Genomic DNA, 57,671 nt, shown 5'->3' with positions numbered 1-57,671 from the left:
TTCAACGTGAGCGTCAGGATTGCGGCGGTAATAGGCGCTATCTCTAGGCCCACTTCCGGTAGCAGGTAGTAGACCAACAGCAACTGCAGTAGGATGGGCGTCCCTCGCCAAAAGCTCCGGTAAAGGCCGCATGGCCAGGCTAATAGGCGATGACGGCTCATCAGCCCGAACGCCATCAAGACACCTAATACCAAGCCTAATGCGATGGCGGAAAGCGAGACCACCAGTGTGGTGGTCAAGCCTTCAGCAAGGGCCGGATAGTGGTTGAGCAGAATCTCAAACATGTGGCACTCAGAGCGGTAGTGGCGGGTTATTCAGCGGAAGGAAGTTCGTCAGGCAGATCCATGGGGGAGCCGAACCATTTTTCCTGTAGCTCGGCGAGCGTACCGTCTTCATTGAGTCGCTGGATTTGCTCGTCCATAAAGGCATTAAGCGATGCACTCTCTTCGGTATCACGGCCCGCCCATGAGAAGTAGACCGGATCCCCGAAGGTGCCGACCACCTCAAAGACCTCTGGGCGCGTACGCTCGGCTTCCAGCAGGTTAGGCAAGCTGTTGATGACCACATCGACACGGCCGGTTCCCAGCTCGGCATAGGCCTCATCGACACCTGTGTAAGTGCGAATGTACTCAACCGGCGTGCCTGCTTCCTCTAGTTCGGCGGCTAACGCCTCCAGTGCGTCCAATTGCGCCGACCCCGACTGGGCTGCCGCCACTTTGCCCGCGATGTCTTCAGGGGAACTGATGTCGTCTTCACCGGTGCGTTTCATGATGGCCATGGTCGCATCGGCTATCGGTGCGCTTAAGTGATAGCGCTCCATGCGTTCCGGGGTGGCGGTCACGGAGGTGACGACATAATCAAACCGCTCACGCTCAAGACCAGGCAGAATGCCTTGCCAGGGTAGATCCATGCGGATCAATTCCACGCCCTCACCAAGCTCGGGCATGATGTGTTCCATGACGTCAGCTGAATAGCCGACGATTTCACCGTCTTCAATGTATTCAAAAGGCGCAAAACGCGCTTCAGTGCCGACCGTAAACGTGCCCTCTGAGCGAATATCGTCGAGCAAATCGCTGTGGGCGGTGGAAGCAAAGCTGACGCTGAGCAATAAGCCAGCGGTAATAGCAGAAGTACGATGCATGAGAATCTCCTCGGACAAGTGATGCTCGAACCTCAGTGGCGCGAGCCATCTGAGCAACAACACCTTGAGTTAAGCAGGAGTTATGCAACAATAAAATTGCTATCTTTTGATGTTCACTCCCGTTTTATTGATGTTAAACGCACTAACGTAGAGCATTCTCATGAAGCTTTCAGCTGCCGATCTTAAAAGCCTTTCCGTCTTTCTGGCCGTCACCGAGCATCGGGGTTTTGCTGGTGCGCAAACGGCACTCCACATGAGCCAATCCGCTGTCAGCTTTCACATTCGAGCGCTTGAAGAACGCGTGGGGTTTACCGTCTGTCGACGGGGCAGGCAGGGGTTTGAGCTGACTGAGCGGGGTGCCATTGTTTATGAGCGTGCCAAATTACTGCTGGCTTCGGTCGATGACTTTGACAGTGAGATGAGCGAGTTACGCAGCTCTGTCTATGGCACCCTGCGTTTAGGAGTGGTTGATAACACAATCATGGATGTCGACCTTGATCTGCAAGGCGTCATTGGGGAGTTTTTACGCAAAAATCCCAAGGCACGTTTGAATATCAACGTAAGCAGCCCTGATCGTTTGATCGGTGAAATCGCCAACGGGGAGGTGCAGCTCGGGATCTTGCCTGAAACCGCCCAAATGGAAGGATTGCAACATCGTCAGGTCTACACCGAGATGCATGGCATCTACTGCGCGAAACGCCATCCGCTGTTTGAATGCGACAGTCGCCAACTTACGGTTGAAGAAGTGATTAAGCATCCCTTCGTGGTGAGGCCCTACGCCAATCTCCAGGAGCTCAAGAACTTCCCCAATGCCCACGTTGGTGCGCATGCCTCCAACATGGAGGCCCAGGCATTGATGATATTGAGCGGCCATTTCATTGGCAATTTACCCCATTACTACGCCGCTCATTGGGTTGAGCGCGGTGAGCTCAAAGCGCTGTTGCCCGATCAAGTGGAAATTGCTTCGCCCTTTTGTGTCGTTACGCGTGCAGGTCGGCGGCCCTCTCTTATCGTGCGGACCTTTATCCAGGAACTCGTATCCAGGCTTTGGCAACAATCGCACTTGGTTGATGCCGATAAAGGCGAGGACTTCATGGTTGATGGGGATAGTTAGGCTGGGCACCTTGATAGCCAACGAACAGCACCTGATAAACCAGAATGCCTTTGCGCCAAGCGGCAAGTTACCTCCAGTTTTGCCTTTGGAACTCTAAAATGGAGCACAACGCTGGACAGCGGCACAAAACGTGGCGGATTTGCTCGAAGAGGTACCAGGCGGGTTAGAACGCTACCGCCCTAAACTGGAATACCTGCTGTTGGACGAAGGTGCCATCGTCAACGACCCTGAGTGGTCAGACCGAGTGCGCAACGTGGCAACCGCGAACACAATCGCGATGAACAGGACATGCTGGAGGTGCTGGGCAGTTTGGTAGAATGGCTCAAAGCATCTGAGCAGACACCGCTTCGACGAGCTTTCGTGGTAGGGATACGCCGCGTGCTGCTACCTAACCGAGCACCCGACATGGAACTGCCCGAGTTCCATGACTTACACGAGCTACATCACATCTTGGCAGAACGCATTAAACAATGGCCTGAGCGCTGGAAGAAAAAGGCCGTCAAGAAGGCCAGATAGAAGCACAAAGGACGACAGCACGTAACTTGCTACCGCTTGGCGTGCTGCTCAGCACTGAGCAAATTGCTGAAGCTACAGGGCCATCGATAGAGGCCGTCGCCCAATTACAGACAGAAAGTAGGGGCTAACACTAGTCCTGCTCCGGCTCCGCCCCTGAAATAGCTGGAAGCAGCCACAAAACCAAATTGGGTACCTAATATCAATAAGGCTTATTCGGTTCGCCCCACCAGTAACGCACAGGGCCTGTATAATGGAGCAATCGAACAAGGCCGTTGCATCAGATAAGCGGCTTCTGAACCCGTTTGGCTGAGGCAAGAGCACGCATTTTGAACATCACAATCGCCCCACGACTAACACCATGGTCATTGGGGCATCACTGGCGGACATATCAGTCATCGCTGGGTGACCTTATCAAACCGACTTCGCTGGCCTTGTTTCTATTGCTTGGTTGCCTCTGGGTAACGGCCGCTATGTCCGATCCCTTACGGCTAGGGCAGGATATTCCGTATGCCGCCCTGACAGACCCACAGGGGCAATTATCGCTCGAGCAGGCAGCATTGCAACTCCAGCAACAAGCGCCAACAGAGCGCGCCACGTTTTCCCGCGGTTACGTGCGTGACACCTTCTGGCTTCGATTTGAACTACCGTCAGCCACGTTTGAGGATCAACAACGTTGGCTGGAGCTGGGGCCGAACTTTGTCGACGACATCCGCCTGTTCTACCGGCCACAAGGCACCAAGCAACCCTGGCAGGTCAAACAAACAGGAGACCTGCGGCTCGGCCGATCGGATATCGACTATCGCAATCCGGTATTCGTGCTTCCTCCCCCGGATAACGGACGGGGTTACGAGGCGATCATGCGGGTACAAAGCAGTAGCACCACCATCCTGAAAGCGAGCCTGTGGCAACCGACCGAGTTCCTTGGCCATGCAAGCCGCAGCACGGCTTTCTGGAGTTTCTATTTCGGTCTGGCCGCTATTTCCACCCTGCTCGCCTTCATACTGGCCATCGTACTGGGAGGACGCCTGCTTTGGTCGGTCACCGCCTTTTCGATCACTTACCTGTTCGTCGCCAGTATTCAGGGGTACCTGAACTGGCTGTTGCCGGAGCTTGGCCTACCGCTTCAGCACTACCTGACCAGCGTATTGACGCTGACCTCGTATATCGCGTTGCTTTGGCTATGCGTTGAAACGGTCAACATGAAACAACACCTCCCCTGGGCCCACAAGATCATGATGGCCTGTTGCGGGTTGACGTTGCTATTGTTGATCCTGATTCCATTGGACCGCTACGACCTGGCAGTCAAAATACAGGCACTGTTTTACCTGCCCACCTCCATTACGTTCATTATTTCCGTGCTGTATGTATGGCACCTGGACCACTACCGCGTTTCCACCCTGCTGTTGGGTCTGAGCCCCCTGATCTGCATTACAGCCAGCATGTTCGGCTTGTTCTCAGCGTTTGGCTGGATCCCCTTCAGAACTGAAATCTACGTCATATGGCAATATGCCTTGATCGTGAATATGCTGCTGGTCATGGCAATTGCGGTATATCGCATCAGGGAAAAGAAGCTGGAAGAAATGGAAAAACACCAGCTGGTCAGCGAACTCAAAGCGGAACGTGATGCCAGTTTTCACCAGCGCCAGTTCATGGGGATGGTCTCCCACGAATTCAGAACCCCCTTGGCGGTCATTTCAGGCAGCCTCGAGAACCTGCTCTTCCTTGAGCCAGGCAACAGTGATCGCATGTCGCGCTACCACAAGATTCAGCGGGCCACGGAACGGCTGGTACAGCTGACCGACAACTGCCTGGCCGATGCCCGGCTGGCCGCCAACGACCTCTACCTGGATCCCCAGCCGGTCAACCTGTTCGAACTGGTTGATTCTGCCGCGGCCTTGGTGCAGCTGTCGGATGATCACCAACGCATCATGACCATTGACGGCCAACCGGCCATCGCGATGGCCATACCCCAGTGCCCTGTGGTCGTCGATGCCGCACTGATCCGCATTGCGCTGTCGAACGTGATAGATAACGCCGTCAAATACTCGGCAGGCGGCGCTATTCGCATAGACTGCAGTCAACAGAACGGTCGCCCCACGGTGCAAATTTGCGACCAGGGCCATGGCATCAGTGAGCAGGATGCGCAGCAGATTTTCGACCGTTATCGCCGCGGCACGCAGAACCAGCGAGGCGCCGGCCTTGGCCTCTACGTAGCCCGGCAGATTGCCCGCGCCCACGACGGTGATCTACGGTTACTCAGCAGCTCGCCCGAAGGCAGCTGCTTTATCTTTCTTTTTTAACAAAAAACATGGGAGTCAGTCGGTTAATGACGTCCAGACAACCCACCATCGCCATCATTGAAGACAGCACCGATCTCCGCGAAGAGCTGGTCTTCTTTCTTCAGCACCGAGGCCATAACGTCTGGGGAACGGACAGTGCAGAAAGCTTCTGGAAAAAGCTGCACCGCCGCCCTGCGGATATTGTGCTGGTGGACCTGGGACTGCCCGGCGAAGATGGTTTCAGCGTGGTCGACTACCTGGCCGACCTGGGCAATTTCGGCGTCATCATCGTCACCGCCCGAGGCCAACAGGCAGACAAGCTGCGCGGCTTGAACCTTGGCGCCGACCTGTACCTCGTCAAACCCATCAACTTTTCCGAGCTGGCAACGACCCTGCAAACGCTTTGGCAGCGCATGGCGCATGAACGGCAAGGGACGGACCTCACGCACCAGCGAGAACAAGCCGACGCTCAATGGCGGCTGATGGCCGGAGACCAATGCCTGGCGACACCCGATGGCAACATCATTCCGTTATCCCCCCAGGAATATACGCTGCTGAGCATATTGGGCCGCTCACCCAGCGAAATCTTTGCCAAGGAAGCCCTGCTGGACCTCATGTTTCCGTACGACGAAAGCCCCGAGCTCCACCGCCTCGATGTCATCCTAAGCCGACTGCGTAAAAAAGCCAGAGAACACGCCATATCCCTACCGATTCGCTCTATTTTTGGCAAAGGCCTGGTATTTGTCGGCCAGATAAAAGAATAGACAGTAAAATAATGCCCACGCTGAGAGAGTTGAGAGATTTGAGACTGACATCTAACGACGACATCGCACACATTAGCCTCCGTAAAAAAACAAACGGGGGACAGTCGCATGAATCGGGTTTATCACGTTGTATGGAATCGAAGCAAAGGGGCATGGCAGGCGGCCTCGGAACTCAGCCAGTCGAGCCCTAGCGCCTCCAGCACCGCTGGCAATGTAGCCGGGGCACTGGCCACCCTTTCCGCGGGTGCCTTACTGCTTATCGCCCTGCCCCTTCATGCGGCTGACTTACCCAGTGGCGGGACCATTGTCGGAGGCCAGGGCAGCATAACTGGTGCTGACAAAACGCTGACGGTCAATCAGCAAAGCCAGAACATGGCCATCGACTGGCAAGACTTTTCCATCGCCGCCGGCAATACCGTCAACTTCAACCAGCCAAACGCCCAGGCCGCCGCGCTCAACCGGGTAACGGGCAATAATGTCTCTGACATTCGCGGCGCCCTTAACGCCAACGGCCGAGTGTTCCTGGTCAACCCCAACGGCGTCATGTTCAGCTCAACGGCGCGAGTGGATGTCGGCACCCTGGTCATCTCCACGCTGGATATCGCCACGGAAGACTTCATGGCCGGCAATTACCACTTCGAGGGAGCCAGCGCCAACGCTATCGTTAACCAGGGCAATATCACCACCGCGGAAGACGGTGTCGTTGCGATGATTGCCGCTGAAATCATCAACACCGGCAGCATCACCACGCCCCAGGGCAGCACCCTGATGGGCGCTGGCAGCAAGGTCACCCTGGACCTCGGCGGCCCGGTCAAAATTGAAGTCGAGGAAGCGCTGCTCGATACCTACATCGAGCAGGGCGGTGCCATTCGCGCCGACGGTGGCCTCGTCTACCTCACCGCCAAATCCGCCGGTGAATTAGCCTCCAGCGTTATCAATCATACTGGCGTCACCGAAGCGCGCACCCTCGCCACCGGCGAAGACGGCCGCATCATGCTGATGGGCGATATGCAAAGCGGCCAGGTGCAAGTCGCCGGCACGCTGGATGCCAGTGCGCCGGATGCAGGTGATGGCGGGTTTATCGAGACGAGTGCTGCCAAGGTACAGGTAGCCAGTGGCACCAGCGTTACCACACTCGCCGAAAGTGGCCAAACGGGTGAATGGCTGATCGACCCCACCGATTTTACCGTTAGCGCTGGCGATGCAGTGGAGACGGGCAGCGGCATTGGTGCAGATACTCTGTCTAAAAACCTTGCTAAAACCAGTTTTTATCTGGAAACCGCTGGCACGGATACCAGCAGCGAAGCAGGCGATATCAATATCGAATCAGCCATTAGCTGGGATGCCAATACTTACCTGGAGCTGAGTGCCCACGGCGATATCAATATTAACGCCCCGATTACCGCTACGGGTGAGTCTGCCGCGCTATATCTCAACTACGGGGGCTTCTATCAAAATGATGGTACCGTTGCCGATGGGACCAATTACCATATTCAAGCACCGATAACGCTCTCGGGTAGCAACGCCAGTCTTGCCATCAATGGGCAAGACTATACCCTGATCCATTCTATGGCCGAACTGGATAATATCGATAACACTGGTCTCGGTGGTCGCTACGCCCTGGCTCAGGATCTGGATGCCAGTGCTACTACCTATACTCAAGCGCTGGTTGGGGATTTCAGCAAAGAGTTTATCGGCACCTTCACTGGCCTTGGTCATACCATCACCGGCCTGACTATTAAAAGTAGCGGCAAAAACATCGGCTTGTTCGGTTCCACCCAGTCTGGCAGTTTGATCCGGGATATCGGGCTGATAGGGGGCAGTTTCACAGGGTTAGATTATGTAGGTGGGCTGGTCGGGTCCAACTACTACGGTAACATAGACAACGCCTATGTTACCGGCACTGTTTCAGGCAGCAGATATATAGGCGGACTGGCTGGGTACAGCCTCAGCGGCAGCATTACTAACGCCTATGCCACCGGTGATGTTTCAGGCAACAACCAAGTCGGCGGGCTGGTCGGAACTCTCTATGGCAGTACCAGTATCACCAATGCTTATGCCACCGGTGATGTTTCAGGAAACGAAGATATCGGCGGGCTGGTCGGATTCCTCAGTACCAGTGCCAGTCCCAGTATCACCAACAGCTACTACGCCACTACCGATGCCGATGGTAATCCCAACAATCAGACCAATGACTCCGGCCTTGGCGAAGGCAAGACCTGGGCCGAGCTGATGGGCACGGATACCGGAGATGACAATACTGGTGGAGATGGCAATACTGGTGGAGATGGCAATGCCGAGGATAACGATACCAGCGTCGGCAACACTGACCCTACCAATAGAGCCTCACGCGTCATTGCGGCACTTCAACAGTCAACTCCTCGCATGACCGGCGGCAGTCGTTCTGGCGCTGATATGGGTACGAATGCGTTTCCTTCCATGCCAAGTCAGAGAGGTCGGCAGTTGTCGGGTGGACTGGAGCTAGTCGAGACCGACGAAGCGACAATGACGACACAATCTAGCCAGCGCGATCAATCGGGCCTTCTCCCAGTGTTCGTGGTGGATGGCGGCATGCAGTTTAACGACACGCAAAATTCCGACGAACAATAATTGAGACGGGACGATTGATGATGAAGCGCTTTGCATTTTCTCCAATGGCCGTCGCCATCGCCTTGGCGACGACGACCTATTCTTTGCCAGTAGTGGCGCAGGAAAGACCCGGCGCGGGCCAAATCTACCAGGAGAGCCAACGGGAAACGCTTTCACCGACTGAGCCCTCCGTCGATATTCGGATCCAGGGGCAGCCGCTGACCGAACGCGATGCGGGCGGTGTCGAAGTGGACGTGACACAGATTGCCTTCACGGGTAATACCGCCCTCTCATCCGAGGCGCTAGTCGCCGCCCTGGACGATGAGGTGTTTGCAACACGTTACGACCTGGCCGGGCTTCAGTCGCTGGCCAACCAAATCAGCGAATTTTACCGGGCAAAAGGCTACCCCTTCGCCCGAGCCATATTGCCGCCCCAAACGCTCGAGAACGGCGTACTGCAAATGACCGTGATCGAGGGTCGTTACGGACGCGTATCCGCATCCGGCGAGCCGGTGCTAACCGATACGGTTGAGCGGTTCTTGCACCCGCTCGAGCCGGGCGAGATCATTGAATCCGCGGAGCTGGAAAGAACCCTGCTGATCGCTGGGGACCTGCCAGGGGTGAACGTGTTGCCGGTCATGCGACCCGGCGAAGCATATGGCACCGGCAACCTGGAGACTCAGGTGGAAGCGGATAACCGGGTCAGTGGCCGGTTAGGTGCCGATAACCACGGCAGCCGTTTCTCTGGTGCCTACCGCGCTCGGGCAGACCTGCAAACCAACCGCCTGTTGACCGTTGGCGACGAGTTAAGCATAGCGGCGCTGTACTCCAGCGAGGATACCTGGCTCGGCCAGCTCAGCTACGCGCTGCCGCTGGGGTACTCAGGGTTGCGCGGCATGATCGGATACGACCACACGGATTACACCCTTGGCAAAGGGTTTGAAGGCTATACCGGTACTGCCGAGGTACTGTCAGCGGGTTTGAGCTATCCGCTGATCCGCCGCCAACAAAGCAATCTAAGCCTAGCTGCCACCTACCAGCACAAGGATCTGGACGACAACGTGGAGTTCGTTGGCTATACCAAGGCCACTGAAAGCCACTCATTACCACTGACACTCCAGTTCGACCATCGTGACACCCTGTTCGGCGGCGGTATCACCTACGGTGCCGCTACCCTGACCCCCGGCACACTGGACATCGACCAGACAGCCTTTACGGGTAATGACTACGGCTTCACCAAACTGAACCTGGATGTGGCGCGTCTGCAAGTACTGACCACCAACCTGACGTTGTTTGGTCGTTTCAGTGGCCAATGGTCAGATCAGCGTTCCCTGGATGGTTCTGAAAGCTTCTATCTCGGCGGCCCCAACGGCGTACGCGCGTTCCCGGTAGGTGAAGGCTCCGAAAGCCGAGGCTGGCTGGCTCAGTTAGAGCTACGTTACAACCTGGGCGATGGCCTGAGCCCGTATCTACTGCTTGATGGTGGCCACACACCCAATGGCGGCATCGACGACGGTGAAGACCGGAATATCGCGGGCACCGGCCTGGGCCTTCGCCTAAGCCACGGCAACTGGGACGCGGACCTGGCCTCCGCCTGGAAGCTGGACGGCGGCGATGCCCAGTCAGACGGACGCCAGAAAGACCCGCGCGTCTGGTTCAATCTGAGCTACCGCTTCTAAGCGGACGATAGCCTAAACCATCACCCAAAAAAACACCCGGCAAAAGCCGGGTGTAAGCGTTTAGAGTAGGGTTGCTATTCATTGAACGATCAGGAACGATCAAGCCACCGAAAGCGTTCGCCCGACGAAGTCGAGATCCTACCTAGCACCTTCCGCTGGCGAGAATAAATACCCCACAACACCGCCAGCAAAAACGCGAACATCATCACGCCGCTGTTGTGAGATAAAAACCCCTGCGTCAGGCTAAAATCGATATAGGTCACCGATAGCAACACCCCGGCGGTGGCCGTGGCGCGCAGCGATAAGTCACTGGCCCCCATTTTCTTGGCAAAAAAGCGCATGGGCAGCAGGTAAACGGCCAGCAGAACCGCAAGGCCAATGACGCCACGTTTGGCAAAGCTATCGATAAACTCATTATGCGCATGGCCATATTCAGCAGCGCGGGCATTGATCACGCCCTGGTCAGCTAACGCCTGCATTCCTTTTGCATACCCATTATCGCCCCAACCGGTTAAAGGCTTCTCCGCTATCAAGTGGCTAGCCCCGCGCCACATTTCAAACCGGGCGCCGACCGATGAATGGCTTCGGTCGCCTGACGCATAGCGCTGAACCTGTTCAACCGCTTCATTGACGCGCGTCTGCACGCCCAACTCCGGAATGGCATAAACGCTCAACCCTCCCGCCAGCAATAAGCCAACAAGTCCAGCAAGCATGCGCTTCGACACAAAACCACCGTAGGCACGTAACAACACCAGCAATACAAAAGGGAGGCCTACCCAGCCGCCCCGGCTGCCAGAGAACAATGAGCCCACCAGCCCAAGCAGCGCACCTATGATAAATACCGCAAACCATAAGTGACGGCGCGACCGAGTGGCCCCCCACCCCAATCCGGCAAGGCACAACACCCCCAGCAGCATACTCAAATTGCCAAACTGGATGGTATGCGTATGGCCTGTGGCACGTGCAATATCAAGCCCCAGTTTCTGCCATGCCGCCCAACTGCCAGCTGTACACGCGCCGATGACCACACCTCCCCAAAACCAGGCCAGTCGTGGAGGGTAAGCCATCACTAACAACAGCGCCGGTATCGCCAGCAAGAAACGTAACGGTTTATCCATGCCGCTGACGCCCTGCCCGTCCCACCAGGCCTCCAGCACACCCACGAGCGTATACGCCGCCATGGCCAGCATCACCAAGGCGTCCTGACGGTTCAGGCCGAGGGCTGGGCGTTTGAACAGCATCACCACACTGCCCAATAGCAGCATCACCGCGCCAAGCGAATACCCGCTAGGCACGACCAAGGCGATTGCACACAGTAAAAATACAGCGAGAGAGGTATAGTTCGAGAAGGGAGAGAAAGAAGCGGAGTAAGAAACCGCGGAAGGGGAATGGCCCACATGTGCTCCAACGCTAGCATTAATCAAGCGCGGGATACTAGCACATTACGCCACAAGTATCGTCAGCAAAATATACAAGGAATCAACGGAGGGATCGCAGGCCCTCAACGAGTTGTAAAGGCATTTAACCCGCAACTGGGTGTTGTGGGAGCGCAATTCATTGCGCGATCAGTAACCATCCCGCCCCCACAACGACACGAAACTACCGTGACCCAAACCCGGTACATAAAATACGCACCGTTTTCAGCACAATCAGCACATCCAGCCACAGCGAGCAATGCTTGATGTAGTAAAAATCGTATTGCAGCTTGCGTTTCATGCCTTCCACTTCGGCCGCATAGCCCTGCTCAACCTGCGCCCAGCCGGAGATACCCGGCCGCACGACATGGCGATAACTGAAAAAAGGCACATCCTGCTCATACCATTCAGAAAGCGACTCAGACTCAGGGCGTGGGCCAATAAAGCTCATTTCGCCGCGCAACACATTGAACAGCTGAGGCAACTCATCCAGGCGATAGCGTCGCAGAATACGCCCCAGCCGTGTAATGCGCGGATCATTACCTGAAACGGTAAAATCCTCCCCGCTCATATAGTGATACATGCTGCGGAACATGAACATATTGAACGAACGACCACGGTACCCCACCCGGGGCTGCATAAAAAAAACAGGGCCTGGGCTATCCCGCTTGATCAGCAAAGCCACCGCAAGCAATACCGGCAGTAAAAAAGGCAGCAATATCACTGCAGGCAGAAAATCCATCACACGCTTGAAGCCAACGTAAAATAACGGCAGCAACAGGCTACCAAATTCGTTTTCTGACAGATGATCGATCTGCACACGGCCTGAAATGGTCTCGGATATTTGCCGATGGTGATAAACGGGAATGTGGCACAAGGGACAGCTGGCGAGAAAAGTCTCCTATGCGGGCGTCAAGTCTTGCGTACAAAGATCCGCCACAACGCCATCGAAACGTAACGCCTCCGGATGCCAAAACACATAGGCCTACCTCAGCACTACTCCGCAGCAGCCACGTCAAGTGGCCGGATTGCTGGAATGTTCGAACGAACTCAAAGTCACTCTAAGTTGTAACCATTCGGGTTTTGCTTCTGCCATCGCCATGTATCTTGCATCATGGCATCAAGGTTTCTATTCGCTTTCCACCCTAACTCATGCTCAGCCTTTGAAGGATCTGCCCAGCACTCAGCAACATCACCGTTTCGACGCGGTGCAATTCGGTACGGGACATCCCGGCCCGACGCCTTTTCGAAGGCCTGTACCATGTTGAGCACAGAATACCCTTGCCCAGTACCCAAGTTCCAGATACCAATCCCATGTTTTCGAGCAATGACCTGCATCGCGCATAGATGGCCATCAACCAGATCACTTACATGGATGTAGTCGCGCACACCAGTACCATCAGGTGTAGGGTAGTCGTTTCCATAGACTGAAAGCACATCACGACGGCCGATAGCAACCTGAGAAATGAACGGAACCAGATTGTTGGGAATGTCGTTGGGGTCTTCTCCAATCAAGCCACTCTCATGGGCTCCGACCGGATTGAAGTAACGCAGCAGAGCAATCGACCAACGAGAGTCTCCTTTGGCAAGATCTTTCAGCACCTCTTCCACCATTAGCTTCGAACGGCCGTATGGGTTTGTTGGAGAACCAGTGGGCAAACCCTCATGTATGGGCATGTTTGCCACTTCTCCATACACAGTGGCCGAAGAACTGAATACCAGCGTCCTCACTCCAGCAGCGTCCATGGCTTGACACAAGGTCAAGGTTCCACCGACGTTATTTTCGAAGTATCTCAACGGCTGTTCCACACTTTGGCCAACCGCCTTCAGGCCAGCGAAGTGCAACACATCGGAGATGTAGTGTTCAGTAAATAACTGATCAAGCAAGGCACGATTACGGATATCACCTTCGATAAAAGTCACCGACTTGCCTGTAATACTTTCTACCCGGCGAAGTGCCTCAGCAGAAGAATTCACCAAGCTATCCAGCACAACCACATCGTACTCATGCTCCAGAAGTGAAAGCACCATATGAGAGCCAATATAGCCAGCACCGCCAGTCACCAGAATGGACATGAAAACCGTCCTTATATTATCAAATTGAGAATCACTTGGCGCCAAACCCTGTCAGAATCGTCTTGATCGTTTTGAAAATAATCAAGATATCTAGCCACAGTGAAAAATGCTTAATGTAATAGAAATCATGCTGAATCTTTATACGTGTATCATCAGCATCGCTCGCATATCCTTGCACCACTTGCGCCCAACCAGTTATTCCTGGCTTAACTACATGACGATAAATATAGAACGGAATTTCTTCATCAAACTGCTCTACAAAGGCTCGCTGTTCAGGCCGCGGTCCAATCAGGCTCATATCACCCTTGAGTACATTGAAGAACTGAGGAAGCTCGTCCAGCCGTGTCTTGCGAATGACCCTGCCTACCCGGGTAACCCTCATATCGTCAGACTCGGCCAATTTCGCTCCATCTTTTTCAGAATCTCGGCACATACTGCGGAACTTGTAGATTTTATAATCCTTATTACCCTGCCCCACGCGATTCTGGATAAACAAGGCTGGACCGGGACTATCCAGCTTAACTGCGATGGCGGTCAGTGCCATGACGGGTATAGTGATCGGTGCCGTTATGATCACCGCTACGACATCAAAACAGCGCTTAAAGAAGCTGTAAAAACCAGAAGGCAGCAACGATCCAAAATCGTTTTCAGCGAGGTGTTCTATCTGCACCCGGCCAGTCATTGACTCACTAATCTGTTTAACGTGATAGACAGGGATATGGCACAGCGTACAGTGGGCCAAGAATCGCTCCCACTCCGGTGTTAGTTCATCGGAGCGCAGGTCAGCTACGATCCCATCAAAGCGAACCCCTGAAAGATCAGGAGAGCCCAGCATACGCAACTCGCTATTCTCGGAAGACAAGAGGTCTTTTGCTGTTCCAAAAGGTACAACCCCGAGCTTTAAGCGGCGATACCGTATACCTATAAAATAACCAGCAAAACACCAAGCCAACGTCAACAAATAACCAATGAGTAATAATTGACGCGAATAACCTTCGCGCGTAAAAAACAATAGAGCAATCGCGACCACAAAAACGCTGGTGACCGTTGGCAGAATATACGAAACAATATGAGCGCCCGGAAAGCGAAAGAGCCGCCGTTGAGTCAATACGATGACGATAAAGGACAAAGCAATCGCAAGCAGTGTATTGCTGCGAACCTCATCCATAGCTTGCCAGTAACCCCACCCCCAGTGCTCCAAGCTTGGCAACAATAATACAAACGATAGTCCTACCAAAAGTTGGAAAGGAAGAGCGAGTAAGGCCTTTTCATACCACCTAGAATGGCGGCGTTCATATGGGTATGTCACTTCCATGCCTTTATCGACTCTCCGCGTCCAATTGCAAAGTACATAAGGCCAGCATCCTTGACAGCCTTAGGCGAGAAAAGATTTCGACCATCGATCAACACTGGCGTAGCAAGCCGCGCCTTCAGCCAATCGAAATCAAGCACACAAAACTCTTTCCATTCAGTACAGATCACCAATGCATCGGCCCCCTTCACCGCCTGAACTTGGTCAGCCATAAGCACGAGGTCATCACGCTGGCCATAAATACGGCGACATTCCTTCATGGCCTCCGGGTCGTAAGCCTGAACCCGGGCTCCAGCGGCCCACAGCGCTTCCATGACGTTGCGGCTCAAGGCTTCACGCATGTCATCGGTGTTGGGCTTGAACGACAACTCCCACAAAGCAATAACCTTATCGGCTAGGTTGCCGTCAAAGGCTTGGCTAACCTTGGCGAATAGGGTGTTTTTCTGACGACGGTTGACGTTTTCGACAGTATTGAGCAACTCGGCGGGATAATCGACCTCTTTGGCCGAGCGCACCAGCGCCTGAATGTCCTCAGCGAAGCAGGCGCCTCCATAGCCGCAGCCCAGGTAAATGAAGTGATAGCCTATGCGCGGATCACTGCCAATGCACTGACGCACCTGTTCGATTTCTACATCGAGTCGCTCGGCCAGGTTGGCAATCTCGTTCATAAAGCTGATTTTCGTCGCCAACATGGCATTAGCAGCGTACTTTGTCAGCTCCGCTGCACGCACGTCAATGAACATCATTTTTTCATAATTACGGTTATAAGGTCCGTAGCATTTTCTCATTAGTGTCTTGACTCGCTCAGAGTCGGTGCCAATGATGATACAAGCACCACTGCTGAACAAGTACCTGTGACCAAGCCCAAGTACCCTGTACCAAAGATTGTGATCTTCACGCTGTCCCTATCCCTATTACCATAATGTCTGTTTGTAGCGTGTCAAACGCTCTTATAATTAAGGATGACGTCATGTAATGCCAAGATGAGTACTCACACTATCGTGTGAAAAACGAAGATACCTCATCGTAGTTTCACATACTTGCGCTAAACAGGAATCATTTTACACATGTCACGCCCCATGCTTCATTGCTGACGGCACCAAAAACAATGACACCGCACAATGCTTGCCACACTGCGTAACATAAAAGTCCCTTATAAAGTATCGACTAAATAAACCCTCAATGATAAGTAGGCACTACTATACTAAGAAGCACTAAATCGAGGTGCATTAAATTTAACGTACTCTTTAATAACTTTTTAGGCAGCACACCAGTGTGCTGTTACTTAAAAAGTTTGGACTTTATATCACACAACAAATAATACAATGATTCTAAAAAAGAAAGCTTTTCGAACTGCCTATAAAGAATCCAGTTATATTTCAAAAGGCCAAACTTATTACTTGAGATAGATCTTTCTCTATTCCTATAGAGGGCAAGAGGCTCTGCCAAACCCATTGCACATGGAGTCAGCTTCAATATTTTAAGCCATAAGCCATAGTCTTGCCGCTTTCTAATCAGCGGCATAAAGACTTTCCCCAACTCTCCAGCATCATATATTGCTGTCAAACAGCCAATCTGATTAGATTTCAGCATCTCAGCGTAACTTAATTTTAAAGGGGGCGACACCACAACACCTGTACGCGCCCCAGATTCATAAATCTTTTCATAAGAAGTATAAGAAAGTGTAATTTTATTATTCTTCATAAAAAATAATTGTTTTTCTAGCTTGCTAGGCAGCCAAATATCGTCGCTATCCAAAAAAGCAATATATCTCCCTTCAGCTACTCTAATCGCTTCGTTTCTTGCAACCCCAGCTCCAGAGTTAACTTTCAGACGCAAAACTCTTACTTTCGGGTCTTCTAAAGAAAGAGAGATCAAGAAGTCATATGACCCATCTGTAGAGCAATCATCAACGATAATATGCTCATAATCTTTAAAAGTTTGATTCCTCACAGAAATAATTGCGTCTTGAATTACATCAAGTGAATTATAGCATGGCGTAACAATTGAAACTTCAGGCATAACAAACTCTAATAAATGTTTTATGGCGGACCGCAGCACGAAGAAAGCCAAATATTAACTCTGAGACATCATATCAAACACCTATCCCTTACTTAATTAACGAAGTAACAGTTAGTTAAAAAGCACTCTATGCTCACTTGCTGTCTAACTGACATTGACTCTTATAAAACTCACACAAGGGATAGCAAGCAATCTAAAAAATTTACAAGCTACGACTTATCGACAAACAAATCTTGGTATAGCGTAATTAGCTTTGCAGACTCCACATCCCAGTTATTTTTTAAAACATAACAATAACCATTCTCTCCCATCTTTTCGCGCTCATTTTCACCTAATTCAAAGAGGTACTCTACAGTATCACTCAAAATCAACGCGGACCCAGGAGTTATGAAAATCCCGGCTTTATAACAGCCTAGCTTTTTTCTCCACTTGGAAAAATCACTGGCAATAAATGGCTTTTTAAAAAGCATGTATTCATATATTTTATTAGGATCAGTTTCAGAATGATCTCCCACATCATTAATATAAATCAAACCTACATCAGCTAAATAAACATAAGCAAAAGCCTTTTCCTGTGGCATTCTAGGCAGATAGTCTACAAATGCCCAACCTTTTAAATCCTGAGCCAACATTAATTCTTTCTTATCAGCGGGGCCTATCAACCATAGCCTACATGAAATTTTATTGTTGAGAATGTTCAAGGCTTCTACCATTTCCTTGAGGCCTCTCGAAAAACTTACTCCTCCGATGTAAACAAGTCTGAAAACATCATATTCATTGCTGACTTTAATCGACTCAGCCTCAACCTCAACCTTCCTCAATAGAGCCTCATCAAACCTGGGAGGGTTTCCTATAAGGATCGAATTCTTTCCCAGGCGTCTAGCAACATTTTCCTGCGTGACGATACATCGATCAACAAATCCAGCCGTTAAACGTTCAGCTTTACCTACCATATAAGCTACTAACTTCCTTGCATATTTAGGAAGCCAGTTTCTAACAAGAATTTTCTTTGTAAAATCTTCATGTGTATCGTAAACAACCCTATGCCCTAAAAGCTTAACTAATACCGCGATAGGCAATGTGTCTGGATTGTGAAAGTGGTAGACCATCCCTCTATACTTCAACGCCTGGATCGCCACGAGTGGCAGAGAGAAAAAACGTAAAAATCTATTCCTGTGAGAGCCTGCTGGAGATATAATTTTAATGCCGCTTTTCTCACAGTTATTGTTCACTCTAGCGATTAGTATAACTTCATAACCTTCACCCAAGAGAGTCAGAGCTTCTTTTTTAAATACTCTAACGTCATTCCAGATGTGAACAGGAGCAACTATCACTACTCTTTTATTTATATTTTTCAATTCTACCCCAGCCTAAACCAGTTAATAAAAAGAACAGCACAGGTAGTTGCCATGATGAAAATGTTTCCGAAGTAACACCCCCCACAGAAAGCACAAAAAAGATCAATAAAAGTGCATTAGATATATCATTAACTTGTTTGCTCACTCTCCTGTTCAACCAAACATACCCAGCCAAATAACAACATAAAACCAAATAATAGACGCCAAAAAAACCATATTTTAAATATACTGCCAAGTATTCGTTATCGACGTACCTCAGCCCTAAACCCTTGCCGGGCCCCAAGCCAAAAAAATAATTTAAAAAGCTGAACTCATTAACCAAGCTGGCAAGATCTGACCAAGTAGAAATTCTAGACTGGAATGTTGTTACTGATGAAAGATCAAAATCATCAAATACATTTAAAATCTCTAATGAATAGCCAAAACTAGAAACTCCAAAGACCACAACCAAGCCATATAAAGAAACCAAAAAAATAGGTGCTAAAAATATTGATATCAGTATTTTTTTAAAATTAAAAAAAAGCAAAGTCATTACAAATACTGATAAAAACACAAGAACCAAAGCTGTTCTAGAACCAGATGCAAATATCACTAACCCTGCCAAAGTCAGCACTAACGCTTTAGTAAGAAATTTTGAATTGGTGAAAAAAGTATATATTATAGCCGACATTAAAACGCTTATTGCCATCATATTTGGGTTAGTGAACGTACCAGTACTTCTCCAAGCCCAATTCTTTTCAATATCCCAAATAGCTTCTACCAGTCCAAACGGCAAGCCTAGTCTTTGAAGAATAACCACAACAAACTGTACTAATATAAAGAAAAGTAAAACCTTTGATACTGAATCAAGATTCACCTCATTAGCAGATATAAAAGCAGCAGTAAACACCAAAAAATAAAAGACAACTCTCATGAAATCAAAGTAGTCGTCAAATACAAGATATTTTGAATTATAAAGAAAAGAAAAGGCTATTGCCGTCAAAAAAAGCAAAAATGCAAAAAAGACGGATTTACTCACTACACCGCGACCGGCAACAAACGAGAGGAAAAACATTGTCGCGCTTATTGCTAAACAAGCTTTAAGCCCACCAAATATAACACTTGTTGGAGCAAGCAGAAAAAAAACAATTGATGAATATAGAAGAAAAATCCTTAGCGATATACTACTACCGCCAACTCTATTACTTACAAATTTTTCTTCCATTTTTCAAAACCCTTAAAGCAAATATCAAAACTTGCAGGCATTTATTTTTTTCTGTTGCCATCTGCACTCTAAAGAAGTCTGTTAAAAAACCAAGCGCATCTGTACCACTAATACCTTTGCTGGAGTATTCACCTGCTACAAACTCTTCTTTCTTGATATATGCATTTCCATTTACAGCAAGCTTCACAAAAAGTTGATCAGCGCAAATAGGGTATTTAGTATTATATAGCCCAAATTTCTCATGTAGTTCTTTCTTGATTAATAAAGAAACTGAATGAGAAGACGCAACACCACGCATGCCAACCAGCCACCCCTTTCCCTTCATTGGCTTATTGAGCTTACCGTCAGTTAACCAGTGAGCAGCTACTAAATCTGGCGCATGGCATTCGATCGATTTATAATAATTAGCTATTGCTTTTTTTTCCAACCTATCATCTGCTCCGACCACGAGATAATAATCGGTACAAACTCTTAAAACTGCTTTGTTTATCGCATCATAAATACCAGCATCACTCTCACACAGAATATCAACATCAACATCCGGTGAAACATTTTTCAACTTCTCAAGCGTATCATCAGTAGAGATCGCATCCACAATAATCCAAGAGAAATTTTTACATTCTTGTGAATTGACACTATCAATAAGACCAAGTATTACATCGGCAGCATTATATGTAACAGTTACTAATGTTATCTTTTTTTCCATCAATCTTTACACCTACCATATTGATCTTCAAATCTTAAAATATCATCCTCCCCTAAATAACTTCCGGATTGAACTTCAATGAGCTCTAATGGAATAACTCCAGGGTTTTCTAATGCATGAACCTGGCCAATAGGGATATACGTTGACTCATTCTCACTGACTAGATAGGTATCCTTACCATTCAATACTTTAGCGGTGCCGGATACCACAACCCAGTGCTCAGCACGGTGATGATGCATCTGCACTGAAAGCTTCCCTCCTGGTTTCACGGTGATACGTTTGACTTGATAACGCTTACCATGATCAATGCTATCGTAGACTCCCCAAGGCCGATAAACCTCACGGTGGTTTATCTGCTCACTACGGCCTTCCGCTTTAAGCCGCTCAACGATCCTCTTAACCTCCTGGACACGATCCTTGCGTGCTACTAATACAGCATCTTTGGTTTCCACCACCACAAGTTCATCGACACCCACCGTTGCGACTAGACGATGATCTGCATGAACCATGACATCATGGCTATCATGCAGCATTACATCGCCGTGCGTGGCGTTGCCTTGGTCGTCCTTAGCACAAATATCCCAAATCGCAGACCATGAGCCAATATCACTCCATCCAGCGTCCAATGGAACTACGCTGGCTTTATCGGTGTATTCCATCACCGCATAGTCAATAGAGTCTGCAGGACAGGTACGTAAAGCCTCGGCATCGAGGCGTGTGAAGTCCAAGTCTTGAGTCGCCCCGTCCAGTGCAGCGCGACAAGCAGCAACTATCTCAGGTTGAAAACGCCCCAGCTCCTCCAGATAACTGCTCGCTTTGAAGAGGAACATACCACTGTTCCAGTAATATTCACCGCTGGCAAAATACGTTTCTGCCGTCTCAGAATCCGGCTTCTCTACGAAGCGCTTGACTTCAAAGCCGTAATCGCCTTGCTTCGCACCACGCTGGATATACCCATAGCCAGTCTCAGCATGTGTCGGCACCACACCGAAGGTCACCAACTGACCGTCATCGGCCAACACCTTTGCCTGATTAATACTTTGATGGAAAGCGTCGACATTCTCTATCAGGTGATCTGCCGCCAGCACAAGCAGCATCGCCTCAGGCTCTTGTTCGAGTGAGTGAAGCGCTGCCAACGCAATGGCCGGTGCAGTGTTACGCCCCTCGTGCTCAAGCAGAATCTGTACATCGCGAGCACCCTGCTGGCGTAGCTGTTCTGCAACCAGAAAGCGATGTTCCTCATTGCAGATTAGCAACGGAGTGCGATGCTCAAGCGAAGAAAGGCGATCAAGGGTAGCCTGCAACATACTGTTATCACCGAACAGCGGCAGAAACTGCTTAGGATGAAGATGGCGTGATAGGGGCCAGAGGCGTGATCCACTGCCCCCGGCCATGATGACGGGTGTAATCACTGATAAGGTCCTGATTGAGTAGGAAGTAACAACATGGCGGGAAGATAGACAACATGGGCTGGCCTATGCTGATGCTAGCCGAGCAAACGACGCTCAAGAATATCTTTGATCGCGAAATCTAGCGAGATCAATGGTGTCTAAGCCAGCGCCCCAGTGGAAATCATTATCGACCACATATGCGATTAATGGCGAAAGTGGTGTTGGTTATTCAGGAACCAACGATAGGCATCTTGTAAGCCATCCTCAAGATTGATATTTGCCTTCCAACCCAGCGCTATAAGGCGCGAAACATCGAGCAATTTGCGTGGCGCACCATCGGGCTTGCTGTCATCAAATATCAGTTCACCTTCGAAGCCTGTCACACGCCTTACCGTCTCGGCTAACTCGCGGATAGTGCAGTCTTCTCCAGTGCCAACGTTGATGTGTGAAAGCATTGGAGACGTATGCACTGCGTAATGCTCGTCCTGCACATTCATGACATGCACACTAGCGGCGGCCATATCATCGACGTGCAAAAATTCACGCATCGGTGTTCCACTGCCCCACACGACAACCTGGGAATCGCCTCGTTGGGAGGCCTCGTGAAATCGTCGTATCAAGGCTGGTATAACGTGCGAATTCTCGAGATGGAAGTTATCATTCGGACCATAAAGGTTAGTGGGCATCACGCTGCGGTAGTTACGATCATGTTGACGGTTGTAGCTTTCACATAGCTTGATGCCAGCGATCTTGGCGATAGCGTAGGGCTCGTTAGTGGGTTCCAACGTGCCTGTAAGCAGCGCTTCTTCTTTCATGGGCTGCTGGGCCATTTTCGGGTAAATGCAGGAGGAGCCCAGGAACAGCAGATCCTGAACGCCAGCCATGTGGGCAGCGTGGATGATATTGGCTTCTATCATCAGGTTTTCATAGATGAATTCCGCCGGATAGGTATTGTTGGCGTGAATGCCACCTACTTTGGCGGCAGCCAAGTATACCTGGTCGATTTTTTCCTGCTTAAAGAATGTCTGCACAGCGGCTTGGTTTAGCAAATTAAGCTCTGTACGGCTGCGCGTTATCAGCTCTACGTTTTCGTCGACTTCCAGTCGACGCATCAGCGCAGAGCCAACCATTCCTTTGTGTCCAGCAATAAATACTCGTTGTTTAGACATAATGAATTAATTCTCCACCGAAATCATCACTTCGTGCCCATGTTGCTTCAATAGAGAATGCCGCTTGGCAGTCTTGAGATCATCCGCCACCATTTCCGCACACATTTCCTGTACAGTAATTTCCGGCGTCCATCCCAGTTTTTCCTTGGCCTTGGTTGGGTCGCCCAGCAAGGTTTCCACTTCTGCCGGCCGGAAATAGCGTGGGTCTACCCGCACAATGACATCCCCCACCTTGAGAGCTGGCGCGTTTTCGCCTTCAATGGCTTCAATCACCGCTATTTCTTCAACGCCTTTACCTTCAAAACGCAGCGTAATGCCCAGCTCTTTGGCAGACCACTGGATAAATTCACGAACGGAATACTGCTTACCTGTGGCGATCACAAAATCTTCCGGCTCATCCTGCTGCAACATCATCCACTGCATGCGCACGTAGTCCTTGGCATGGCCCCAGTCGCGTAGCGCATCCATGTTGCCCATGTACAGACAATCTTCCAGGCCTTGGGCAATATTGGCCAGGCCACGGGTAATCTTGCGCGTAACGAAGGTTTCACCACGCCGTGGGGACTCGTGATTAAACAGCACACCATTACAAGCGTACATACCATAAGCCTCACGGTAGTTCACCGTAATCCAGTAGGCATAAAGCTTAGCTACCGCATAAGGCGAACGCGGATAGAAAGGCGTGGTTTCTTTTTGTGGCGTTTCCTGTACCAGTCCGTACAGTTCTGATGTGGATGCTTGGTAAAATTTGGTTTTCTTTTCTAAGCCTAGAAGCCGGATTGCCTCGAGAATACGCAACGTTCCCAGCGCATCAACATCTGCGGTATACTCGGGAGACTCGAAGCTTACCGCCACATGTGATTGTGCTGCCAGATTGTAGACCTCATCAGGCTGCACTTGCTGGATGATCCGTGTCAAGTTAGAGGCATCAGTCAGATCACCATAATGGAGTACAAAATTCTGGTTTTCGACGTGAGGATCTTGATAGATATGATCCACACGCTGGGTATTGAAAGAAGAAGCACGGCGCTTGATGCCATGGACCTCGTATCCTTCGTTTAGAAGGAATTCTGCGAGGTAGGAACCATCTTGACCAGTGATCCCGGTGATAAAGGCTTTTTTCATAACTTGTCCTTTTTCAATACTGTCTGGTAAAGATTAATATATTGTGGCGCTACAACTTTATAGTCAAAGCAGTACTTGATTTTATTGACTGCGCTTATTGAGAGATTTTTGGCGGGCTCGTGACTAAGAACCCACTCAATACCTCTAGCAAGATCTTGAATATCAAAAGGCTCGGCCAAAAACCCGTTTTTCTTGTGATCAACAATATCCAACAATCCTGTGGCTCCGAAAGCAACAACAGGAGTACCACAAGCCATCGCTTCTGATGCGGTTTGCCCGAAAGCTTCCTGCAAACTTGGGACGACCATTACATCTGCAGCACTATAGAGTAACCGTAGCGTAACATCATCATACAGTCGGCCAAGATAATGAGCTTTTTGAGTGAATTCTCCTGCTTGTTCAGGTTGACTCGCTCCAAAGACCACCAAATCAACATTTTTATCTATAAGTTGCAAAGCTTTACTTAACTCATTATAGCCTTTATTGACATCACTGGTTGCCGATATCGCACCAAATAAAACTAATTTTTTATCTTGCGGGAGATTAAGTAATGACCTTGCATATGTTTTATCGGCTGGTGAAAAAACTTTAGTATCAATTGGATTGGGAAGGTATGTATGCTGATGTGAAGAAAATAACTGACTTCTAGCTGCGCAGTTATGTAGCCAAGTACTTAAGCCAACAACTGTTATACTGTTAACAACATCAAAGGCTCTTTGCTTCCTAAGAAAAACTTGCCTGCTGAGGTCATTATCTTTGCTCGAAGCCAATACTGGACAGGCCCCACAGTTTTTCTGATAACGAGAACAGCTCCACATGATATGGCAGCCACCGGTAAAAGCCCAATTGTCATGCAAAGACCAAACAATAGGCGCTTTGATGTTAACAATATCTTCTATTCGCATCATGCCACCAGTCACCCAATGAAGATGAACAACGTCAGGGTTCATCTCATTTATACGATCCACAACTCCACTGAATGGCACGCAAGAAGGGCTAAACAGAGTTTTGGTTCGATTCTTATAACGATGCACCGGCCAAGAATCCAAAAAAGGACGGATTTTGTACCATGCTTTCTGAACCTTAGTGATAGGGCCAATAACCGTGATGTCGTCCGACACCTTCCTCTGCACCAGCATCTGGCTGTCGACTCCCTCAGCCAGCAAAGCTCGGTGAAGTCGGTAAGCTGCACGTGCAGCTCCACCTTCAATGTCCGAAGTGTTGACCATGAGGATTTTCATTGGAACAGGTTCCGCCCAGATAGCAAGCGACTAACTTTGTTGATTATTCGTATATAAAGTGGCTTTTTTTGACGCTTATAGAACTCGAGAATTCTATTAACAGCTAACTCTGACTCCTTATAATCTGTAGTAAGATCTAACTTGTTAGCCAAGCAGAGGTCTTGCGACCTATACCCAGAACTCTCCCCGCAATGCACACCGCTCCCGTCCTGCCCAATGTTGGCAACATAACTGGTTACTGGATTCAGACACATGCCATTGTTCTGAAAAATTGTAGCATACCAGAATATTGCCCATGTATTTATTTTCCCTGTGACATTGGCTTCCACCTGGCTCCAGAAAACACCTGAGTCACCTAGATCAAAAGAACTTTTCTCTTCGTCACTCCAAATTTTGACGAGCGTTTCAGGTTTTTTTTCAAAATACTGCCACCGATCAGCCCAAGTGGCCCAGCCCCAACAATTCATTGCCCGCCATAAAAAAACATCACCAAGGCCCTTAGACTCAATTGGATAATTCCAGCCACTTACATGCCAAACTTTTTTCTTCTCCTCATAAAAATCTAATGCTTGGTTCATAAAACTAAGGAAAGCAGGGCTAGTCAAGATATCATCTTCCATGACAATAACTTTACCATAACGCTGGACAACATCTGTGACACCATCAATTATATTTGCAGCGAGACCCCAGTTATCATTACGTTCAATACAGGTGATGCTTTTAAAGCCATTCACACTTTTTATGTAATCTCTAACCTCGGTCACTCTGGAAGCTTCCTCAGAGCTTTTTGCTCCATCAGAATATATTACTAAATCACTTTCAGAAGCATGATGATTTTTTTTCAAGGCTTCAAGTGTTTGCCATGTGTGCATAGGGCGATTATAGACAAAAAGCAGTATTGGAGCATTATCAGTATACATCATTTACCTTAACAACATATAATTACTTATATGAAATAACTTTCAAACAAATCGAGATTAAAATAGACCACAAATATCAGGAAAAGCTAATGATAACGACGAACGACCTTCAATACTTTAAGTCGCATGCGCATATGACGCAATAAACCTAACAAAACCTTCAGCGAAGGATATAAGAAGGACGCTTTTATAAAAATTTTAAAGAAATTAGTTGATGTAGTGGAAGTTTCTTTTTTTTCCAATTCGTACCTTTCGCTAGAAAGGTTACTAGAGTATTGGAACTCATTTGAAAAATGAACTAGCGGTTGCTTAGCAACATATAGATTTATATGGTCTGTTATTCCCGTATAGTGATCAATAGGAGCATCTATGTTTTCCAATACTTTTATAAGTTTTTTTGCACCATGATAATTTATTAAATACCCATAAGTACCACAAGCCATTTCAACGGGTTTACCCACAACAAACCCAGCATTCTTTTTACGGCCCCAGAGGCTAACTCTCGATGGCCTCTTTCTATCTACTTGATGCCCCAAAAGCAGAACATCCCAACCTGAGGGTAATTTATCTATACGGTTAATAAAATGAACCAATTCAGGGTCAATATTTACATCATCCTCTAATATCAACATAATACAATCTTCAGTAATAGACTTATATAATGTAAGGTGACTAAGCAAACAACCAGCTTCCCCAGGCGACAAGTCACGATTAAAGCCAGTCCTCCAGTAGGGCTTTCTATTAGAATTAATTTTCGTCAAGACACAAGAATCTATTTTATTACCATCAACGGCGTAAAAAATGTCTGCATAAGAAGATAGTTTTAAGTTCTCCAATGCCAATAAAACGCTATCTCTTTTAATTTTATCTTTTTCTAAACTAACTATTTTTATAGAAAATTTTTTATTCATAATTTTCACTAGTAACAATAGATGAAGGGAAACTAGGATGCAAAGTCATGTTTAACACAAGAAAAGTTTATGATCTCGTGAAAAGAAGGTAGCTTATAATTTCAAGTAAACTCAAGCTAGTATATAGATTGAGAATTCAACTTTGTAGATGGCACATCAAATGAGGGCATAATAACAAGCGGAAAATTCCCAATTCAAAATAAAAACAACACAATGACACACAAATCTATAAAGATATAGTAACCAAAATTAACTGAAGAAAGCACTAACTGCCATGATTCGTTCACTGAGTAATAATAGCAGTCAATCTTAATCATTAAGGTGGAATTAGTGATGTGTCATGACAAAATATTTTGCGATGAGTGAAGTATCCCGTTTAAACATTGACACTGTTATCTACTAATTTCAATTTAAGATTTAACCCAATGTTTACCTTCTACTCTTGGTTTTATTATAATCAATAATCAGAAATATAAATGCCTGAACCATATTCTTCAATAGATATAAGCCGTATTAAAATAAGCATTTGCGCAAAAAATCTTAAAAATAATAAAATCAAAGTGGGAACTCAGCATTCCTCCAAGATCTTTGGTGTTCACTTGTTTTACCGTCAAAATCATATCCAAATAATCTAATATCATCTTCATATACTTCTTCAACGATTTTCTTAGATGCGTCAGTGTAGTATTGTCGATAATCTTTATGATCTGAGGAGTTAATATTAGCAAGTGTATTAAATGATTCCCACCGTTTAGCATTATAGATATAGCTAAAATCTTCAGCTAAAGATTCAAAAAAACATATAAAATCTAGATCAACCTCATTATGAACAATCGATAAAAAACTCGACTGTGGCCTAAAATGATTCCAAACGTCAACATTTTCTTTGGTAACCCAATTCATTACAAAATCATTGAAGTCATAATAACCTGAAATATTTTCAATAAAAAAATCTTGATCTTTTTGACCAAAACCGCCACTCTTTAAGAAGAAATAGGCTGATACCAAACGATCCCAAGGATTCCTAACAACTGTAAACTTAAATACATTCGTATAATCAAATGGGCCTAATCCAATAAAGGCGTTATGCAATGTTATATGGCCTGCACCCAAACTTCCATATAAAGACTTATTTACAGAAACTCCTGCACATTTTGGTATGTGCAAAAACAAAACGCCATAACACTTTATATCTCTTAGTGAGTATCTAGCTTTTACACCAGAACCAAAATAAAGCCTTATTAATTTCGGCTGCCTACATATAGCGAAACAAAAATCTTTGGCTCTCATTAACAAAGTAGAATGTTTTTTCTTTATCACAACTCACCCAATATTCTATCTCAATAGATTTAATTAATAATTTTACCAAAATTCTTAAATACCAAGGGTCTCTTTACTAATATGCAAAATAAAACTCACTTCTTCTCAAGAGCTTCAAAGAACTGCCGGCTTTTCCGAGACCTTTTATAACTGCCATTCGACCTAGCAAAATACCACTGAATGTCGACTGTCTTTATTGAAGCCCATGCCGTACACATACAACAATGCATTCGACATTCATACCTTTGATTATACTTTAATTCGTAATTAAACAACTTCGTCTGATCTCCATTGATGGTCGAGAAGCTTTTTTAAAGACTCAAGCAGAACAGCGAAAAAGGACATACTGGGTCTGGAGCTATTAAGGAGACATACTGCCGGAACGCGTTTGATCTTACCTAGCCAACAGTAAACAATGGTTTAAGTGATCATTCTGGTTTCGAAGCCCTCTGGGCTGATTATTCTAAAGCACTTGCAACCGATTTTTGTTGTAGTCCACTTCGACGCACTCAAACACCTAGAGCCTCATACCGTTTCGTATTTTAAATTGCTCTCGTTGACCGCTTCAACTTTAAGACTGTGTGGAAGAAGCTTCCGGCACAGGCATTATCATAGCAGTTGCCTTTAGAACTCATGCTGCACTTATAGCCAACAGTGATTGGTAAAACGTAGAACTGTACTGACTACGTCGGTCCAAATGGACTATCACGCCTTTGGCCATTTTGCGATTGCATAGAGCCATCTATACAAGATCGGCCGTCATACGTTCACTCATTGCCCAATTTCCAGGAGTAAAGGTAAGCACAAGCCGCTTCCCCTCACTCAATGACGTCGCCTCATCGAAGCCGACCGGTTTTAAACCTTTCCATCTCCATCCGTGCGAGGAGATCAGTAGACGTCATCGACTGGATATAAATCTCATTGAGAGTAGCTTTAACAAATCTTTTGTCGGTTTCCTAAGTTGCTTATTGAATCTAAGATTTTTTTTTAAAAAAACTCACTGTCTGCTGCGTAATAAGATTCAATCTTTTTTATCGAGTGACCAGATAGATCATTTGCTTTGAACGAGTAGGAGGAAGCGACATTTTTACGTCGCGAAATTTCCAGTCCAAGCTCACTTTTAATAAACGAATCCAAGAGCTCAATTGAGACAAAATTAATACGGCTTAAGTCTGGTGTGCTCAAGTCTAAAAAGTTAGATATTGGATTGAAGTGATGATTAGGAAACTGAAAAATGTCGTCTACAATGACATTTATATCTTTCTGGTTAGTAATTTTAGAATGGGACATTCGCTGGATACGGCGATTGTAGTTTTTAGGTGAGTAAAACATATTTAACGCACTCATAAACCTATCAAGCGGGTCACGCGTCACACAAAAAACCATATAATTTGGATAACTGGCAAGGACATTGGCCAGAGTATCAAAGGAATGCACAAATCCAAATTTACCTATTTCCCGACTTTCTGTTGACCCATCGACAATTCTAGATAGAATTTCTTTTTTATTTTCTCTATAACTTGCCAAAGAGAAACTGTTTCCAAAACCATCATAACTTAAAAAAGGTTGGTCACCTGAGTTTGTCAGATTTATATAGGAGCGCAGATACGCCTCTTGAACTATTTCTGGGCTAGCATTTATTTCAAATAAATTCTTGACTGAGCTGCAACCACATTTCGGTGTTTCAACGTAAATAACTGAAAGAGTTTTTGAGATCCATAGAAAGTTACTCACCCTACACCCGCATGTACTATTGCAACACTGAATAGATTCTTTGAAAGGCATTCTTGAATTCACAGAAACTAGCGGAAAAAGTTTATTTTTAAGCCCCACCAAATCAAGCATTTCTCATCTCCTTTTTTAATTAGTCCTGAATCTGTGATTGCGAAGCCCAGATTTTGCCTACTTTGCTTTTCGATTCGTTTTTATCACCAGCATAACTTTTCCCGCTACTTACGACAGCTGACAGGAACGACATAGACCTCCGCCCCCCTGTTGACGAGCTGCTTTCTCAGTATTTCTACTCCATTTTCAGCAGCCAGGCATCTCTTTAACGGCTGACCTGCGTGGCAGTGCCGATTAGCTAATGATTACAAATTTAGCTAGGTAGCTCATAAGCATAACGATGTCGCTACTCGACTATTGATATAAAGTTATAAAGTTATAAAGTTATAAAGTTATAAAGTTATAAAGAGAATCACTATACGAAAGCGTATCGAAAAACAAGCTTATATCAACCATGGGTAGTATACTCACATAGATATAGACCATAAGCAGTACTTATTCTCAGGAAGTCGCACTAGAACCTCCATAATGAATTTTCCGAACATGCAACACAAAATCAGGGCTTAATCATCTAATGGACCAAACACGAGGCTCACATTCAAACTCTTAGCAAGTCAAAGCAATAATTAACATCACTATTGCTAATTATCGAAAATATCCTCTTTGCTAAAGTCGAATCAGCCTGGAAAAGAAACCACGCAATCGACTTCGGTAATGCACTCCTAAAAGCTGCAGTCGGGTTATCGATATTTTCCAATAGATATCTAGTGACCTAATCCGCTCAAGGTATTTAGCATCTACGACTGCAATGCGATTTTGGTAATCCTTATTATTAGAATCGTATACCTTTTCTAGTTCTTCCTTCGAAAACGCAACCGTTTCCTTTGATACGCTCTGTGTACAACGCTCCGCGTTCATACGGATTATTATTTCCGGCTTTATTGGAACTCCTAGTTGGCCGGGCTTCACGTTGCGATTAAAAAGCCAAACGACTTTTTGATCTTCAGAAAATTGGGGTCGCTCGAAGTCGGAATGTAGCTCATGCCTGGTATTAGTAGCAGTAACCTCTGTATAGCAGTGCTGTTTGAGTGGATAAAGTTCGCTACATACCCATTGCGCATACCACATCGTCCTGCCAGACCCGTGGTAAATCACGGGAAACATCGCTTCTGCAAACTCTCGTGAGAATATATGGACCTGTAGGTCGAACCCTGCGATGGGGAAGGCGCGGCGTAGCTTAAGTTCGGCGAGGTTAGATGGCTCTGCCCAGGAAAAAGCCCAGCTAAGTGGATCCAAGAAAGTTGCAGCCACTGGTCGGTAGGTAACAAGCAAGTCTCTAATGCATTCTGCCACCGATACTCCATCGTTCGTCTCTAGCACGATGTCATCATCACAGAATATATAATAATCATAATTTTTGGGAACTTCTTTGTAGAGCAGGCTGCGTCCTTCGCTCCAAGTCAGGCCTTCACAAGAAAGGAATGCGTCCGGATCGTCCTTACCCCCCCAGTTCAAGCGGTAAAAGTCAGAGAATTCGGTCGAAAAAAACTCCCGCTTTTTTCGAGTCAACTCCTCGCCTACTCGATTGCCTTGCTCAAGCACACAGAAGGTCTTCCTTTTCATTTCGAAACATCCTTGAGATCTTCCAACCATGCCGCTAAAAGTGGAATCTCCTCGGCGCCTACATACCCTTTGCTGACAAGAACCTCGTACATCGCAATCATATTGTCACCAATACGTGCCGGATCCGTATCAAGATCGACTGCCATAAGATCATCGACGATCGACTCGTTGTGCAGGTAGCCATCCAGTTCTTCACGAAAGTCCTTCATTAGATCGTGTTCATTGCGATCCTGCACTACAGTTGCCTTAGTGAATCCGATCGACCAACCATGCTGCCAGGCTGCGACTTGAGCAACAAAGCTCCGCCAGATATCAGTCATCCGGAAACTGCAAAAAGATGGTAGATAGAGTAGAGGGTATGCCTCCGGGAAGAACTGGGTATTTTGGCTGTTGAACGGGCAGATCGAGTCCCTACCAAGGGCTATGGAGGGCCCGTCGCGAAACCAGAGAGGGAGATCTCCGACCATACGGTATATAGCATCTACATCTGGATTGTCATCGGCGAGGCCCTGACGTATAGGTACTTTGGCACGTTGGTTTTCGACTTGGGCGAGGTCGGGGGGAGATTTGCGTACTTGATTTAGCGGAAAGCCTCTCGGCCAGACACTAACTTCACTGAAGTAGCGATATACATTGACCCAACCGGCTGACTCCAAGTGCGGTCCATTCCATTCGACTTCGGGGGTTACCCAAAAGCCATCTTTTGGGATGTTGTCATCGTCTGTATCAATCACTAGCTCACTACCCGCCCGGATCGCCTCAAGGTAGCCGATATTCTTTCTGCAATAATGATTGTACGGTAACAATTTCACGATCTGGTAGCCAAGCGCCTCTTGATCTGCCACAGAAAGATATGTGCAACCATCGAGCTGGAAGCTGTCAGGGCTTTTCTTATCACCCACAACAATAAAATGCATATTGTTGTCGGCACAGCCGTCACTAATAGCACTCAGAATCGGATTCTGATCATTCGCGATAGAAGTGATAACTACGGTTTTTTTCATCCTATTTCTCTTGTTAGAGCTTTGTATTTAATAGTGGACTTACCTACCAAAATTGAGTAACGTACCACTACATTTAGTTAATTTTTCTATGCCTATTTAGGCTTCTTAATTTACGTTTTCAGTGACGCATCAATATTAAACCGACTAGCTCACCAATTTTAGAGCGATGAAGATGTCGAGACTATTCAATGCATCTCACTATATACTTTTAGTCTACGCTGAGGTGTAAAATAAATTAGTCATCGTTCTGACCGCCTTTCAGTGGCGAAACAGCCAATAGCGAATCCTGGACCAAGAACTAATTATGTTGAGCTCATTTGCTCGCGCTCTCAAAGCAAGAAAGCTTTTTAAATACTAACAATTGTGCAGACTGATGAAATGCCGAATTGTGTCTTATCTGGCGAAGTGCGAGAAATCAGGTTACCAACTGCTTAGTGCTTTCTGCGTTACGTATTTTCTGCCATACGCTGGAAGACGGCATTACGCGATGCCAGATCATCATAACTACCATGGTCCACGACTTTACCAGCGGCCAATAAGTAGATGTTGTCACACTGTTTTACCGTGCCCAATCGGTGAGCAATCATAATGATTGTCTTCTTTCCAGAAAAATCGTGTATGGCGTTCATCACCATCTTTTCAGTAATACCATCTAGCGCACTGGTTGCCTCATCCAATACCAACACATCAGCATCGTTGTAGAGCGCCCGTGCGATACCTATGCGCTGACGCTGCCCACCTGAAAGCTGAATGCCTCGCTCACCCACACGTGTATTCAAGCCATCTGGCATGCTTTCCAATAGCTCTGAAAGATGCGCCATCCTTGACGCTCGCTGCACACGGGCATCATCAATTTCATCTAGAGGCAAGCCAAATGCAATGTTCTCGCGGATACTGGCATCTGCCAAGAAGATAGCTTGTGGCACAAATCCTAAGCTATTTTGCCAAGCACGTAGTTTCTTACCGACTAACACTTCGTCATCAACTTTTAATTCGCCAACTTCTGGCATCATGAGCCCCAATAATACATCAATGGCCGTCGATTTTCCCGAACCTGAAGCTCCAACCAAACCAATCACTTTATTAACCGGTATCTCTAGCGTCAGCCCATCAAGTGCTTTTTCTTCCTTTCCAGGGTAACTAAAGTGTACATTGTCCAGCACGATACGTTGTTGGGGCGTAAGTTTGCCTGCATAACTAGCAGGAACACTAGAGGCATCTTGTTGGCTGGCGATCAGATCTTCTTCTAAACTATCAAACGCGGCAATATTACCTTTAACGTTGGCAAGGCTCGTGTAAATCTGCTGAAATGCAGGTAATAGTTTAAAACCTGCAAGAGCGTAAACAGAAAGCACGGGCAATATATTGCCGAGATTTCCGTTATACTCGGCAAGCAGATAAAGCACCAAAAAGATGACTGCACCAAAGGCAACCAGCTCCATAGCGTAACGCGGCACCTGAGACAAGCCTGCAGTTACGCCGCGTGCATAACCAACTGCTTGGCTCGTTTCCGCAAACCGCTTGTTGAAATCCGCTTGGCGACCAAGCAGCAAAGTATCTTTAATTCCACCAAAACCTTCGTTCATCAGCTTAAAACGCAATTGGTTTGTTCTAGTTATAACTTTACCGTTCTGAGACAAGCGGCGACGCACAATTCGATAAAGTACTACGTAAGCAAAGCTAAATAATACTAGTCCAACAATGGCCACCAACGGATTAAAGAGAAATATGGATATGGCCATAACCAATGCCATTATACCTTTAGCATTCATCTGCATCAGCGGTTGTATCACTTGGCTGGTGATACGTCCTGTTTCCTGGGAAATTTTGTTGATAAGTTGGCTGCTGCTGCCGCTGGCGTGAAACAACCATGGCTGCTGCATGTAATGTTGATAGAGCCGTGTGGAAAGTTCCGCCCCAATCTGTTGGGCATAAAGTACTAGTCGCCAGGTGGCGTACATAGAGATAAGGGCGGCAATCGTCAGAGCAGCCAGGACTGCAATACCCAGCCAGAAAAGAAACTGCCGGGGTGTTTCCAAACCGCTAGCCTCGTATAGCTGTGCTAGCCTGCCATCGCCTTCCAACCGACCGATATCTCCTACTACCGCCATGAAGGGCCCAATAGCAGCAACGCCAGCAACTTCGGCGAAGGCCATCAATATCACCAGCACCTGCAATCGGAGCAGTTTTGTACGCTGTTCATGTGTTAAAAGCTGGTAAAGCTTACGAATACGTTGAAACATTAATCATTAACTCTCAAAAAAGACACTCTCATCTGGACTTTTACTTGGGCGACTGATATTGATAACAAAATTTGCGCCCACATTTACCCAGTAAATTTTATGATCACATAACTACCATGGCTATAACTTTATTTTTTAGCCTTTTTATTCGATTCTTCTTGCAAGCTATTAAGCACACGTGCACTAAACTCAGCAACAAATGCGGCCATTACACCGGCTATGCCTCCTAACACAATGCCAAGTATGATTATTAGCTTTCCATTGAATTCATGTGAAAAGTTTTCCGAATCAGTTTTTACTGCTAATGAGATACGCTCTGAAGGAATTAATTGTTGCTCAGTATTGTATTCTTGAAAAAGTGTTGATCGCAGCTGGCCTAAGCTGCTCAGCATTCGGTCGTGACGCTCAACAATTGGTGCTACCAAAGCTTGATGAAAATCTTGCACAGCGCTACTTTCTTCTTCGCCACCTTGGGTGATAAGCGTGATTATATTTGACCCGTCGATATATTTTACGTTTGCAGTTAAGCCAGTAAATTCATCGGACTTTTGCCTTACCGTAGGAATTATAGCGCCGTTTAACTGTTCTTCTATTGAGATAAGTGGCTCAATAAGTTCTTTTGCTGTTTTATACCCAACGGCTAACTGTGTGGTGTATTGGTACGTTTGCTCTCCATTCTGATTTTCAGTTTTTTTTAGCAGGACCCACCCCAATGATGCCAACACCACTATTACAAACGTGCCTATAAACCACCAACGGCGATGAATAAGAACCTTGGCTAAATCTACTAATGATATTACATCATCGTGATGGGTACTACGTGGTGGCTGCTCCATGCTTACTCTTCATGGCCTCTGATATTTAAACGACTAGGCACGCTACCGCCCGGGGATGTTCCGGACGCATTCCCATGCCCTACTTTTTTATATATGCCATATGGTGCGATTCCGCTAGGTAGTTAGCAATCACTCACACACAAAGCAATTTTAATTGATTGGCATCATACATTTTCTTAATCACGGGTACTACGTTGACGCGTGCTTGGTTGTGTGCTGCCAAGGGCGAATACTTATAGATGAACTGATCGCTCGACGAGTCGTGCTCCTACAAAAACCTGCTTTGAGCGGCCGCTGATGAGCGTTTGTAGACGTTCTGATCGCCCAATGAATTGGGCTCCTACTAAGACCTGCTGGGTGGCACCAAGGGCATCAAGCTTGGATATTATATTATTTTCAATAGCTTATTGATGATATCGCTTTGTTCAAGCTCTTCGGTGTTGACGGTCATCTCGGCGTTTTTGGGTGCTTCGTAGGGGCTGTTGATGCCGGTGAAGTCTTTGATGACGCCATCCCGCGCTTTTTGGTAGAGCCCTTTGGGGTCGCGCTGTTCGCAGATATCCAGCGGTGTGTCGACATACACCTCGACGAAGCTGCCTTCATCAAACAGGGCGCGGGCGGTTTCTCTATCCTTGCGGAACGGGGAGATAAACGCCGTAATCACGATGATGCTTGCTTCGGCAAACAGCCGTGCCACTTCGCCTACGCGGCGGATGTTCTCGACACGGTCTTCTTCGGTCATCCCCAGGTCTTTCGACAGGCCATGGCGGAGGTTGTCGCCATCCAGCAGCATGGTGTGATAGCCACGCCGGTTGAGCTCCACTTCCAGGGCATTGGCCAGGGTCGATTTGCCGGAGCCGGAAAGCCCGGTGAACCATACGCATTTGCCTGCATGGCCTTTGATACGGGCGCGCAGGTCGGGGGTCACGCTTGCACGGTTCCACACCACGTTGGCTTTGCTGTCATTTTCGCGGAATTCATAGGGCAGCTCGCTTTCCAGCTGCTGGTGGACCATACCCGCGCCCACGGTAATATTGGTCAGGCGGTCGATGATGATGAAGCTGCCTGTACCGGGGCTGGTGCGGTAGTCATCCACCGGGACGGGCGCGGTTAGCTCTACCTGGCACCGGGCAATGGTATTGAGGTCCAGATGTTCTGCGTGCCGATGCTCCAGCGTGTTCACGTCGATTTGGTAGTCGATAACGCTCACCTTACCCGCCATTTCACGCGTGGCCAGCTTCAGGTCGTAGAGCTTGTTCGTTTCCAGCGGGGTTTCGTGCATCCATACGATGTCGGCTTCAAACCGCGTTGCCAGGGGTGCCTGGCTGTTTTCTTCCACCAGCCAATCCCCACGGGAAACATCAATTTCATCCACCAGGGTGACGGTAATCGCATCGCCTGGGTAGGCGGCTTCCAGGTCGCCATCGTAGGTCACGATGCGTTCCACCTGGGTGGTTTTGCCGGATGGCAATGCACGGATGGTTTGGCCTTGTGTGAGGATACCGGCGGCCAGCGTGCCGCTGTAACCGCGAAAATCCAGATTGGGGCGGTTAACGTATTGGACGGGGAAACGCAGGTCACGCAGGTTCTGGTCGTGGGTGATCTCGACGCTTTCCAGCCGCTCGATGAGCGTTTCGCCCTGGTACCAGGGCATGTTGGCACTGGGGTTGACGACGTTGTCGCCTTCCAGGGCCGACATGGGCACAAATTGAATATCCGGGGCGTTGAGTTTTTCGGCTACCCGTTGGTATTCCGCCTTGATTTCCTCGAAGCGTTGCTCCGAGTAGTCGATCAGGTCCATTTTGTTGATGGCAACAATCAGGTGCTGGATACCCAATAAATCGGCAATGAAGCTGTGGCGGCGGGTTTGGGTCTGCACGCCATGGCGGGCGTCGATCAGGATTACTGCCAGGCTGGCGGTGGAGGCGCCGGTCGCCATGTTGCGGGTGTATTGCTCGTGCCCCGGCGTATCCGCGATGATGAACTTGCGTTTGTCGGTGGAGAAAAACCGGTAGGCGACATCAATAGTAATGCCCTGCTCACGCTCCGACTGAAGGCCATCGACCAGCAGCGCCAGGTCAACGTTGTCACCCGTCGTGCCGCTGGTTTTGGAGGCCTTGGTAATGGCGGCCAGTTGGTCCTCGAAGATCATCTTGGAGTCGTGGAGCAAGCGGCCAATCAGCGTGGATTTACCATCATCGACACTGCCGCAGGTGATGAAGCGTAGCAGGTCTTTGTTTTCATGTTCGCGCAAGTACTGCTCGATGTCTTCGGCGATTAATTTTGACTGGTGTGACATGATAAGGCCTTGAGATATCAGAAATAAGAAGTAAGAAGGAAGAGGTCAGGAGCCCCATTGGCTAAGGACTGTGACCTGCAGTGGGCGCGTTACCATGAGAAGCTTGCCGTCGAATCAGTCCTGTTAACATAGCGGCGATCTCTTTTGTTTCGGATACCCACAAGCGACCCTGCTCACGTTCGATGTATCTAATCTCTGTTCCTATGTACACCTGAGTACGCAACTCGGCACATGAGCCTAAAGCGATATATAAAAACTTGACGCGGTCTTTGGTGGTTGGCCTTGCCATACCCTCGGCGATGTTACTGGGAATCGACAGACCAGAGCGTGTGATCTGGTCCTTGAAGCCAAAATCCCGTGAATCGACAAAGTGCAGGTACAAGTCAGCAGACAAGCGCGCCGAGCGCTTCCATACATCCAGCGTCTCAAAGTTCATTGCTTTCTCTTCCCTCTTACTTCTGGTTACTTCTAAGGCGATCCGCGCCTTAGAAGTAACCTTCCCTCTTCTTCTTCTCCATCGAGCCGGCCTGGTCGTGGTCGATGGCGCGGCCGCTGCGTTCGCTGGTCTTGGTCAGCAACATTTCCTGGATGACCTCGGGCAAGGTGGCGGCCTTGGATTCCACCGCACCGGTGAGCGGGTAGCAGCCCAGGGTTCTAAAGCGCACCCACTTTTCTGCCGGCACTTCGCCCGGTTCCAGCGGCATGCGGTCGTCGTCGACCATGATCTGCATGCCGTCACGCTCCACCACCGGGCGTGGGGCTGACAGGTACAGCGGTACAATGGGGATCGATTCCAGATAGATGTACTGCCAGATATCCAGCTCGGTCCAGTTGGAAAGCGGGAACACGCGGATCGATTCGCCCTTGTTAACCTTGGCGTTGTAGATATTCCACAGCTCAGGGCGCTGTTTTTTTGGGTCCCAGCGGTGGTATTTATCGCGGAAGGAGTAGACACGTTCCTTGGCACGGGACGCTTCTTCATCACGCCGGGCACCGCCAAAAGCGGCGTCAAACCCATGCTTGTCCAGCGCCTGCTTGAGCGCCTGGGTTTTCATGATGTCGGTGTACTTGGCACTGCCGTGGTCGAACGGGTTGATGTTCGCCGCCCGACCTTCTTCGTTGGTGTGGACGATAAGCTCCATGCCCGCCTCTGCCGCCATGCGGTTGCGGAACTCGATCATCTCGCGGAATTTCCAGGTGGTGTCGATATGCATCAGCGGGAACGGGGGCGTGCCGGGGTAAAACGCCTTGCGCGCCAGGTGCAGCATCACTGAGGAATCTTTGCCGATGGAGTACATCATCACCGGATTGGAAAACTCGGCGGCGACTTCGCGAATGATATGGATCGATTCCGCTTCGAGCTGCTTTAGGTGGGTTTGGCGTTCGGGCGTTATCTCGGTCATGCGGTTTCCGGGTGTTTAGGTTTTTGGCATTAGGGGGAAGATATAAGAAGTAAGAAGTAAGAAGTAAGAAACCCCAAGATCGAAACCAGTGCTGTGATCTGCTGTTGTTTTAGCTTCCAACTTCTAGCCGCGCAGCGGCGTTCTTCAAACTTCCTTCTTCCAGCCGCGTAGCGGCGCTCTTCTAGCTTCCAGCTTCAAGCTTGCCCTGAAAGGGCAGCGCGAAGCGCGTCTTCCCACCGGCTGTCACGCTGGCCACAGACGATAAAGAACGGGTTGAGCACGCTTTCCTGCTGGTTGCAGCGAAGTGGCTCCAGGGTTTCGGCGTTGAGTACCTCGCCACCGGCGGCGGTGACGATGGCCTGGGCGGCGGCGGTGTCCCATTCGCTGGTGGGGGCGAGGCGCGGGTAGAGGTCCGCGCTGCCTTCCGCCACCAGGCACAGCTTGATAGAGCTGCCCATTGAGACGCACTCGTGGGCGGGCAGGCCGCTGCAGAAAGCTTCAAAGATTTCTGCACCGTGGCGTCGGCTGCCGACCACTTTCCAGGATGACTCTTCGGGCTCGGGCAGTTCCCGCACCTGAATATTGATGTAAATGCCCTGGGCGATCTTGAAGACTTCGCCGCCCACCTGCCCTACCCAGGTGGTTTGCAACACCGGGGCGTAGACGATACCGAACACCGGCACGCCGTTTTCGATCAGCGCCACATTGAGGGTGAATTCACCGTTCTTGCTGATGAATTCCTTGGTGCCGTCCAGCGGGTCGACCAGCCAGTAACGCTGCCAGGTCTGGCGAGTGGCAAAGGGCACCTCGGCAGACTCTTCGGAGAGCACCGGCACGTCAGGCGTCAGGTCCTTCAGCAGCGCCAGCAGCGCGTGATGCGCGGCCATATCGGCTTCGGTGAGCGGGCTCTGGTCGTCCTTGGTCTCGACGGAGAAATCACGCTCATAAACCGCCATGACCTCACGCCCAGCGGCGTGTACGCCTTCGATCAGGCGGGCGCGTCGTTCATTCGAAATAAAAGCAGTCACAAAAGATCCTTAGAAAAAAGATGGAAGAAGGAAGAGGGAAGAAGGAAGAACTTCTTATTCCCTACCTCTTACCTCTTACTTCTTCAGCCGCGCAGCGGCGTCTTCCGTCTTAAAAAGGCCATACCAACGGCACCAGGGTTATCACCGTGACGGCGACAATCGCGCTGAGCGGTGCGCCGAGGCGCAGGTAGTCGCTGAAGCGGTAGCCGCCGGGGCCGAGGACCATCAGGTTGGTCTGGTAGCCCAGCGGGGTCATGAAGCTGGCGGAGGCGGCAAACATGATGGCGATGGCAAAGGGGAGAAAATTCACCCCCAGTTGATCCGCGACCGAGACGGCAATGGGGAACATCAGCACGGCGGCGGCGTTGTTGGTAATCAGCTCGGTGAAGACCACGGTCAACAAGTAAACGAGTGCCAGCGCGGCCCAGGGGGCCAGGTCATCGGCTAACAGTAACCATTGGGCGACCTGAGCGGCGGCGCCGGTTTCGGTCATGCCGGCGCCCAGCGCGAACGAGGCGGCGATCACGATCAGTACGGAAAGATCCACATAGCGCCGGGCTTTGCTCATGGGTACGCAACGGGTGGCCAGCATACCGCCACCCGCCAGCAGCGCGGCTTCAAGGATCGACAAAAGGCCAGTGGCGCTAAATATCACCATGCTCGCCAATATGCCAAGCGCTACAGGGGCTTTACGAAAATCCGGCGGTGTGGAGTCGGTCAGGCCGCTGACGAGCAGGAAGTCTTTGCGGTAGCGGTACTGGTCGACAAAATCCTGGGCGGTTTCCAGCAACAAGGTATCGCCCACTTGCAGTGAAATATCGCCTAGTTTGCCCGGCAGCCGTTTTCCATTCCGCGATATGGACAGGATCACGGCCTGATAACGGGAGCGAAATCGCGATGCCTTGACGGTTTGATTCAGGCCACCGAAATCCGGCCCGATCACAGCTTCCACCAGGCAGCGCCGGTGGTGGGCAATATCCAGCTTGTGAATATCGCCACTGGCGGGCTTTAGGCCCCGAATACGGCGCAGCTCGCGGGCGCATTCCGGTGCGCCGATAAATATCAGTATATCGCCGGACATCAACTCGGTTTCCGGCGGTACGGCGGTTAGCAAGTGCTCGTGGCGTTCGATATCCGCCAGGTAACCGTGGGCCAAGCTGCGCAGCCCCGCATCCGAGATGGTTTTACCCACTAGGGGGCCTTTGGCTTCTACCTCTACTTCTACCGAGTATTCGCGGGCCTGTTCGAGTTGCTCAAGCACGCCCTGGCGTTCCGGCAGCAGGCGGTTGGTAAAAAAATACAGAAAGGTACCGCCTATCAACACCAGCGGTACACCGACCCACGCCAGTGAAAACATCGAAAGGCTGACGCCGCGCTCGGTTTGCAGCAGGCCATCCACCACCAGGTTGGTGCTGGTGCCTATCAGGGTGCAGGTGCCGCCGATGATCGCGGCGTAGCTGAGCGGTAGCAGCAGCTTGCCCGGCGGCAGTTTCAGCCGGGTGGCCCACTCTTGTATCGCGGGGATGAACATCGCGACCACGGTGGTGTTGTTCATGAACGCACTCAGCCCGGCGGCGGGTAGCAACACGCGCAGTTGGGCCTGACGGAGCCTTGAAGGCTGACCCAGCAAAAGATGGGCGAGCCATTGAATGGCCCCGGTTTCCTTGAGCCCTGCGGCCACCACGTAGAGCGTGGCAATGGTAATCACCCCGGGGTTGGAGAACCCTTGCAGCGCTTGGACGGGGGATAAGGTGCCGCTGATGACAAGGCATCCCAGGGCGGCCATCAGGATGGCATCGGGGGCAATGCGGGTAAGCGCGAGGGCGGCTAAGGTGGCAACCACCACCATCAGGGTAAATATCGCCGCTACTTCCATGATGCTCCGTTTCTGAACCAGGCCGTTTTATAAAGCGTCCGGGCACGCTACCGCCCGGGGATTGTTCCGGGCGCTTTCCCTTGCCCTGATCTTGATTTGCGCTGCGTTGGGTCGCTGCGTTTTTGTTACAATGCCCGTTGACCCTAGTGGTATCAAACCTTGTGCTTCCACTCATTATAACGCCAGGAGCGCCATGAGCCTTCATGCTAGCCAAGCCAACGCGGAATGCGCGCAATGGTACCTGATCCAGTGCAAGGGGGGCGAGTCTTTCCGTGCTGCCGAGCAGTTGGAAAACCAGGGCTATCATGTCTTTCACCCGGTGCTGGCGGTGCAGCGAAAGCGCCGTGGCAAGCTGGCATGGGTCACCGAGCCCCTCTTCCCGCACTACCTGTTTATCAGGTTAGACCAAGTGGCGAGTAACTGGCGCCCTATCCGTTCCACGCGGGGGGTTTTGAAGCTGGTGACCTTCGGCGACCAGCCCGCCGTGGTGCCTGAGCATATTGTCGATACGCTGTACCAGCACCTTGTAGGCAAAGAGACCCAGCAGGAGGCCTATTTTCACGTAGGCGATGCGGTTGAAGTCACGGTGGGGGCTTTCAAAGGCCAGCTGGCCCAGCTTACCGAACTGAAAGGCCAGGACCGCGCCCTGCTGCTGCTTACCCTGCTCAACCGCCCGCAGCAGGTGGAAGTGCCTGTTGCGCATTTGCAGAAGCGGTGAGGGGTTGTGGGCTTGATCGCCCTGTAGTAGCCCAATTCATTGGGCGATCAGCAAGCAACAAGGCGCCGAGGGTGATCGCTGATAGATGGTCTAATCGCCCGACAGAGTCGGGCTTCTACAGGGGTTGGGAGCGTGTACTGGGCAATCAGTGTGAAGCCAGCTCGTTAAAGAACGAAGGGTTTTCTTGAATGGTCGCGAGTACCTTCGCTGCCAACCCTGTTGGATTGCGACGCTTGGTCTCCCAACTTTTTATGGTGTCGATGCTGGTGCCCATTGCGTCGGCAAACTCAGCTTGAGATACATGCAATTTTGCCCGAATTGCTCTGACATCCGCCACTTCGTGGCGAGTCACCCGGCTGGCTTTCGTCTTACCCTTTTGGATCTCGACAGCTTCTTGCAGCGATGTGTTGAGCTCATCAAAAATACTCATCAAGAAACCTCCTCTCTTAACTGCTGGGTAAGTGCTTTGAGCGTAGCCTTTTCAGAAGGCGTCAAACTGTCTTTCACATTTTTGGGATAAGCCAGTATCAGGTAGATCACCTCAGCGGTAGCTAGAAAATAAATGACGCGAGCTCCGCCTCGTTTACCCTTATGCCCCAACCTTACGCAGTCCCCCAGTGCCTTGGATCAGGTCACCCTTGTCCGGCTGCGCAATGAGCGTTAACTGAAGCTCCTTTATCTCGTCATCAGAGGCAATTGTGTCGATTTGCCTAGTGAACGTGGGCGTTTCAATAAACTCTATCCCGTGAGTCACCATTATGGCTTTCCTTCAACCAGCATACCTTATGGTGTACAAAGTACACAACAAAAATCGAAATGTCGATGTATTATTAACATTTTCGACAGAGGTGATCGCCCGACAGAGTCGGGCTCCTACAAGGGCTGGGTGCAACCACCCACGTATGTGCATGGAGGGGGTTGTAGGAGCCCAATTCATTGGGCGATCAGTAGTGATCGAGCCACCGGAGGTTATCGTCTGTAGGCGGTCTGATCGCCCGACGAAGTCGAGCTCCTACAGGAGCTGGGAGCATCCACCCACGTATGTGCCATGGGGGTTTGTAGGAGCCCAATTCATTGGGCGATCAGGGTCGATCAAGCCACTTCGTTTAATTACTTATACACGGGGAACTTGTTGCATACCGCGGCGGCTTTATCCAGCACCTCGGCCTCGATGGCGGCGGTGTCGTCGCCGCTGGCGAGGACGTCGAGGATGTCGCAGATCCAGCCGGCCAGGTCGCTGCACTCTTTTTCACCGAAGCCGCGGGTGGTTACGGCGGGTGTGCCGATGCGCAGGCCGGAGGTGACGAACGGGCTTTGCGGGTCGTTGGGCACGGCATTCTTGTTGACGGTGATGTGTGCACGGCCGAGGGCGGCGTCGGCGTCTTTGCCGGTCACGCCCTGCTTGATCAGCGAGAGCAGGAAGAGGTGGTCTTCGGTACCGCCGGAGACGATGTCGTAGCCGCGTTCGATAAACACACCCGCCATCGCCTGGGCGTTCTTGACCACCTGCTGCTGGTAGGTCTTGAACTCCGGCGCCATGGCTTCCTTGAAGCAGATCGCCTTGGCGGCGATGACGTGCATCAGCGGGCCGCCCTGGCCGCCGGGGAAGACGGCGGATTGAAGCTTTTTCTCAATATCCGCGTTGTTTTCGGCGGAGAGAATCACGCCGCTACGCGGGCCGCGCAAGGTTTTGTGCGTGGTAGAGGTGACCACGTGGGCGTGGGGCAGCGGGCTTGGATAAACGCCAGCGGCGACCAGGCCGGAGACGTGGGCCATGTCCACCAGTAGGTAAGCGCCTACTTCGTCGGCGATCTCGCGGAACTTGGCCCAGTCAACAATTTGCGAGTAGGCAGAGAAGCCCGCAATGATCATTTTGGGCTTGTGTTCCCGAGCAAGATCGGCGACCTGGTCGTAGTCGATCAACCCTTGTTCGTTGAGGCCGTACTGAATGGCGTTGTAGTGCTTGCCGGAGAAGTTGGGCTTGGCGCCGTGGGTCAGGTGGCCACCGGCATCCAGGCTCATGCCCAGAATGGTGTCATTGGGCTTGACCAGCGCCTGGAAGACGGCGCTGTTGGCCTGGGAGCCGGAGTGCGGCTGCACATTGACGTAGGTCGCGCCGAACAGCTCCTTGGCGTAATCGATGGCGAGGTTTTCGGCGATGTCGACGAATTCGCAGCCGCCGTAGTAGCGCTTGCCGGGGTAGCCTTCGGCGTATTTGTTGGTCAGCTGGCTGCCCTGGGCTTCCAGTACGCGGGGGCTGGCGTAGTTTTCGGAAGCGATTAGCTCGATGTGGGCTTCCTGGCGGGCCACTTCTTTCTGCATGGCGTCAAAAAGCACATCATCGAATCCGGCAATTGTCATATCGCGGCTGAACATCGGCGGGAAACCTCGTACGAAGGGTCGTCATGAAAGAGTAGGCGCCCATGATACCTCAGCCGAGCGCGACTTTCATCGCATCCGCGTCAGGATGCAGATGAATCGCGCTCATGTGCGGGTACTGCTTAATGTTGCTGTAGACGGCCTGATCGCCCGACTAGGTCGGACTCCTTGGAGCTGGGTGCTTGCTAGGCCTCCCCTAATAACCCTAAACTCGCGGCGGGGGCTTGTTTACGCAGGCTGCGGGAGAGGCTGTGGCCGATAATGCCGATGAGCAGCGCGCCGCCGATGGGGAGCGCAAGCCATAACTCGGGGTGCGGCCGGGGTGGCAAGTCCAGCAGGTAGAGATACAGCACGGCGGTGGCCAGTTCGGCCAGGGCCGCGCCGAGCAGCCCGCTGGCAAAACCGAGTAGTGCGAACTCGGCGCCCTGCACCCGTGAGATCATCGTCTCCCCTGCCCCGAAGACGCGCAGCAGGCCGCTTTCATGGGCGCGCACCGGTCGGCTGGCAGTTAGCGCGGCGTAGAGCACACTCACCCCGGCGAGCAGCACGAGGATCAGCACCAGTTCCACCGCGCGGGTGACCTGGGTGAGCACATCGCGCACCTGCCCCAGAATGGCCTCGACATTAAGCAGCGAGACGCCGGGGAAGTCCCTTACCAGTTGATTGATCAGGCTTTGCTCTTCTTCCGGCAAGTAAAACGCCGTGATATAGCTGTGGCCGAAGGATTCCAGCACATCCGGCGGGAAGATCACGAAGAAGTTGGGCCGGAAGGTATCCCAGTTGAGGCTGCGCAGGCTGGTGATCTCGGTGGTGATTTCATCGCTGCCCACGGCGAAGGTGAGCCGGTCGCCAAGCGTCAGCCCGAGGCGTTCGGCCAGGCCGTCTTCCACGGAAATGGGCACCGGCGCGGCTTGGGCGGTGGCGTCTACCTCACTCATCCAGCCTTGCTGCTCGTCAGCGCCCTCTTCACTTGCAAACCATTCCCCGGCGACGATCTCGTTGCCTTCCGGCACTTCGGCCTGCCAGGTGAGGTTGAGCTCCCGGCGCAGGGAGTTGTCGCCGCGGGCGTCAGGTCGCACGGCTTCACGCGGGTCCTGGTCGTTGATCGAGATTACCCGGCCGCGGACCATGGGGTAGAGTTCGCTTTGCGCTTCGGCCCGCGGGCTGATCGCGTCCTCGAAGTCGTCGCGCTCTGTGGGCTGAATGTTGATCGCGAAGTAGTTGGGCGTGTCGTCGGGCAGTTGGTTCTGCCAGGTATTGAGCAGGTCGCCACGTACCAGGACGATCATCGCCATGGCAAAAAAGGTCACCGAGAACGCCATCAGCTGGCCAAGCCCGGCCTGCCGACGCCGCGCTAACTGACGGCCACCCAGGCGCAGCGCCTGGGTCCAGGGGCCTTTGCCAGAAAGCGCCTGCACGCCGCACAATACGCCATTCAGCAGCAGCATGCTGATGCCCCACAGCACGCCGAGCAGGGCCGCGCCGCCGACCAGCAGGGCCATGGCCAGTGGCAGACTGCCGGAATACAGCCATAGCAGGCCGCCAAACACCAGGCTGGCCACGCTGACTACCAGCCATGCGGCGGGTGGCAGCGGGTCCAGCTCGCGGCGCAGCACCTTGAGGGCGCTGACGCGCTTGATGCGCAGTAGCGTGGGTCCGGCAAAGCCGATCAGTACCGCAAAAGCCGTTAGCACTCCCAGACCGAGGGGCATGATACCGGGGGGCGGTAGCGTCATGGGCAGGAAGCTGGCCAGCAGCCATAGCAACAGCGCCTGTCCGGCCAGTCCCAACACGGCACCCAGCAGCGAGGCGACCAGGGCCAGGCCCAGCAGTTGAATCGAGAAGATGACGACCAACTGGTGCTGACTGGCCCCGAAACAGCGCAGCAGTGCGGCGGTGTCCAGATGACGTTCCACATAACGGCGGGTGGACATGGCCACTGCCACGCCTGCCAACAGCACGGCGGCAAGCCCGGCCAGGCCCAGGTAGCTCTCGGCACGTTCCAGGGCATTGCCTAACTGTGGCTGGTCGACGCGCACGTCGCTGACTTCAACGCCCTCCCGGCGCAGTTCGTCGAGCAGCCCTTGCACGGCATCCAGCGCCTGGGGTGGCCCGGCGGCGAGGATTTCAAACTCGACCCGGGAGCCTTCCTGGACCAGCCCGGTAGCCTCCAGGTCGGCGGTGTTGAGCATCAGCCGAGGGTTGAAGCTGCCAAAGCCGCCGGACTGGTCGGCCTCGCGCTCGATAATCCCGCTGATGGTCAGCTCTGTCTGCCCGACCTGAACGCTGTCGCCAATCTCGATGTCGATCAACTGGGCGAGGCGTGGATCGGCCCAGGCTTCACCGGCTGCCGGGCCAGAGGCCACTTGCTCGGTGCCATTGCCCAGATCCACCCGCGAGCTGCCGTAATGCGGGTAGATATCGTCCACGGCTTTGAGGCTGGCGGGCTGGAAGCGGTCGTCGCGGCTGATCATCGAGACCAGGTCGACCTGGTCGCTCAGGGTAAAGCCGGCATCTTCCAGTTGAGCGCGCAGCTCTTCGCTGAACGGGTCGCGCTGTTCCAGTACCACATCGCCGCCCAGCATCTGGCTGGCCTGGCGCTCCAGGCCGCGGTCCAGGCGGTCGAGGAAAAACGCGATCATGGTGGAGGCGGCCACGGCGAGCATGAGTGCCACGAACAGCGCGCGCACATCGGCGGCACGCAGGTCGCGCTTCAGGCTACGCAGGGCCAGCCGAGCGTTGAGGTTGCTCATGTCTTGGCCTCATGGTTTCTGGAGGCATCGCTTTTAGAGGCATGGCTTTCGAGCGTGTCGCTGGCAAGAGTGTGGGGATCGAAGGCGTCAAGGTGGCCGTCGATCAGCCGCAGGCAGCGGTCGCAACGGCGAGCCAGGGCGTGGTCGTGGGTGACCAGGATCAGGGTGGTGCCCGCCTGATGATTGAGTTCGAAGAGCAGGTCGATGATTTGCGCGCCGGTGTCCGGGTCCAGGTTGCCGGTGGGTTCGTCGGCGAAGACCAGTTCCGGGTCGCTGACAAACGCCCGGGCGATGGCCACGCGCTGCTGCTCGCCGCCGGAAAGCTGTTTGGGCAAGTGGCCCTGGCGCTCACCCAGACCGACGCGGGTCAGCCACTGGGCGGCGGTGTCGGTTTCTCCGGCACGGGGCGAGAGTTCCAGCGGCAGCAGCACGTTTTCCAGCGCGCTTAGCGTGGGCAGCAGTTGAAAATTCTGGAACACAAAGCCGACGCGGCCTGCGCGCAGCGAGGCACGGCCGTCTTCATCCAGGCGGCTGAGCGGATGGCCGAACAAGTGGAGTTCGCCGTCTGTCGGGGTATCCAGCCCAGCCAGCAGGCCCAACAAGGTGGATTTGCCCGCCCCGCTCTTGCCCAGAATGGCCACGCTTTCTCCGGCTGCCACGCTCAACGAAAGGTCGTGTAAGATGGTCAGCGTGCGTTCGCCACTGGTGACACTTTTGGTCAAGCGTTCGGCATGAAGCACGCGTTGGCTATCCGCCTTGGCGGTCGGCTCAGGGGAATCAGCAGAGGAGTAAGACATGAAGCGTGGCATCCTTGTAGCTTGGCAAAAAGCAGCATGGCGAGAACATTACCGCATACTAACCCTGTGGCTGGGGGTTCTGATAGCCACCCTGGTCGCCGGGCCAGTCAACGCTGAGTCGGTCGACTCGGACGCAGGCTCCGCCCCCACCCTGTTGGTCATGGGCGATAGCCTGAGCGCGGCGTATAACATTGAGCGCGATGAAAGCTGGGTGGCCTTGCTTGAAGACCGGCTGCCGGAAGCGGCAACCGTGGTCAACGCAAGCATCAGCGGTGAAACCACTTCAGGTGGTGTCCAGCGTTTCGATGACCTATTAGGACAGCACGAGCCGGATATTGTTCTGCTGGAGCTGGGCGGCAACGATGGGTTGCGCGGCCTTCCGCCGCAGCAGATGCAGGCCAACCTGGCGACGATGATCGAGGCCAGCCAGGCCGCAGATGCCGAGGTCCTGCTGCTGGGCATCGAGATTCCGCCCAACTACGGCGCTGCCTACCGGGAGGCATTTACCACCGTTTATCATAACCTCGCCGACGCCTACGGCGTTACGCTGGTGCCGTTTTTGCTGGAGGGCATAGCCACCGACGATGCCTTGATGCAGGACGACGGCATTCACCCCACCGCCGAGGCCCAGCCGATTATTCTGGAAACCGTGTGGGATGCATTGGACGAAATGATTGGGCGATAAAGTCACACCGTCTTTTGCCGATATGCGTTGAGAAGTTTTTACAAGGCACTATTTTTACAAGGCACCATGAGGATCCCCCCATTAGCTTGAACATCTTCAAAACAGGTTTCTATCTCGCGCCGCCATGGATGGTCAGGTAACGTGATGGTATCGCGGCGGCAAGTGCTCTCGGGGCTGGGCGCTGGGTTGCTGTGCCTGATGATTGGCGCGCCGTCCACGGCTTCGGCGTTCAACCCGGCGCGGATCCGCCAGAAGATGCAGCAGGCGCATGGGGCTTCGGGCGTGACGCTGATCGATGAGTGGCTGGCCATGATCCAGCGGCTGCGCGGCGCAAGGCTTGGCGACCAGATGCGTGAAGTGAATGACTTCTTCAACCGCAAGGTGCGCTGGCGGGATGACATTTCCATCTGGGGCCAGGAAGATTACTGGGCGACGCCGCTGGAAATGCTGGGCAAGCGCGAAGGTGACTGCGAGGATTACTCGATTGCCAAGTACATCACGCTCAAGGAACTGGGAGTGCCGGGCAACAAGCTGCGCATGATTTATGTTCGGGCACGGATTGGCCGTTCCCAGCAAAGCCAGGCGCATATGGTGCTTGGGTACTATCAAACACCGGCGTCCGAGCCGTTGGTACTGGATAACATCATCCCTTCCATTCGACCGGCCTCGGAACGCGACGACCTGACCCCCGTCTTCAGTTTCAACAGCAGCGGCTTGTGGGCCGGGGGGTCGCAGGAGTCACGGGCTGACCCACTCGCGCGGCTTTCACGCTGGCAAAGCGTGGTTAACCGCATGCGCGATCAAGGATTTATATAAGAGGATAGGATATGTCTCTCATCAAGCAGCTTTGGCTGACGGTCATCCTGATACTGCTGTTGGCGTTCGTGGGCAGTCTGGCGGTGAGCGTGACCTCCACGCAGGATTACGTTGAGCAGGAAGTACAAATCAAGAATGCCGACAATGCCAACGCGCTGGCACTTTCCATGACCCAGATGGAAAAAGATGACGTCAGCATCGAGCTGCTGCTATCCGCGCAGTTTGATACCGGGCATTACCGTTTGATTGAACTGCGCTCGCCGCAAGGTGACATCATGCAGCGCCGCGAAGCCGAGCCGCTGGACGACGGTGTGCCCAGCTGGTTTGTTGACCTGGTGCGCCTGGATGTTTCCCCTGGCCAGGCAGTGGTGCAGGACGGCTGGAGCCAGTACGGCACCCTGACCCTGGCGAGCCAGCACGACTACGCCTACCGTTCGCTGTGGCAAAGCACACTGAAAATGACTGCCTGGTTTGCCTTGGTGGGTGCTATCAGCCTGTTGCTGGCCTGGTGGATTGTTCGCACCATCCGTCGGCCGCTGCTGGAAGTGGTCAGCCAGGCACGCAGCATCAGTGCGCGCCGCTTTACCACTTCTTCAGAGCCGCGCACGCTGGAGCTGCGCGAGGTGGTACAGGCGATGAACACGCTCTCTGGGGCGGTGCATACCATGCTGAGCGAAGAAACCGGCAAGCTCGACCAGTTGCGCCGCCGCTTGCAGGAGGATGCCACCACGGGTGCCTCTAACCGCACAACGCTGCTGGAGCATTTGCAGCGCAACCTTGAAAGTGACTCCCAGCGTGCCAGCGGCGTGTTGATTATGGTGCGCGTGGACGACCTGCCCGAGGTCAACGAGCGCCTGGGCCGCCAGGCCACCGATGCGGCATTGCGGGCGCTGGTGAGCCATCTGGCGCAGTTGGCCAATGAACTGGGCGGCGGTGAAGTGGGCCGCTTGAACGGCAGTGACTTCCTGGTGGTGGTCCATGGCTCCCAGGATATCGAGCACGTCAGTGAAAGCCTCAAGCATCAGCTGACGCTGCTACGCGATGCCGTGGGCGCGCCGCTCAGGCTACCCGCCGCGCTGAGTGAGTACACTCACGGCGATACGCCTTCTCAGCGGCTTGCAGCGCTTGACGGTGCCCTCGCCGATGCCGAGGGCCGTGGTGACATGGCGCTGGTGGTGGCTTCTGGCGAGGCACGCTTGCCGCTGTATACGACCCATGAAGCATGGCGGTCAGCGCTGATCCAGTCGATGGACGCCGGCGTTGCGCTGGCTCGCTTCCCGGTGGTCAATGCCCGTCAGGAAGTGGTGCATTACGAGGCGCCCTCGCGCCTTGAGTTAGCAGGCGAATGGCGTAGCGCGGGCTTGTTCATGCCCTGGGTGGCCCGCCTGCAGCTGGAAGACAAGCTGGACCTGGCCGTTGCCGAGCGCGCGCTGGCCATTATCGAGACCGACCAGCTACCGCTGGGTATCAACCTCTCCGGCCGCGCGGTCAGCGACATGGCGTTTATCAAGGCGCTGCGCCAACGGCTTGAGCACGCCCCCGAGGCGGCCCGCAAGCTGTGGATCGAGCTACCCGAAAGTACCGCGCTGCATGACCTGGCAAGCTTCCGGTTATTGTGCCGCGAGCTGCAGCACACCGGCGTGCGGATAGGCCTTGAGCACGTGGGCAGCGAGTTCACTCGCCTTGCCGACCTTCACGATCTGGGGCTTGCGTTCCTCAAGTTTGACGCCAGCCTGGTCACCGGCGTGGACCAAGCATTTGACCAGCAGACCATCCTGCGCGGCATGGCCACCCTGGCCCACTCGCTGGGTATTCTGGCCATCGCCGAAGGCGTTAAACGCCCCGAAGAAGCCGAGACACTGTTTGACCTGGGGCTTGATGCAGTTACCGGGCCTGGTGTGAAAGCGCCGTAAGCTCGAAGATGACAGCTTGAATTGAAATCAGCGGCATGGAAGCCGCTGATTAATGTCGTGAGCGACGGTTAGATCACGTCGCTGTCATCGTCGCTGATCAGCCCTACGTCGTTGACGCGTTTGCGCAGCGACTGCCTGTCCAGAAGTTTTTCCTGGGCTTTTTCCGGCAGGTCCGTGAAGCGGATGATCCCCCGATCCATCAACAGGGTGATCACGTCTTCCAGTACCCGCACAAACTCCATATCCGACTGCCTGAGCAGCGCGGCTTCATGGGTTTCGGCGTTGATAAAACGCTGCAGCTCCGCCGACTCCGGCGAGACGTATTCCTTGCAGTGCTCGGTTACGGTACGGCTTACCTGGCTGATCTCGCCCTGGCTGTCGCGGTTGACGTACATTTATCGACTCCTTGTTTTTCGCTGCCCGCCAGCATAAACAATCCACGCAGGCAATGCAGTCACAATAAAAAGCCCCGCCGGGCAGCACACTCGGCGGGGCAGTATCAGCGGCTTAGCGCATCTTGGTTATTGGTCAATTTTCAGTTGGCCATCTTCGATCAGTTTAGCGATCAAATCCTCTGAAGCCCCGCTATTAACGCCGAAGTCACTAAAGGATTTCCCTTCGAGAGTAATCTTCTGATCGGCGGCACTCGTACTGCCATTCAGATTACCTTCAGAGCTGATACTAAGCACTACATTGTCGCCATCTTCCTCGGCAAAAATGTACTCGTTGATGTTGTCGCTATCCTCACCCTGCAGAAGATCGGAGAGGTCGAGCTTGTCAGCGTTGTCATCCGTACCAAACTTACCCTCAGTGAAGTCCATTACCTGGTCATTGGCTGGCTGATCATCGCCTGTAATTTCATCACCGAAGTTCCAGGCGAAAGTGTCAGCGCCTGCACCGCCGTAGAGAATATCGTCACCGGCACCGCCGATTAGGATGTCATCACCATCGCCACTCTCAATATGATCATCTCCGGCAGCACCATCCAACAGATCATCACCAGTAGTACCTAGCATCAAGTCATCAGCAGAGGTACCTGTTGTGGTGGGCGTCTGGGCAACGAATTCTGAATCTGCAAGGTTAATTACCAAGTTAGCAGTGTCAGAGTCACCGTCTGGCTGCGTTAAGGTGTAGCTGAAGATTTCTTGCTGCCCGATATTATCAAGGTCAGCATCTGGCTCATAAGCATAATCACCATCAGTATTGATAAAGAAGGTGCCATAAGTTGAGTCATACTCTTTATAGCCATCCGCGGCAGCGTATGAGCTGTTTGTCGAGTCAGCCAGCGATGACAAGCTAACACCATTGACAGCTGAGACATTAGCACCATCCGTACCTGTGTCGTCAGTAGCCGCCCAGGGGTCTGAACTACTGACCAAAGCATTGGCATCAGTTATCACATTACCCTGTGCTGCAGCTGCCACCGCAATGGTGGCAGCTGGTGATGTCACCCTAAGTGTAATGTTCTCCAAGTCGACATGAAGGTCGTCCCAACGTGAACCTTGGCCCGAATCATTTAACGTCAGTTGCAATTGATAAGAACCTTCGTCAAGGCCACTGACCGTTACATTGTTATGATCTGAGTCATCATTGTAGGTTTGCGATGAATCAACGACACCATCCTTAAAGATGGTCCAAGTGTATGAATCATGATTTTTGAATTCACCACTATCAACTTCAATATCAAACTCAATTTCACCGGTGTGACCAGCATTGATGTTAAAAAACCGTGTCTCAGTAGTTGTGCCACCCTCGCCAGAGTCATTCACTTGTGCATGAATATCGAAAAAATAATAGGGTGTTGTTTCTCCAGGCACAGTCTCCTCAGTTATGACAGCATTATTAACATTGTCATAAGCGGTAGGTTGGCTGTCTCTAGTTTGCACCATGAGATAAGCAGAAGATGTATCACCATCTCCATCTTCGATTGTATAGCCAATCAACGCGCTAACATCATTGTCAGTATCTGCTAGGCCGGTGAACTCATAGCTACCATCACTATTGATAACAACCGTACCAGCATTGGTATCAAAGGTGGCTGATGTTATGGTTTCGGTGAAAGTCACCGTATCCCCATCGTAAGTCACATCCACCAGTGCCGGAGCGGCATACCCATCCGCACCGGCAGTGTCATTATCAAGCACATTGCCCGTAACAGGGGTTGGCGTGGCCGTTACAGTAGAGCTCAGCGTTGATGCTAAATCATCGACATCATTTAGAATAATGACATTGTCATCAGCAGTAGAGTCATAGTATTCGTTGTAGGTAAACCAGCTCTCACCCTCAGTCCATGCGATAGGTTCAAGCTTGCTAACATCACTATAGCTCAGACCCCCATAGCCTACCGCATAAGAATCATCAAAGCCGTTAGCTTCCAAGAACTGAATCCAATTAGCTTCTTCATTAAAGTCAATTCCAACACTCGGCGTACCATTGTGCTGGTTTGGTTCACCATCGGAGATAAACATGGAGACTAGTTTGTCGCCGCCTGCAGGCGGAGGCGTAAAGTTCTCGGTCACAGTCTCTAGTGCAGAGTCGTAATCTGTTTGGCCACCTGAAGATAGGCTATTAATCGCAGTCATAGCTGCACCCAGATCGGTATACCAACCACCATCAACACCTGAGTCATGGAACTGACCGTCTGATGCGAATGAAGTAACAAAGACCGAGTGCACGGAGCCACTATTAAACAAGTTTTGTAATGACGACTTCATGGAAGTCAAATCACTATCACTTACGCTGCCTGATGTATCAATCATCAACACAAGATCTGAACCCTGCGTTGAACTTGTGCCTTCAACAGACTCAACAGTGTCGTCAACTGCTGTCGGCACATCGTCGGTCACATCAACCGTGATAGTGCCGGTGGTGGTGTTGCCGTTGGCATCAGTCGCTACATATTCGAAGCTTTCAACGCCATTGACTGTGTTTTCACCGTCATCCCCGGTCGTATCGGTCACCGGGGTTTCCAGCGTATAGGTGAAGTTGCCGTCACTATCCAGTGTCAGCGTGCCGTTATTCCCCGTGCCGTCGCCGGTCAGTGCGTAACTGACATCCGTGCCCGCCACGCTCACGCTGCCCGTCGCGGTTTCTTCAGCACTTGTCGGGTCGCTGCCCACGTCATCCAGGGCCGCTTCGTTGACCTCAGCCGTGGTGTCATCACCCACCAGGGTGACATCCGCCACGTCAATGCTCAGCGTGGTGGTCGACGTATCACCATCAGCGTCTTCAATGGTGTAGGTGAACACGTCCGTGGCGTCTGCGGTGATGGCATTCGCGGTCGCGGTGTAGGTGTAAGCACCGTTCGCTCCCAGCGTCAGCGTGCCGTAGCTGCCTTGCAGTGTTGCGCCAACATTGCCCGTTACCGGGGTGCTGGTGTCACTACCGACTGCCACACCCACGACACCGCCGCCCGTGGCGGCACCATCGGCACCGAACTCAGCAGCCGTGCCATCTGTCAGCACGTTGCCTTCAACGTCGGCGCCTTCCGTGACGTCCACTGTGTCGGCGTAGGCCGTCGGCACATCGTCGGTCACATCAACCGTGATAGTGCCGGTGGTGGTGTTGCCGTTGGCATCGGTCGCTACATATTCGAAGCTTTCAACGCCATTGACTGTGTTTTCACCGTCATCCCCGGTCGTATCGGTCACCGGGGTTTCCAGCGTATAGGTGAAGTTGCCGTCACTATCCAGTGTCAGCGTGCCGTTATTGCCCGTGCCGTCGCCGGTCAGTGCGTAACTGACATCCGTGCCCGCCACGCTCACGCTGCCCGTCGCGGTTTCTTCAGCACTTGTCGGGTCGCTGCCCACGTCATCCAGGGCCGCTTCGTTGACCTCAGCCGTGGTGTCATCACCCACCAGGGTGACATCCGCCACGTCAATGCTCAGCGTGGTGGTCGACGTATCACCATCAGCGTCTTCAATGGTGTAGGTGAACACGTCCGTGGCGTCTGCGGTGATGGCATTCGCGGTCGCGGTGTAGGTGTAAGCTCCGTTCGCTCCCAGCGTCAGCGTGCCGTAGCTGCCTTGCAGTGTTGCGCCAACATTGCCGGTTACCGGAGTGCTGGTGTCACTACCGACTGCCACGCCCACGACACCGCCGCCCGTGGCGGCACCATCGGCACCGAAGTCGTCAGCCGTGCCATCTGTCAGCACGTTGCCACCGACAACATTACCTTCATCTACAGAGGCAGTGTCATCATTCGCCGTCGGTCCGTCATCCAGGAAGTAGACGACGCCGCCAACGTCAATCGACGCCGTTGTACTGTCGCCATCACTATCGAACACTTCCTGGTTCAGGAACACGGTATCGGCAGACAGGTTAACGGGATCACTCGCACCCACGGCGCCTGAAAGCGGATGGGAAACGGCACGAACCTGGTCAAGCGTAACGACTCCGTTCTCGTTTACCGACATAGTGAAAACAGGCACCTCGTTGCTGCCGTCTTCAAAATAGCCGGTAATACTACCATCGGCTTCCATCTTGACCTTGACGGTTTCGCCCGACTCGGTATCGACAAGGCCGGTATCGGCACCCTCTTCAGCGATGCTCATGCTGTACTGAGCGCTTCCCGCGCCGTCAGAACCGTAGTCGGTGTCGAAGTAACCCGAGAAGTCGTATTGAGCATCACCGTCAAGATCTGCCTCATTGACAGTGAGGTTGGCAGGCGCCCAGTTCACATTGACATTGACGTCGTTGTAATCACGGTCGCTTCCCGAACCATAGATGTCTTCCCAGTTGAGATGCCCTTCCTCGGCATTGTTCTCTACATGAGAGGCGCCGTCAGGCTGTAGAGCTGGATCACTGAAGAGAACCGGGGCGTTAGCGTCTTTACCAGCCAACGGCTCATCTTCACCGACTATGGTAGCAACCCAGGCACCATCGACTTGCTCGAACGTCACTTCCGTATCATTGCCAAGTTCAGAATTCAGCCTAGAGCCATCTGGAATGACGAAGTAACCGATTTCATCCGGCGCATATCCTTCAATGACTTGGGTGTCGCCCACATCACTCTTAACATTTGACCAAATGACTCGACCGGTAGTCGGTTGACCGTCTTCACCCTTCACGTAATAGCCAAAGCTGTTGTTGTAACCGACACCTGCGGAACTACCCAGGTTTTCGATAGTAACTTCTTGGCCAGTGGGTTCTGTGGCCTCGATGCTTGGGCCGTCGTCACGGATGGTGAACACACCGTCGCTCAGGTCCAGCGTCGCGCTGTCACTGTCACCATCGGCATCGGTCAGCGTCTGGACCAGTTG

44 protein-coding genes and 2 pseudogenes (1 of these 46 running past the window's edge) are annotated in these 57,671 nt (G+C 51.4%); 10 read left to right on the top strand and 36 right to left on the bottom strand.

Features of this window, described 5'->3' with window-relative positions:
- Positions 1 to 284, bottom strand: partial view of an amino acid ABC transporter permease gene (locus tag QC816_RS12105; RefSeq protein ID WP_309782502.1) — the start only. It extends 373 nt beyond the left edge of the window; 284 of the gene's 657 nt are visible here — the first part of the coding sequence; the start codon lies at positions 282 to 284; the stop codon falls past the left edge of the window.
- A gap of 26 nt (positions 285 to 310) precedes the next feature.
- Positions 311 to 1,141 (bottom strand): transporter substrate-binding domain-containing protein, encoded by an 831-nt coding sequence (locus QC816_RS12100; protein ID WP_309782500.1) that lies wholly within the window; start codon positions 1,139 to 1,141, stop codon positions 311 to 313.
- Positions 1,142 to 1,301: 160 nt separating this feature from the next.
- On the opposite strand from QC816_RS12100, the gene QC816_RS12095 reads away from it, so the two are divergent.
- The 6 genes from QC816_RS12095 (at position 1,302) to QC816_RS12070 (ending at position 10,082) form a co-directional block, all read left to right on the top strand.
- Positions 1,302 to 2,255 carry a LysR family transcriptional regulator gene (locus tag QC816_RS12095; RefSeq protein ID WP_309782498.1) on the top strand — a complete coding sequence of 318 codons (954 nt, stop codon included), beginning with the start codon at positions 1,302 to 1,304 and terminating at the stop codon, positions 2,253 to 2,255.
- A 231-nt stretch (positions 2,256 to 2,486) separates the two neighbouring features.
- On the top strand, positions 2,487 to 2,771 hold the full coding sequence (locus QC816_RS12090) for a hypothetical protein (RefSeq protein ID WP_309782495.1): 285 nt from the start codon (positions 2,487 to 2,489) through the stop codon (positions 2,769 to 2,771).
- A 470-nt stretch (positions 2,772 to 3,241) separates the two neighbouring features.
- Positions 3,242 to 5,071 (top strand): sensor histidine kinase, encoded by a 1,830-nt coding sequence (locus tag QC816_RS12085; protein ID WP_309782493.1) that lies wholly within the window; start codon positions 3,242 to 3,244, stop codon positions 5,069 to 5,071.
- 26 nt (positions 5,072 to 5,097) lie between these two features.
- Complete coding sequence (locus tag QC816_RS12080; RefSeq protein WP_309782492.1) at positions 5,098 to 5,814, top strand: response regulator transcription factor; 717 nt, start codon at positions 5,098 to 5,100, stop codon at positions 5,812 to 5,814.
- A gap of 108 nt (positions 5,815 to 5,922) precedes the next feature.
- On the top strand, positions 5,923 to 8,424 hold the full coding sequence (locus QC816_RS12075) for a two-partner secretion domain-containing protein (RefSeq protein WP_309782490.1): 2,502 nt from the start codon (positions 5,923 to 5,925) through the stop codon (positions 8,422 to 8,424).
- A gap of 17 nt (positions 8,425 to 8,441) precedes the next feature.
- Entirely contained in the window at positions 8,442 to 10,082 is a 1,641-nt protein-coding gene (locus tag QC816_RS12070; protein ID WP_309782488.1) for a ShlB/FhaC/HecB family hemolysin secretion/activation protein, read from the top strand.
- An 89-nt stretch (positions 10,083 to 10,171) separates the two neighbouring features.
- Here the strand turns inward: QC816_RS12070 and QC816_RS12065 are convergent, their stop codons facing one another.
- The 27 genes and pseudogenes from QC816_RS12065 to QC816_RS11935 form a co-directional block, all read right to left on the bottom strand.
- Positions 10,172 to 11,479 (bottom strand): O-antigen ligase family protein, encoded by a 1,308-nt coding sequence (locus QC816_RS12065; RefSeq protein ID WP_309782486.1) that lies wholly within the window; start codon positions 11,477 to 11,479, stop codon positions 10,172 to 10,174.
- 202 nt (positions 11,480 to 11,681) lie between these two features.
- Positions 11,682 to 12,374 (bottom strand): sugar transferase, encoded by a 693-nt coding sequence (locus tag QC816_RS12060; protein WP_309782484.1) that lies wholly within the window; start codon positions 12,372 to 12,374, stop codon positions 11,682 to 11,684.
- A 179-nt stretch (positions 12,375 to 12,553) separates the two neighbouring features.
- Positions 12,554 to 13,573, bottom strand: a complete 1,020-nt coding sequence (galE, locus tag QC816_RS12055) for a UDP-glucose 4-epimerase GalE (RefSeq protein WP_309782482.1) — start codon at positions 13,571 to 13,573, stop codon at positions 12,554 to 12,556.
- Between the two features lie 31 nt (positions 13,574 to 13,604).
- Complete coding sequence (locus tag QC816_RS12050) at positions 13,605 to 14,888, bottom strand: sugar transferase (RefSeq protein ID WP_309782480.1); 1,284 nt, start codon at positions 14,886 to 14,888, stop codon at positions 13,605 to 13,607.
- A pseudogene (locus QC816_RS12045) lies at positions 14,879 to 15,730 on the bottom strand (UDP-glucose dehydrogenase family protein); the annotation flags it as partial. The pseudogene QC816_RS12045 and the gene QC816_RS12050, both read right to left, overlap by 10 nt.
- A 436-nt stretch (positions 15,731 to 16,166) precedes the next feature.
- Entirely contained in the window at positions 16,167 to 16,907 is a 741-nt protein-coding gene (locus QC816_RS12040) for a glycosyltransferase family 2 protein (RefSeq protein ID WP_309782478.1), read from the bottom strand.
- Positions 16,908 to 17,116: 209 nt separating this feature from the next.
- Positions 17,117 to 18,265, bottom strand: coding sequence for a glycosyltransferase (locus tag QC816_RS12035; protein WP_309782476.1), 1,149 nt, complete (start codon positions 18,263 to 18,265; stop codon positions 17,117 to 17,119).
- Positions 18,249 to 19,469: a hypothetical protein gene (locus QC816_RS12030; protein WP_309782474.1), complete on the bottom strand. Its 1,221-nt coding sequence runs from the start codon at positions 19,467 to 19,469 to the stop codon at positions 18,249 to 18,251. The genes QC816_RS12035 and QC816_RS12030 overlap by 17 nt, the downstream gene beginning before the upstream one ends.
- Positions 19,447 to 20,175: a glycosyltransferase gene (locus tag QC816_RS12025; protein WP_309782471.1), complete on the bottom strand. Its 729-nt coding sequence runs from the start codon at positions 20,173 to 20,175 to the stop codon at positions 19,447 to 19,449. Before QC816_RS12025 ends, QC816_RS12030 begins: the two co-directional genes overlap by 23 nt.
- On the bottom strand, positions 20,175 to 21,587 hold the full coding sequence (locus tag QC816_RS12020) for a mannose-1-phosphate guanylyltransferase/mannose-6-phosphate isomerase (protein WP_422823742.1): 1,413 nt from the start codon (positions 21,585 to 21,587) through the stop codon (positions 20,175 to 20,177). Before QC816_RS12020 ends, QC816_RS12025 begins: the two co-directional genes overlap by 1 nt.
- 182 nt (positions 21,588 to 21,769) lie before the next feature.
- Positions 21,770 to 22,735 (bottom strand): GDP-L-fucose synthase, encoded by a 966-nt coding sequence (gene fcl, locus QC816_RS12015; RefSeq protein WP_309782468.1) that lies wholly within the window; start codon positions 22,733 to 22,735, stop codon positions 21,770 to 21,772.
- 6 nt (positions 22,736 to 22,741) lie between these two features.
- A complete protein-coding gene (gmd, locus tag QC816_RS12010; RefSeq protein WP_309782467.1) occupies positions 22,742 to 23,860 on the bottom strand; it encodes a GDP-mannose 4,6-dehydratase in 1,119 nt (372 codons plus the stop codon).
- Entirely contained in the window at positions 23,857 to 25,101 is a 1,245-nt protein-coding gene (locus QC816_RS12005) for a glycosyltransferase family 4 protein (protein ID WP_309782464.1), read from the bottom strand. The genes gmd and QC816_RS12005 overlap by 4 nt, the downstream gene beginning before the upstream one ends.
- Positions 25,098 to 26,021, bottom strand: coding sequence for a glycosyltransferase family protein (locus tag QC816_RS12000; RefSeq protein ID WP_309782463.1), 924 nt, complete (start codon positions 26,019 to 26,021; stop codon positions 25,098 to 25,100). Before QC816_RS12000 ends, QC816_RS12005 begins: the two co-directional genes overlap by 4 nt.
- Before the next feature lie 86 nt (positions 26,022 to 26,107).
- Entirely contained in the window at positions 26,108 to 26,932 is an 825-nt protein-coding gene (locus tag QC816_RS11995) for a glycosyltransferase family 25 protein (protein WP_309782461.1), read from the bottom strand.
- A gap of 555 nt (positions 26,933 to 27,487) precedes the next feature.
- Positions 27,488 to 28,252, bottom strand: coding sequence for a sulfotransferase family 2 domain-containing protein (locus QC816_RS11990; RefSeq protein ID WP_309782458.1), 765 nt, complete (start codon positions 28,250 to 28,252; stop codon positions 27,488 to 27,490).
- Between the two features lie 420 nt (positions 28,253 to 28,672).
- A pseudogene (locus tag QC816_RS11985) lies at positions 28,673 to 29,033 on the bottom strand (IS3 family transposase); the annotation flags it as partial.
- A gap of 206 nt (positions 29,034 to 29,239) precedes the next feature.
- The gene (locus QC816_RS11980; RefSeq protein WP_309782457.1) at positions 29,240 to 30,097 is read right to left on the bottom strand and encodes a sulfotransferase family 2 domain-containing protein; all 858 of its coding nucleotides are present in this window, start codon (positions 30,095 to 30,097) and stop codon (positions 29,240 to 29,242) included.
- Positions 30,098 to 30,703: 606 nt separating this feature from the next.
- Positions 30,704 to 31,660 carry a hypothetical protein gene (locus QC816_RS11975; RefSeq protein WP_309782455.1) on the bottom strand — a complete coding sequence of 319 codons (957 nt, stop codon included), beginning with the start codon at positions 31,658 to 31,660 and terminating at the stop codon, positions 30,704 to 30,706.
- A complete protein-coding gene (locus QC816_RS11970) occupies positions 31,657 to 32,664 on the bottom strand; it encodes an STELLO glycosyltransferase family protein (RefSeq protein ID WP_309782452.1) in 1,008 nt (335 codons plus the stop codon). The genes QC816_RS11975 and QC816_RS11970 overlap by 4 nt, the downstream gene beginning before the upstream one ends.
- A gap of 446 nt (positions 32,665 to 33,110) precedes the next feature.
- Positions 33,111 to 34,907 (bottom strand): ABC transporter ATP-binding protein, encoded by a 1,797-nt coding sequence (locus QC816_RS11965; RefSeq protein ID WP_309782450.1) that lies wholly within the window; start codon positions 34,905 to 34,907, stop codon positions 33,111 to 33,113.
- A gap of 128 nt (positions 34,908 to 35,035) precedes the next feature.
- Complete coding sequence (locus QC816_RS11960; protein WP_309782447.1) at positions 35,036 to 35,743, bottom strand: hypothetical protein; 708 nt, start codon at positions 35,741 to 35,743, stop codon at positions 35,036 to 35,038.
- A 385-nt stretch (positions 35,744 to 36,128) separates the two neighbouring features.
- Complete coding sequence (gene cysN / locus QC816_RS11955; RefSeq protein ID WP_309782444.1) at positions 36,129 to 38,042, bottom strand: sulfate adenylyltransferase subunit CysN; 1,914 nt, start codon at positions 38,040 to 38,042, stop codon at positions 36,129 to 36,131.
- A gap of 61 nt (positions 38,043 to 38,103) precedes the next feature.
- The gene (locus QC816_RS11950) at positions 38,104 to 38,478 is read right to left on the bottom strand and encodes a four helix bundle protein (RefSeq protein ID WP_309782442.1); all 375 of its coding nucleotides are present in this window, start codon (positions 38,476 to 38,478) and stop codon (positions 38,104 to 38,106) included.
- Between the two features lie 49 nt (positions 38,479 to 38,527).
- Complete coding sequence (gene cysD, locus QC816_RS11945; protein ID WP_309782440.1) at positions 38,528 to 39,445, bottom strand: sulfate adenylyltransferase subunit CysD; 918 nt, start codon at positions 39,443 to 39,445, stop codon at positions 38,528 to 38,530.
- A gap of 194 nt (positions 39,446 to 39,639) precedes the next feature.
- Positions 39,640 to 40,473: a 3'(2'),5'-bisphosphate nucleotidase CysQ gene (cysQ, locus tag QC816_RS11940; RefSeq protein WP_309782438.1), complete on the bottom strand. Its 834-nt coding sequence runs from the start codon at positions 40,471 to 40,473 to the stop codon at positions 39,640 to 39,642.
- 109 nt (positions 40,474 to 40,582) lie between these two features.
- A complete protein-coding gene (locus QC816_RS11935) occupies positions 40,583 to 42,349 on the bottom strand; it encodes an SLC13 family permease (protein WP_309782436.1) in 1,767 nt (588 codons plus the stop codon).
- Positions 42,350 to 42,542: 193 nt separating this feature from the next.
- Here QC816_RS11935 and rfaH point away from each other — a divergent pair, with 193 nt between their 5' ends.
- A complete protein-coding gene (gene rfaH / locus QC816_RS11930) occupies positions 42,543 to 43,067 on the top strand; it encodes a transcription/translation regulatory transformer protein RfaH (protein WP_309782434.1) in 525 nt (174 codons plus the stop codon).
- Positions 43,068 to 43,212: 145 nt separating this feature from the next.
- Here rfaH and nadS read toward each other — a convergent pair whose 3' ends face one another.
- The 5 genes from nadS to QC816_RS11905 all read right to left on the bottom strand — a co-directional run bounded on the left by nadS (position 43,213) and on the right by QC816_RS11905 (position 48,996).
- Entirely contained in the window at positions 43,213 to 43,497 is a 285-nt protein-coding gene (nadS, locus tag QC816_RS11925; protein WP_092830910.1) for a NadS family protein, read from the bottom strand.
- Positions 43,497 to 43,607, bottom strand: coding sequence for a hypothetical protein (locus QC816_RS18310; protein WP_422823747.1), 111 nt, complete (start codon positions 43,605 to 43,607; stop codon positions 43,497 to 43,499). Before QC816_RS18310 ends, nadS begins: the two co-directional genes overlap by 1 nt.
- Before the next feature lie 570 nt (positions 43,608 to 44,177).
- A complete protein-coding gene (gene glyA / locus QC816_RS11915) occupies positions 44,178 to 45,443 on the bottom strand; it encodes a serine hydroxymethyltransferase (RefSeq protein WP_309782428.1) in 1,266 nt (421 codons plus the stop codon).
- Between the two features lie 188 nt (positions 45,444 to 45,631).
- Positions 45,632 to 48,199, bottom strand: coding sequence for an ABC transporter permease (locus QC816_RS11910; protein WP_309782426.1), 2,568 nt, complete (start codon positions 48,197 to 48,199; stop codon positions 45,632 to 45,634).
- A complete protein-coding gene (locus QC816_RS11905) occupies positions 48,196 to 48,996 on the bottom strand; it encodes an ABC transporter ATP-binding protein (RefSeq protein WP_309782424.1) in 801 nt (266 codons plus the stop codon). The genes QC816_RS11910 and QC816_RS11905 overlap by 4 nt, the downstream gene beginning before the upstream one ends.
- Between QC816_RS11905 and QC816_RS11900 the strand changes: the two genes are divergently transcribed.
- The 3 genes from QC816_RS11900 to QC816_RS11890 all read left to right on the top strand — a co-directional run bounded on the left by QC816_RS11900 (position 48,995) and on the right by QC816_RS11890 (position 52,410).
- Complete coding sequence (locus tag QC816_RS11900) at positions 48,995 to 49,681, top strand: arylesterase (protein WP_309782422.1); 687 nt, start codon at positions 48,995 to 48,997, stop codon at positions 49,679 to 49,681. The genes QC816_RS11905 and QC816_RS11900 overlap by 2 nt on opposite strands.
- 144 nt (positions 49,682 to 49,825) lie before the next feature.
- Positions 49,826 to 50,497 carry a transglutaminase-like cysteine peptidase gene (locus QC816_RS11895; RefSeq protein WP_085918470.1) on the top strand — a complete coding sequence of 224 codons (672 nt, stop codon included), beginning with the start codon at positions 49,826 to 49,828 and terminating at the stop codon, positions 50,495 to 50,497.
- A gap of 11 nt (positions 50,498 to 50,508) precedes the next feature.
- The gene (locus QC816_RS11890; protein WP_309782420.1) at positions 50,509 to 52,410 is read left to right on the top strand and encodes an EAL domain-containing protein; all 1,902 of its coding nucleotides are present in this window, start codon (positions 50,509 to 50,511) and stop codon (positions 52,408 to 52,410) included.
- A 68-nt stretch (positions 52,411 to 52,478) separates the two neighbouring features.
- Here QC816_RS11890 and QC816_RS11885 read toward each other — a convergent pair whose 3' ends face one another.
- Positions 52,479 to 52,805: a tryptophan synthase subunit beta like protein gene (locus tag QC816_RS11885; protein WP_309782418.1), complete on the bottom strand. Its 327-nt coding sequence runs from the start codon at positions 52,803 to 52,805 to the stop codon at positions 52,479 to 52,481.
- A 126-nt stretch (positions 52,806 to 52,931) separates the two neighbouring features.
- Positions 52,932 to 57,602: a DUF5801 repeats-in-toxin domain-containing protein gene (locus tag QC816_RS11880; protein WP_309782416.1), complete on the bottom strand. Its 4,671-nt coding sequence runs from the start codon at positions 57,600 to 57,602 to the stop codon at positions 52,932 to 52,934.
- Positions 57,603 to 57,671: the final 69 nt, after the last annotated feature.

It is taken from the genome of Vreelandella janggokensis (assembly GCF_031451615.1).
In the GTDB taxonomy this organism is placed as follows: domain Bacteria; phylum Pseudomonadota; class Gammaproteobacteria; order Pseudomonadales; family Halomonadaceae; genus Vreelandella; species Vreelandella janggokensis.
Note: the sequence above shows the minus strand (reverse complement) of the source record. Positions and strands in the feature narration are given on the sequence as shown.

Excerpts from the sequence above, each read along its gene's own strand:
- QC816_RS12100 (WP_309782500.1), bottom strand. The coding sequence starts at position 1,141 with ATGCATCGTACTTCTGCTATTACCGCTGGCTTATTGCTCAGCGTCAGC.
- QC816_RS11890 (WP_309782420.1), top strand. The coding sequence starts at position 50,509 with ATGTCTCTCATCAAGCAGCTTTGGCTGACGGTCATCCTGATACTGCTG.
- QC816_RS12095 (WP_309782498.1), top strand. The coding sequence starts at position 1,302 with ATGAAGCTTTCAGCTGCCGATCTTAAAAGCCTTTCCGTCTTTCTGGCC.
- QC816_RS12030 (WP_309782474.1), bottom strand. The coding sequence starts at position 19,469 with ATGGAAGAAAAATTTGTAAGTAATAGAGTTGGCGGTAGTAGTATATCG.
- galE (WP_309782482.1), bottom strand. The coding sequence starts at position 13,573 with ATGTCCATTCTGGTGACTGGCGGTGCTGGCTATATTGGCTCTCATATG.
- QC816_RS12080 (WP_309782492.1), top strand. The coding sequence starts at position 5,098 with ATGACGTCCAGACAACCCACCATCGCCATCATTGAAGACAGCACCGAT.
- QC816_RS12085 (WP_309782493.1), top strand. The coding sequence starts at position 3,242 with ATGTCCGATCCCTTACGGCTAGGGCAGGATATTCCGTATGCCGCCCTG.
- QC816_RS11885 (WP_309782418.1), bottom strand. The coding sequence starts at position 52,805 with ATGTACGTCAACCGCGACAGCCAGGGCGAGATCAGCCAGGTAAGCCGT.
- QC816_RS12050 (WP_309782480.1), bottom strand. The coding sequence starts at position 14,888 with ATGGAAGTGACATACCCATATGAACGCCGCCATTCTAGGTGGTATGAA.
- QC816_RS11975 (WP_309782455.1), bottom strand. The coding sequence starts at position 31,660 with ATGAAAAGGAAGACCTTCTGTGTGCTTGAGCAAGGCAATCGAGTAGGC.
- fcl (WP_309782468.1), bottom strand. The coding sequence starts at position 22,735 with ATGTCTAAACAACGAGTATTTATTGCTGGACACAAAGGAATGGTTGGC.
- QC816_RS11935 (WP_309782436.1), bottom strand. The coding sequence starts at position 42,349 with ATGGAAGTAGCGGCGATATTTACCCTGATGGTGGTGGTTGCCACCTTA.
- gmd (WP_309782467.1), bottom strand. The coding sequence starts at position 23,860 with ATGAAAAAAGCCTTTATCACCGGGATCACTGGTCAAGATGGTTCCTAC.
- QC816_RS11905 (WP_309782424.1), bottom strand. The coding sequence starts at position 48,996 with ATGTCTTACTCCTCTGCTGATTCCCCTGAGCCGACCGCCAAGGCGGAT.
- QC816_RS11895 (WP_085918470.1), top strand. The coding sequence starts at position 49,826 with ATGGTATCGCGGCGGCAAGTGCTCTCGGGGCTGGGCGCTGGGTTGCTG.
- QC816_RS11970 (WP_309782452.1), bottom strand. The coding sequence starts at position 32,664 with ATGAAAAAAACCGTAGTTATCACTTCTATCGCGAATGATCAGAATCCG.
- QC816_RS12070 (WP_309782488.1), top strand. The coding sequence starts at position 8,442 with ATGATGAAGCGCTTTGCATTTTCTCCAATGGCCGTCGCCATCGCCTTG.
- QC816_RS11980 (WP_309782457.1), bottom strand. The coding sequence starts at position 30,097 with ATGCTTGATTTGGTGGGGCTTAAAAATAAACTTTTTCCGCTAGTTTCT.
- QC816_RS12025 (WP_309782471.1), bottom strand. The coding sequence starts at position 20,175 with ATGGAAAAAAAGATAACATTAGTAACTGTTACATATAATGCTGCCGAT.
- QC816_RS11950 (WP_309782442.1), bottom strand. The coding sequence starts at position 38,478 with ATGAACTTTGAGACGCTGGATGTATGGAAGCGCTCGGCGCGCTTGTCT.
- QC816_RS11965 (WP_309782450.1), bottom strand. The coding sequence starts at position 34,907 with ATGTTTCAACGTATTCGTAAGCTTTACCAGCTTTTAACACATGAACAG.
- rfaH (WP_309782434.1), top strand. The coding sequence starts at position 42,543 with ATGAGCCTTCATGCTAGCCAAGCCAACGCGGAATGCGCGCAATGGTAC.
- QC816_RS12005 (WP_309782464.1), bottom strand. The coding sequence starts at position 25,101 with ATGAAAATCCTCATGGTCAACACTTCGGACATTGAAGGTGGAGCTGCA.
- glyA (WP_309782428.1), bottom strand. The coding sequence starts at position 45,443 with ATGTTCAGCCGCGATATGACAATTGCCGGATTCGATGATGTGCTTTTT.
- nadS (WP_092830910.1), bottom strand. The coding sequence starts at position 43,497 with ATGAGTATTTTTGATGAGCTCAACACATCGCTGCAAGAAGCTGTCGAG.
- cysN (WP_309782444.1), bottom strand. The coding sequence starts at position 38,042 with ATGTCACACCAGTCAAAATTAATCGCCGAAGACATCGAGCAGTACTTG.
- QC816_RS12075 (WP_309782490.1), top strand. The coding sequence starts at position 5,923 with ATGAATCGGGTTTATCACGTTGTATGGAATCGAAGCAAAGGGGCATGG.
- cysD (WP_309782440.1), bottom strand. The coding sequence starts at position 39,445 with ATGACCGAGATAACGCCCGAACGCCAAACCCACCTAAAGCAGCTCGAA.
- QC816_RS12040 (WP_309782478.1), bottom strand. The coding sequence starts at position 16,907 with ATGCCTGAAGTTTCAATTGTTACGCCATGCTATAATTCACTTGATGTA.
- QC816_RS11960 (WP_309782447.1), bottom strand. The coding sequence starts at position 35,743 with ATGGAGCAGCCACCACGTAGTACCCATCACGATGATGTAATATCATTA.
- QC816_RS11900 (WP_309782422.1), top strand. The coding sequence starts at position 48,995 with ATGAAGCGTGGCATCCTTGTAGCTTGGCAAAAAGCAGCATGGCGAGAA.
- QC816_RS12000 (WP_309782463.1), bottom strand. The coding sequence starts at position 26,021 with ATGTATACTGATAATGCTCCAATACTGCTTTTTGTCTATAATCGCCCT.
- QC816_RS11910 (WP_309782426.1), bottom strand. The coding sequence starts at position 48,199 with ATGAGCAACCTCAACGCTCGGCTGGCCCTGCGTAGCCTGAAGCGCGAC.
- QC816_RS11995 (WP_309782461.1), bottom strand. The coding sequence starts at position 26,932 with ATGAATAAAAAATTTTCTATAAAAATAGTTAGTTTAGAAAAAGATAAA.